This window comes from Salipiger mucosus DSM 16094 (genome assembly GCF_000442255.1).
Lineage (GTDB): Bacteria > Pseudomonadota > Alphaproteobacteria > Rhodobacterales > Rhodobacteraceae > Salipiger > Salipiger mucosus.
Map to the genome: position 1 here is coordinate 111,301 of NZ_KE557279.1, position 56,108 is coordinate 167,408.

53 protein-coding genes and 2 pseudogenes (1 of these 55 running past the window's edge) are annotated in these 56,108 nt (G+C 68.7%); 29 read left to right on the forward strand and 26 right to left on the reverse strand.

What is annotated here, in order from left to right:
* The first annotated feature begins 119 nt into the window (after positions 1–119).
* From SALMUC_RS17825 to SALMUC_RS17885, 12 genes are all read left to right on the forward strand, one after another.
* Positions 120–1,556, forward strand: a complete 1,437-nt coding sequence (locus tag SALMUC_RS17825; RefSeq protein WP_245584723.1) for a 6-hydroxynicotinate reductase — start codon at positions 120–122, stop codon at positions 1,554–1,556.
* A gap of 271 nt (positions 1,557–1,827) precedes the next feature.
* Positions 1,828–2,211 (forward strand): hypothetical protein, encoded by a 384-nt coding sequence (locus tag SALMUC_RS31215; RefSeq protein ID WP_245584721.1) that lies wholly within the window; start codon positions 1,828–1,830, stop codon positions 2,209–2,211.
* Positions 2,204–2,788, forward strand: a complete 585-nt coding sequence (locus SALMUC_RS17840; RefSeq protein ID WP_020039146.1) for an amino acid synthesis family protein — start codon at positions 2,204–2,206, stop codon at positions 2,786–2,788. Before SALMUC_RS31215 ends, SALMUC_RS17840 begins: the two co-directional genes overlap by 8 nt.
* On the forward strand, positions 2,785–3,363 hold the full coding sequence (locus SALMUC_RS17845; protein WP_020039145.1) for an amino acid synthesis family protein: 579 nt from the start codon (positions 2,785–2,787) through the stop codon (positions 3,361–3,363). Before SALMUC_RS17840 ends, SALMUC_RS17845 begins: the two co-directional genes overlap by 4 nt.
* An 18-nt stretch (positions 3,364–3,381) precedes the next feature.
* The gene (locus tag SALMUC_RS17850; RefSeq protein ID WP_020039144.1) at positions 3,382–4,452 is read left to right on the forward strand and encodes an aromatic ring-hydroxylating dioxygenase subunit alpha; all 1,071 of its coding nucleotides are present in this window, start codon (positions 3,382–3,384) and stop codon (positions 4,450–4,452) included.
* Between the two features lie 64 nt (positions 4,453–4,516).
* Complete coding sequence (locus SALMUC_RS17855; RefSeq protein WP_020039143.1) at positions 4,517–5,728, forward strand: ABC transporter substrate-binding protein; 1,212 nt, start codon at positions 4,517–4,519, stop codon at positions 5,726–5,728.
* A gap of 113 nt (positions 5,729–5,841) precedes the next feature.
* The gene (locus tag SALMUC_RS17860; RefSeq protein ID WP_020039142.1) at positions 5,842–7,695 is read left to right on the forward strand and encodes an ABC transporter permease; all 1,854 of its coding nucleotides are present in this window, start codon (positions 5,842–5,844) and stop codon (positions 7,693–7,695) included.
* Complete coding sequence (locus SALMUC_RS17865) at positions 7,692–8,462, forward strand: ABC transporter ATP-binding protein (RefSeq protein WP_020039141.1); 771 nt, start codon at positions 7,692–7,694, stop codon at positions 8,460–8,462. The genes SALMUC_RS17860 and SALMUC_RS17865 overlap by 4 nt, the downstream gene beginning before the upstream one ends.
* Positions 8,455–9,156 (forward strand): ABC transporter ATP-binding protein, encoded by a 702-nt coding sequence (locus SALMUC_RS17870; protein WP_020039140.1) that lies wholly within the window; start codon positions 8,455–8,457, stop codon positions 9,154–9,156. Before SALMUC_RS17865 ends, SALMUC_RS17870 begins: the two co-directional genes overlap by 8 nt.
* 22 nt (positions 9,157–9,178) lie before the next feature.
* The gene (locus tag SALMUC_RS17875) at positions 9,179–9,628 is read left to right on the forward strand and encodes a MarR family winged helix-turn-helix transcriptional regulator (RefSeq protein ID WP_020039139.1); all 450 of its coding nucleotides are present in this window, start codon (positions 9,179–9,181) and stop codon (positions 9,626–9,628) included.
* Positions 9,629–9,708: 80 nt separating this feature from the next.
* A complete protein-coding gene (locus SALMUC_RS17880) occupies positions 9,709–10,002 on the forward strand; it encodes a Dabb family protein (protein ID WP_020039138.1) in 294 nt (97 codons plus the stop codon).
* Between the two features lie 5 nt (positions 10,003–10,007).
* A complete protein-coding gene (locus tag SALMUC_RS17885; protein WP_020039137.1) occupies positions 10,008–11,129 on the forward strand; it encodes an aminodeoxychorismate synthase component I in 1,122 nt (373 codons plus the stop codon).
* Positions 11,130–11,179: 50 nt separating this feature from the next.
* Here the strand turns inward: SALMUC_RS17885 and SALMUC_RS17890 are convergent, their stop codons facing one another.
* The 5 genes and pseudogenes from SALMUC_RS17890 to SALMUC_RS17905 all read right to left on the reverse strand — a co-directional run bounded on the left by SALMUC_RS17890 (position 11,180) and on the right by SALMUC_RS17905 (position 16,935).
* Positions 11,180–12,091: a LysR family transcriptional regulator gene (locus SALMUC_RS17890; RefSeq protein WP_020039136.1), complete on the reverse strand. Its 912-nt coding sequence runs from the start codon at positions 12,089–12,091 to the stop codon at positions 11,180–11,182.
* A 74-nt stretch (positions 12,092–12,165) separates the two neighbouring features.
* Positions 12,166–13,400 (reverse strand): annotated as a pseudogene (locus SALMUC_RS31870) (OpgC family protein).
* On the reverse strand, positions 13,387–15,177 hold the full coding sequence (gene mdoH / locus SALMUC_RS17900; protein ID WP_020039134.1) for a glucans biosynthesis glucosyltransferase MdoH: 1,791 nt from the start codon (positions 15,175–15,177) through the stop codon (positions 13,387–13,389). The pseudogene SALMUC_RS31870 and the gene mdoH overlap by 14 nt, the downstream one beginning before the upstream one ends.
* A complete protein-coding gene (locus SALMUC_RS29980; RefSeq protein WP_020039133.1) occupies positions 15,170–15,343 on the reverse strand; it encodes a hypothetical protein in 174 nt (57 codons plus the stop codon). Before SALMUC_RS29980 ends, mdoH begins: the two co-directional genes overlap by 8 nt.
* Positions 15,340–16,935: an OpgD/OpgG family glucan biosynthesis protein gene (locus SALMUC_RS17905; RefSeq protein WP_020039132.1), complete on the reverse strand. Its 1,596-nt coding sequence runs from the start codon at positions 16,933–16,935 to the stop codon at positions 15,340–15,342. Before SALMUC_RS17905 ends, SALMUC_RS29980 begins: the two co-directional genes overlap by 4 nt.
* Positions 16,936–17,195: 260 nt before the next feature.
* Here SALMUC_RS17905 and SALMUC_RS17910 point away from each other — a divergent pair, with 260 nt between their 5' ends.
* The gene (locus SALMUC_RS17910) at positions 17,196–17,897 is read left to right on the forward strand and encodes an SDR family NAD(P)-dependent oxidoreductase (RefSeq protein WP_020039131.1); all 702 of its coding nucleotides are present in this window, start codon (positions 17,196–17,198) and stop codon (positions 17,895–17,897) included.
* A 22-nt stretch (positions 17,898–17,919) separates the two neighbouring features.
* Here the strand turns inward: SALMUC_RS17910 and SALMUC_RS17915 are convergent, their stop codons facing one another.
* From SALMUC_RS17915 to SALMUC_RS17950, 8 genes are all read right to left on the reverse strand, one after another.
* Positions 17,920–18,042 carry a hypothetical protein gene (locus SALMUC_RS17915; protein ID WP_020039130.1) on the reverse strand — a complete coding sequence of 41 codons (123 nt, stop codon included), beginning with the start codon at positions 18,040–18,042 and terminating at the stop codon, positions 17,920–17,922.
* 10 nt (positions 18,043–18,052) lie between these two features.
* Positions 18,053–20,128, reverse strand: a complete 2,076-nt coding sequence (locus tag SALMUC_RS17920; RefSeq protein ID WP_020039129.1) for a TRAP transporter large permease subunit — start codon at positions 20,126–20,128, stop codon at positions 18,053–18,055.
* A 160-nt stretch (positions 20,129–20,288) separates the two neighbouring features.
* Positions 20,289–21,329, reverse strand: a complete 1,041-nt coding sequence (locus SALMUC_RS17925; RefSeq protein ID WP_021120587.1) for a TRAP transporter substrate-binding protein — start codon at positions 21,327–21,329, stop codon at positions 20,289–20,291.
* Positions 21,330–21,437: 108 nt separating this feature from the next.
* Positions 21,438–22,850, reverse strand: coding sequence for a hypothetical protein (locus SALMUC_RS17930; RefSeq protein WP_020039127.1), 1,413 nt, complete (start codon positions 22,848–22,850; stop codon positions 21,438–21,440).
* 8 nt (positions 22,851–22,858) lie between these two features.
* The gene (locus tag SALMUC_RS17935; RefSeq protein WP_020039126.1) at positions 22,859–23,815 is read right to left on the reverse strand and encodes an NAD(P)-dependent oxidoreductase; all 957 of its coding nucleotides are present in this window, start codon (positions 23,813–23,815) and stop codon (positions 22,859–22,861) included.
* The gene (locus SALMUC_RS17940; RefSeq protein WP_198014621.1) at positions 23,812–24,714 is read right to left on the reverse strand and encodes a 5-dehydro-4-deoxyglucarate dehydratase; all 903 of its coding nucleotides are present in this window, start codon (positions 24,712–24,714) and stop codon (positions 23,812–23,814) included. The genes SALMUC_RS17935 and SALMUC_RS17940 overlap by 4 nt, the downstream gene beginning before the upstream one ends.
* A gap of 15 nt (positions 24,715–24,729) precedes the next feature.
* Positions 24,730–25,446, reverse strand: a complete 717-nt coding sequence (locus SALMUC_RS17945; RefSeq protein ID WP_020039124.1) for a ribonuclease activity regulator RraA — start codon at positions 25,444–25,446, stop codon at positions 24,730–24,732.
* Positions 25,446–26,585: an L-talarate/galactarate dehydratase gene (locus tag SALMUC_RS17950; RefSeq protein ID WP_020039123.1), complete on the reverse strand. Its 1,140-nt coding sequence runs from the start codon at positions 26,583–26,585 to the stop codon at positions 25,446–25,448. The genes SALMUC_RS17945 and SALMUC_RS17950 overlap by 1 nt, the downstream gene beginning before the upstream one ends.
* A gap of 123 nt (positions 26,586–26,708) precedes the next feature.
* Between SALMUC_RS17950 and SALMUC_RS17955 the strand changes: the two genes are divergently transcribed.
* Positions 26,709–27,485, forward strand: a complete 777-nt coding sequence (locus tag SALMUC_RS17955) for a GntR family transcriptional regulator (RefSeq protein WP_020039122.1) — start codon at positions 26,709–26,711, stop codon at positions 27,483–27,485.
* Here SALMUC_RS17955 and SALMUC_RS17960 read toward each other — a convergent pair.
* The 4 genes from SALMUC_RS17960 to SALMUC_RS17975 are packed head-to-tail and all read right to left on the reverse strand — an operon-like array spanning position 27,424 to position 31,899.
* The gene (locus SALMUC_RS17960; RefSeq protein ID WP_020039121.1) at positions 27,424–28,455 is read right to left on the reverse strand and encodes a DUF475 domain-containing protein; all 1,032 of its coding nucleotides are present in this window, start codon (positions 28,453–28,455) and stop codon (positions 27,424–27,426) included. The genes SALMUC_RS17955 and SALMUC_RS17960 overlap by 62 nt on opposite strands.
* A gap of 30 nt (positions 28,456–28,485) precedes the next feature.
* Positions 28,486–29,427: a 2-hydroxyacid dehydrogenase gene (locus tag SALMUC_RS17965; protein WP_020039120.1), complete on the reverse strand. Its 942-nt coding sequence runs from the start codon at positions 29,425–29,427 to the stop codon at positions 28,486–28,488.
* On the reverse strand, positions 29,424–31,043 hold the full coding sequence (locus SALMUC_RS17970) for an ABC transporter ATP-binding protein (protein WP_020039119.1): 1,620 nt from the start codon (positions 31,041–31,043) through the stop codon (positions 29,424–29,426). Before SALMUC_RS17970 ends, SALMUC_RS17965 begins: the two co-directional genes overlap by 4 nt.
* Positions 31,036–31,899 (reverse strand): ABC transporter permease, encoded by an 864-nt coding sequence (locus SALMUC_RS17975; RefSeq protein WP_425414317.1) that lies wholly within the window; start codon positions 31,897–31,899, stop codon positions 31,036–31,038. The genes SALMUC_RS17970 and SALMUC_RS17975 overlap by 8 nt, the downstream gene beginning before the upstream one ends.
* Here SALMUC_RS17975 and SALMUC_RS31875 point away from each other — a divergent pair.
* Positions 31,814–31,987: pseudogene (locus tag SALMUC_RS31875) on the forward strand (hypothetical protein); the annotation flags it as partial. The gene SALMUC_RS17975 and the pseudogene SALMUC_RS31875 sit on opposite strands and share 86 nt — an antisense overlap.
* On the opposite strand, the gene SALMUC_RS17980 reads toward SALMUC_RS31875, so the two are convergent.
* From SALMUC_RS17980 to SALMUC_RS30565, 4 genes are all read right to left on the reverse strand, one after another.
* A complete protein-coding gene (locus SALMUC_RS17980; RefSeq protein WP_020039117.1) occupies positions 31,976–32,890 on the reverse strand; it encodes an ABC transporter permease in 915 nt (304 codons plus the stop codon). The pseudogene SALMUC_RS31875 and the gene SALMUC_RS17980 sit on opposite strands and share 12 nt — an antisense overlap.
* Positions 32,891–32,988: 98 nt before the next feature.
* Positions 32,989–34,488, reverse strand: coding sequence for an ABC transporter substrate-binding protein (locus tag SALMUC_RS17985; protein ID WP_020039116.1), 1,500 nt, complete (start codon positions 34,486–34,488; stop codon positions 32,989–32,991).
* Positions 34,489–34,679: 191 nt separating this feature from the next.
* Positions 34,680–35,096 carry an EamA family transporter gene (locus tag SALMUC_RS30560; RefSeq protein WP_021120590.1) on the reverse strand — a complete coding sequence of 139 codons (417 nt, stop codon included), beginning with the start codon at positions 35,094–35,096 and terminating at the stop codon, positions 34,680–34,682.
* Between the two features lie 11 nt (positions 35,097–35,107).
* Complete coding sequence (locus SALMUC_RS30565; RefSeq protein ID WP_021120591.1) at positions 35,108–35,542, reverse strand: DMT family transporter; 435 nt, start codon at positions 35,540–35,542, stop codon at positions 35,108–35,110.
* A 237-nt stretch (positions 35,543–35,779) separates the two neighbouring features.
* Between SALMUC_RS30565 and SALMUC_RS17995 the strand changes: the two genes are divergently transcribed.
* Genes SALMUC_RS17995 through SALMUC_RS18010 form a run of 4 tightly spaced genes read left to right on the forward strand, consistent with a single transcriptional unit; the run spans position 35,780 to position 39,945 of the window.
* Positions 35,780–36,937, forward strand: coding sequence for a sialidase family protein (locus SALMUC_RS17995; RefSeq protein ID WP_020039114.1), 1,158 nt, complete (start codon positions 35,780–35,782; stop codon positions 36,935–36,937).
* Positions 36,934–37,893, forward strand: coding sequence for a 4-hydroxythreonine-4-phosphate dehydrogenase PdxA (gene pdxA, locus SALMUC_RS18000; protein WP_020039113.1), 960 nt, complete (start codon positions 36,934–36,936; stop codon positions 37,891–37,893). The genes SALMUC_RS17995 and pdxA overlap by 4 nt, the downstream gene beginning before the upstream one ends.
* Positions 37,890–38,795: a dihydrodipicolinate synthase family protein gene (locus SALMUC_RS18005; protein WP_020039112.1), complete on the forward strand. Its 906-nt coding sequence runs from the start codon at positions 37,890–37,892 to the stop codon at positions 38,793–38,795. The genes pdxA and SALMUC_RS18005 overlap by 4 nt, the downstream gene beginning before the upstream one ends.
* 28 nt (positions 38,796–38,823) lie before the next feature.
* Positions 38,824–39,945, forward strand: coding sequence for an iron-containing alcohol dehydrogenase (locus tag SALMUC_RS18010; RefSeq protein ID WP_020039111.1), 1,122 nt, complete (start codon positions 38,824–38,826; stop codon positions 39,943–39,945).
* A gap of 16 nt (positions 39,946–39,961) precedes the next feature.
* On the opposite strand, the gene SALMUC_RS18015 is transcribed toward SALMUC_RS18010, so the two are convergent.
* Positions 39,962–40,666: a FadR/GntR family transcriptional regulator gene (locus SALMUC_RS18015; protein WP_020039110.1), complete on the reverse strand. Its 705-nt coding sequence runs from the start codon at positions 40,664–40,666 to the stop codon at positions 39,962–39,964.
* Positions 40,663–41,700, reverse strand: a complete 1,038-nt coding sequence (locus tag SALMUC_RS18020; protein ID WP_020039109.1) for a four-carbon acid sugar kinase family protein — start codon at positions 41,698–41,700, stop codon at positions 40,663–40,665. The genes SALMUC_RS18015 and SALMUC_RS18020 overlap by 4 nt, the downstream gene beginning before the upstream one ends.
* A 99-nt stretch (positions 41,701–41,799) precedes the next feature.
* On the opposite strand from SALMUC_RS18020, the gene SALMUC_RS18025 reads away from it, so the two are divergent.
* The 7 genes from SALMUC_RS18025 to SALMUC_RS18055 all read left to right on the forward strand — a co-directional run bounded on the left by SALMUC_RS18025 (position 41,800) and on the right by SALMUC_RS18055 (position 48,848).
* Entirely contained in the window at positions 41,800–42,723 is a 924-nt protein-coding gene (locus SALMUC_RS18025; protein WP_020039108.1) for a LysR substrate-binding domain-containing protein, read from the forward strand.
* Between the two features lie 25 nt (positions 42,724–42,748).
* The gene (locus SALMUC_RS18030) at positions 42,749–43,657 is read left to right on the forward strand and encodes an NAD(P)-dependent oxidoreductase (RefSeq protein WP_021120593.1); all 909 of its coding nucleotides are present in this window, start codon (positions 42,749–42,751) and stop codon (positions 43,655–43,657) included.
* Between the two features lie 68 nt (positions 43,658–43,725).
* Positions 43,726–44,934, forward strand: a complete 1,209-nt coding sequence (locus SALMUC_RS18035; protein ID WP_020039106.1) for a mandelate racemase/muconate lactonizing enzyme family protein — start codon at positions 43,726–43,728, stop codon at positions 44,932–44,934.
* Positions 44,935–45,045: 111 nt separating this feature from the next.
* Positions 45,046–45,714, forward strand: a complete 669-nt coding sequence (locus SALMUC_RS18040) for a trypsin-like serine peptidase (protein WP_020039105.1) — start codon at positions 45,046–45,048, stop codon at positions 45,712–45,714.
* A 72-nt stretch (positions 45,715–45,786) separates the two neighbouring features.
* On the forward strand, positions 45,787–47,079 hold the full coding sequence (serS, locus tag SALMUC_RS18045; protein ID WP_020039104.1) for a serine--tRNA ligase: 1,293 nt from the start codon (positions 45,787–45,789) through the stop codon (positions 47,077–47,079).
* Position 47,080: 1 nt separating this feature from the next.
* Entirely contained in the window at positions 47,081–47,782 is a 702-nt protein-coding gene (locus SALMUC_RS18050) for a hypothetical protein (protein WP_020039103.1), read from the forward strand.
* Positions 47,783–47,882: 100 nt separating this feature from the next.
* Positions 47,883–48,848: a zinc-binding metallopeptidase family protein gene (locus SALMUC_RS18055; RefSeq protein ID WP_037372258.1), complete on the forward strand. Its 966-nt coding sequence runs from the start codon at positions 47,883–47,885 to the stop codon at positions 48,846–48,848.
* A gap of 192 nt (positions 48,849–49,040) precedes the next feature.
* Here SALMUC_RS18055 and der read toward each other — a convergent pair whose 3' ends face one another.
* Positions 49,041–50,513, reverse strand: a complete 1,473-nt coding sequence (der, locus tag SALMUC_RS18060; RefSeq protein ID WP_020039101.1) for a ribosome biogenesis GTPase Der — start codon at positions 50,511–50,513, stop codon at positions 49,041–49,043.
* A 220-nt stretch (positions 50,514–50,733) separates the two neighbouring features.
* Here der and SALMUC_RS18065 point away from each other — a divergent pair, with 220 nt between their 5' ends.
* On the forward strand, positions 50,734–51,972 hold the full coding sequence (locus SALMUC_RS18065) for an aspartate kinase (RefSeq protein ID WP_020039100.1): 1,239 nt from the start codon (positions 50,734–50,736) through the stop codon (positions 51,970–51,972).
* 49 nt (positions 51,973–52,021) lie between these two features.
* On the forward strand, positions 52,022–54,256 hold the full coding sequence (gene ptsP, locus SALMUC_RS18070) for a phosphoenolpyruvate--protein phosphotransferase (protein ID WP_020039099.1): 2,235 nt from the start codon (positions 52,022–52,024) through the stop codon (positions 54,254–54,256).
* 280 nt (positions 54,257–54,536) lie between these two features.
* On the opposite strand, the gene SALMUC_RS18075 is transcribed toward ptsP, so the two are convergent.
* Complete coding sequence (locus SALMUC_RS18075; protein WP_020039098.1) at positions 54,537–55,295, reverse strand: EcsC family protein; 759 nt, start codon at positions 55,293–55,295, stop codon at positions 54,537–54,539.
* Between the two features lie 51 nt (positions 55,296–55,346).
* The gene (locus SALMUC_RS18080) at positions 55,347–55,718 is read right to left on the reverse strand and encodes a GNAT family N-acetyltransferase (RefSeq protein WP_342663044.1); all 372 of its coding nucleotides are present in this window, start codon (positions 55,716–55,718) and stop codon (positions 55,347–55,349) included.
* Between the two features lie 193 nt (positions 55,719–55,911).
* Here SALMUC_RS18080 and SALMUC_RS18085 point away from each other — a divergent pair, with 193 nt between their 5' ends.
* Positions 55,912–56,108: the beginning of a flavin reductase family protein gene (locus SALMUC_RS18085; protein ID WP_020039096.1), read on the forward strand. It continues 406 nt past the right edge of the window; 197 of the gene's 603 nt are visible here — the first part of the coding sequence; it begins with the start codon at positions 55,912–55,914; its stop codon lies beyond the right edge, outside the window.

Here is a 56,108-nt window from a genome sequence, read left to right on the forward strand (position 1 = left end):
TATACAAACGAATTGCGACACCAGCACCGGAACCCAGCATCGTGACCGCCAGCGACCCGAGCCCCAAACGCAGCGCCGCGGAAAAGCCGGACAAGATCCGCTGCGACGCCTGCCCCGTGATGTGCTACATCGCCGAGGGCCGCGCCGGCGCCTGCGATCGCTACGCCAACGAGGACGGCGAACTGGTGCGCCTCGACCCGCTGACCATCTTGGAGAATCGCGAGGACGACGCGCCCGTCGTGCCGTTCCTCGACCGCGAATGGGACGGCGACCTGCTCTCGGGCGAAGAGACCTTCATCACCGCCGTGGGCTCGGGCACCACCTATCCCGACTACAAGCCCGCGCCCTTCATCGTCGCGTCGAAAGCGGCGGGCGCGGACATGATCACAGTCGTGACCGAGGGCATCTTCAGCTACTGCGGCGCCAAGGTGAAGATCGACACCGACCGGCACCTCGGCAGCGAATGCGCCTGGGTCCGCGCGGACGGAGAGATCGTGGGCCATGTCACCACCAGCGAATACGGCTCGCAGATGCTGTCGCTGGGCGGGGTGAATCACCTCACCGGCGGCGGCAAGAAGGAGGGGCGCGTCACCTGCTCGACGCTGCTCGCGCTCTGCAACGGCGAGGAGGTCGCGCTCGAGATCGAGGGCGGCGCCGAGCTCCAGATCGCCGCCGGCAAGGCGCCGGTGGTGAACGGCACGCGCGAGGAACGCATGCGCGTGGGCTGCGGCTCGGCCACGGTGGGCATGTTCGCCGCGCAGTGGAAGGGGCTCGTGGACGAGGTGGTGGTGGTGGACGATCACATCACCGGTGTCATGTCCGAGCACCAGGCCGGCAAGGTCATCGGCTGGCCGCCCACCGGCATCAAGATCAAGGGCCGCCGCTCGACCCCCGGGCGGTATTTCCAGGTGGCCGAGCCCGGCACCGGCTGGGGTGGCACCGACCTCAAGGACCCGCTCGACATCCTCGGGCCATGGAAGCCCCAGGTCGCCTGGCCCGGTCTCTCTCTGCTCATGGTCTCGACCACGGGCGAACACGCTGCCTACTACGAGCTGAACGAGGATCTGCAGCCGGTGCAGAAGGATCTGCCCGAGCGGCTGGTGCCCTCGACCCGGCGGATCGAGGAAAACTGCGAGCCCTCGCTGGCCTCGGTGCTCTTCATGGCGGGCGCCGGCGGCAGCCTGCGCTCGGGCGTGACCGAGAACCCGGTGAGCCTGACGCGCTCGGTGCAGTCGCGGCTGACCAGTGTCACCTGCGGCGGCGCGCCGGTGATGATCTGGCCCGGCGGCGGTATCACCTTCATGGCCGACGTGACGCAGATGCCCCGCGACGCCTTCGGCTACGTGCCGACCCCCGCGCTGGTGGCCCCCATCGAGTTCACCATGAGCGCCGCGGACTACGCCGCGCTTGGCGGTCACATGGACTATGTCATGACGCTCGAAGAGGCGCTGACCGGCGCCACCGGCCGCCAGAGCGACCACCGCCTCTCGGGCCGACGCAGCGAGCATCGCAAGACGGGCGCGCCCTGGCCAGTGCGCCACGGAGAGTCCTCGTGAGCGGCTGGGCCGAGCGCCCGCAGGCCCGGCTGTCACGCGACGGCCGGTTGCGGTTGACGCAGGGTCCCATCGACCTCGTGGTCACCGCCGAGGGCCCTGCCCCGGCCGCCCGCGCCGCGCTGCACCGCGCGCGCGCCGCCTTCGAGCCCGTGCTGGCCGACCTCTGCGCCNNNGCGTCCGAGATCGTCGGATCGGTGCCGCCCTTGCCGTAACAGATCGGCCCGGGCGTAGCGCCCGCGCGCGCATCGCGCCCGCGGATGGCGTGGGCGGCGTGGCGACCTCGGGGCGGCACGGACGCTCGCACTCGCTGGGCATCGCCGACGCGGTGACCGTGCTTGCCAGAGACGCCGCGCGCGCCGACGCCGCCGCCACGCTGATCGCCAATGCCGTGGACCTGCCCGGCCACCCGTCCGTCACGCGCGTCCCGGCCGAGGAGCTGTCGCCCGACAGCGACCTCGGGCCGCGCCTCGTGACGACCGACCTCGGCCCGCTGACCGCGTCCGAGATCGACCGCGCGCTTGCCGCGGGGCTGTCACTGGCCGAAGACTACCGCGCCCGCGGCCTGATCCATGCCGCCTGCCTTGCCCTGTCGGGCGAGAGACGCATGATCGGTCCGGCGCTGATGATACCCGAGGAGGAGCCCGCCCATGCCTGACGTCGTCATCCGCAAGACCCTGATGCAGGTCGAGACGATCCATCACGAGGGCGGCCCCCCGTCCGAGGTGCCCCAGCGCCGCGCCGCCGCCATGGCGGTGATCGAGAACCCCTATGCCGGCGGCTATCACGAGGACATCGCGCCCTTCATGAAGGACCTCGAGCCCCTGGGCGCGGAACTGGCGCAGGCGCTGATCGACGCGCTGGGGGGCGATCCCTCGGTCGTGGAGGGCTATGGCAAGGGCGCCATCGTGGGCGTGAACGGCGAGATCGAGCACGGCGCGCTCTGGCACGTGCCGGGCGGCTACGCGATGCGCGACGCCATTGCCGAGAGCAAGGCCATCGTGCCCTCGACCAAGAAGGTCGGCCCGGCGGGCACCCGGCTCGACGTGCCGGTCACGCATACCAACGCCTCCTACGTGCGCACGCATTACGACGCCATCGAGATCGGCGTGCCCGACGCCCCGCGCCCGAACGAGATCGTGCTGGCGCTGGTCATGACCACCGGCGGCCGCCCGCATGCCCGCATCGGCGGGCTGCAGAAAGAGGACGTCAAGGGCGAGGACGGGCTGCGGTGAAGCTGCGCAGGGTCATCACCCAGGTCGAGCAGACCCGCCGCGAGATGGGGCGCCCCGTCGCGCCGCCCGCGCGCCGGGCGCTGGCCGCGGCGGTGATCGCCAATCCCTTCGCCGGCCGCTACGCCGGGGACCTCGCGGAGCTGATCGAGACCGGCGCCGAGCTGGGCCACCTGCTGGGCGAGGAGGCGCTCGCCGCGCTCGACTGTCCGGCGGGGGCCGTCGAGGGCTACGGCAAGGCCGCACTGGTCGGCGAGGACGGCGAGCTGGAGCATGCCGCTGCGCTGCTGCACCCCAAGCTCGGCGCGCCGCTGCGCGCGGTGCTGGGTGGCGGCAAGGCGCTGGTGCCCTCGGCCAAGGCCGTGGGCGCCACGGGCGAGGTGATCGAGGTGCCGCTCGGCCACAAGGACGCGGCCTATGTCCGGTCGCATTTCGACGCGATGCGCCTGCGCATCGCGGACGCGCCGCGCCCCGGCGAGATCGTCGTCGCCGTGGCGCTGCAACAGACCGGTCGCCCCCTGCCCCGCGTGGGCGGCCTCACCCACGAGGAGATCACCGGCGCGGACGGATTGCGCTAGCCAAAAGGAGCCAAGACCATGACGACTTTCGTGAGAAACGCCTGGTATGTCGCTGCCTGGTCCACCGAGGTGGACGACGAGCTGCGCCGCTTCACGATCCTCGGAGATCATGTCGTGATGTTCCGAACGTCCGACGGCAAGGTCGCCGCGCTCGAGGATCGCTGCCCGCACCGGCTGCTGCCGCTTTCCAAGGGCAAGCGCATCGGTGACACGGTGCAGTGCGGCTACCACGGCCTGACATTCGACTGCACCGGCGCCTGCGTGCGCGTGCCGGGCCAGACCAACCTGCCGAAGTCCGCCTATGTCGAGGCCTTCCCCATCGAGGAGCGGCACGGCATCGTCTGGATCTGGATGGGCGACCCCGAGAAGGCCGACCGCGACAAGGTCTTCGACATGCCCGAGTTCTCGGACCCGAACTGGGCCCTGCACCACGGAGACGCGCTGCACCTGAAGTCGAACTACCTCAACGTGGCGGAAAACCTCGTGGACCCGGCGCATGTCAGCTTCGTGCACCCCACCACGCTGGGCAACGCGGCCTCGGAGAACGTGCCGGTCCACGTGCGCACCGACGGAGATGCCATCGTCGCCTGGCGCTGGATCCGCGACGCCGAGCCCATCGGCTTCTTCAAGAACTTCGGCGGCTTCGACGGCAACGTCGACCGCTGGCACTACTACTACCTCTACACGCCCTGCACGGCGGTGATCGATTTCGGCTCGGTCGAAACCGAGAAGAAATGCGCCGAGGAGGACCGCGACCAGGGCGTGCGCATCTTCGCGCTGCATTTCATGACGCCGGTGACCGAGACCTACACCATCGACCGCTGGATGCACCTGCGCAACACGGCGACCGACGACGCCGAGGCCCCCGCGCAGATGGATGCCATGTTCCGCAAGGCCTTCGACGAGGACAAGGAGATCCTCGAGGCCGTGCAGGAGGAAGAGAACCGCCCCCAGAAGCGCCGTCCGATCCGCATCGCCATCGACAAGGGACCGCTTGTCTATCGCAAGCGGATCAACGACCTTCTTGAACTGGAACGTACCGAAGACCTCGCGGCCGACCCCTCGCCCGCGTTCGTCTACCACGACTGACCGGCGCAAAGACCGGAAATCCGGCCGCCCGGGACGGGCGGTCATCCAACAGGAGAGTGAAGACATGACACTGACGAGACGTTTCGTCCTGGGCACCACCGCGGCCCTGGCACTCGCCCCGGCCGCCGCCCTGGCGCAGGATGGCCCCATCAAGATCGGCGAAATCAACCACTACAAGCGCATGGCCGCCTTCGCCGAGCCCTACAAGGCCGGCATCGAGCTGGCGCTGGGAGAGATCAACGGCGAGGGCGGCGTTCTGGGCCGCGAGCTGGAGTTCGTCTTCCGCGACGACCAGGGCGACCCGGCCGAGGCAGTGAAGATCGCCGAAGAGCTGATGACCCGCGAGGGCACGGTGATGCTCACCGGCACGATCCTCAGCCACGTGGGCCTGGCGCTCTCGTCCTTCGCCGCGGAAAAGGGCTATCTCTACCTCGCCGCCGAGCCGCTTGCCGACAGCCTGGTGTGGAAATCGGGCAATCCCAACACCTTCCGCCTGCGCGCCTCGACCTGGGTGCAGGCCGCGATGCTGGCCGAGAAGGCGGCCGAGACCGACGCGGTGAAATACGCCACCATCGCGCCGAACTACGCCTACGGGCAGGACGCGGTCGAGGCCTTCAAGGAGAACCTCAAGCGGCTGAAGCCCGAGGTCGAATTCGTGGCCGAGCAGTGGCCCGCGCTCTTCAACATCGACGCCGGCGCCGAGGTGCAGGCCATCGAGCGCGCCAAGCCCGACGCGATCTACAACGTGACCTTCGGCACCGACCTCGCCAAGTTCGTGCGCGACGGCGGCGACCGGGGCCTTTTCGACGGCCGCGACGTCTATGGCCTGCTGACCGGCGAGCCGGAATACCTTGACCCGCTCGGCGCCGACGCGCCCGAGGGCTGGTACGTGACCGGCTACCCCTGGTACGGCTTCGAGGAGGGCACCCCGGCGGCCGAGTTCGTCAACGCCTACATGGAGAGCACCGGCGAGTCGCCCAAGATCGGCTCGCTCGTGGGCTACCTGACCGCGCAGTCCATCGCCGCGGCCATCGAGGAGGCCGGCTCGACCGAGACCGAGGCGTTGATCGGGGCCTTCGAGGGCCTGACGATCGAGGACACCCCCATCGGCGAGCTTCACTACCGCGAGCTCGACAACCAGTCGAACATGGGCGCCTACGTGGGCACCATCGCGGTCGAGGACGGCCAGGGTGTCATGGTCGACTGGGAATACAAGGAACCCAGCCCCTACATGCCCTCGGACGAGGAAATCACCGAGATGCGTCCGGCCGAGTGAGCCCTGCCGGGTGTGCCCCGCCCCGGGGCGCACCCCTTCCCTTTCGCGCAGATCATCCCCGAACGACGTGACGAGCGGCCCCAGCGCCGCCCTGATGACGGAGTGCGCCTGACATGGCCTTCTTCTTCGCCCAGTTCCTGACCGGGCTCGCCAATGCCGCCGCCTTGTTTCTCGTGGCCTCCGGGCTGTCGCTGATCTTCGGCGTCACCCGGATCGTGAACTTCGCGCATGGATCCTTCTACATGCTCGGCGCCTTCATCGGCGTCACCCTGATGGAGATCCTGCCCGGACACGTCGGCTTCTGGGGATCGATCCTGCTGACCGGCCTTGCCGTGGGCCTCATCGGCGCGCTGGTCGAGATGGTCGTGCTGCGCCCCATCTACCGCGCGCCCGAACTCTTCCAGCTTGTCGCCACCTTCGGCGTGATCCTTGTAATACAGGACCTCGCCCTGATGGTCTGGGGCGCCGAGGACCGGCTGGGCCCGCGTGCGCCCGGCCTGCGCGGCATCTGGCGCATCTTCGGCGAGCCGGTACTGAAATACGATATCGTCCTGATCGCCATAACGCCGGTCATCCTCTTCGCGCTGTGGTATCTCATCTCCCGCACGCGCCTCGGCGTGCTGGTGCGCGCGGCCACGCAGGACCGCGAGATGGTCGGCGCGCTGGGGGTCAACCAGGCCTGGCTCTTCACCGGCGTCTTCGCGCTCGGCTCGGCGCTGGCGGGCCTCGGCGGCGCGCTGCAGCTGCCCAAGGGCGGCGCCGATCTGCTGATGGATTTCAACATCATCGGCGCGGTCTTCGTGGTGGTGGTGATCGGCGGCATGGGCTCGCTGCCCGGCGCCTTCATCGCTTCGGTCATCATCTCGGTTCTGAACGTCTTCGGCGTGACCTACCTTCCGCAGTCGACGCTGGTGCTGATGTTCGTGGTCATGGCGGTGGTGCTCATCATCCGCCCCTACGGCCTGCTCGGCCGCGAGGAGGTTGCAGGTGAGCACGGCCAGGTGGGTGCACCGGAAACGCCCATCCGCCCCTACCCGCCCGCCGGCCAGATCGCCGTGGCGGCCTTCCTCGGGCTGCTGGCGCTGCTGCCGCTCTTCGCCGACCAGTTCGTGCTGATCCTGATGATCGACATGGTGGTCTTCGCCCTCTTCGCCGCCTCGCTGCACTTCATCCTCGGCTCGGGCGGGATGGTCAGCTTCGGGCATGCCGCCTTCTTCGGCGGCGGCGCCTACGCGGCCGCGCTGCTGGTCTTCCACTTCGACACGCCGATGGAACTGGCCTTCCTCTTCGCACCGCTCGCGGCTGGCATCCTCGCGCTGGCCATCGGCTGGTTCTGCATCCGGCTCACCGGCGTCTACTTCGCCATGCTGACGCTCGCCTTCTCGCAGCTCGTCTGGTCGCTGGCCTACCAGTGGCGCGACGTGACGCGCGGCGACGACGGTCTGGTGAACATCTGGCCGGCCGAATGGCTCTCGGGCACGGTGCCCTACTACTACTTCACCCTGATCCTCGGCGTCGGCGGCATCATCTTCCTGCGCCACGTCATCCACGCGCCCTTCGGCTACGCCCTCCGCGCGGGCCGCGACAGCCCCCGGCAGGCCGAGGCCACCGGCATCGACGTCAAGCGCGTGCAGTTCGGCGCCTTCGCCCTGGCCGGCGCCATGGCAGGCCTCGCGGGCGGGATCTTCGTCTTCTCCAAGGGGTCGGTCTTTCCGACCGAGCTGGAGATCGCCGCAAGCTTCGACGCGCTGATCGTGGTCTTCCTCGGCGGGGTCAAAACGCTCGCCGGCGGGGTCGTCGGCGCAGGTTTCATGACCCTGGTCGAGGACTGGCTGACCCGGCTTGAATACTGGCGCCTGCTGCTGGGCCTCGTCATCATCGCGGTCGTCATCATCGCGCCCGAGGGCATCGTCGGCTCGTTCCGCACGCTCTGGGCCCGCATCCGGCACAAGGAGGACGCGGCATGACCGAGATCCTGCGCGTCGAACATCTCAAGAAGAGCTACGACGGCTTTCTCGCCGTGAACGGCGTCTCCTTTTCCGTCCAGCAGGGCGAGCTGAAGGCGCTGATCGGCCCCAACGGGGCGGGCAAGTCGACCTGCTTCAACATGCTCATGGGGCAGTTGAAGCCGACCGAGGGCGAGGTCTTCCTCGACGGCGAGAACGTCACCGGCAAGCGCCCGCGCGACATCTGGCGGCGCGGCGTGGGCCGCACCTTCCAGATCACCGGCACCTACCAGTCGATGACGGTGATCGAGAACGTCCAGATGGCGCTGATGAGCCACAACCACCGGCTCTTCTCGGTCTGGCCCCGGGCCTGGAAGCTCTACCGCGAGGAGGCCTTCGAGTTCCTCGAGACCGTCTCCATGGCCGACCAGGCCGACCGCCCCTGCTCGATCCTCGCATACGGCGATCTCAAGAGGCTGGAACTGGCCATCGCGCTCTGCCATCGGCCACGCCTGCTGCTCATGGACGAACCGACGGCCGGCATGGCCCCCAGTGCGCGGATCGAGCTGATGCAGCTCACCGCCGACATCGTGCGCGACCAGGGCGTCTCGGTCCTCTTCACCGAGCACGACATGGACGTGGTCTTCGCCCACGCGCATCACATCATGGTGCTGAACCGGGGGGAGCTGATCGCCGACGGCGACGCCGAGGCGGTGCGCAACAACCCGCAAGTCCAGGAGGTTTACCTGGGCGGCGGGACGCTCTTCAAGGAGGCGGCCGATGCTTGAGGTCGATGGCATCCATTCCTACTACGGCAAGGCGCACATCCTGAACGACCTGAGCTTCGAGGTCCGCCGGGGCGAGGTCGTGGCGCTGCTGGGCCGCAACGGCGCGGGCAAGTCCACGACGATGAAGTCGGTCATGCAGCTGGTGCGCCCGCGCACCGGCGCGATCCACTTCCAGGGCGAGAACCTCGTGGGCCAGCCCGCCTTCCGCGTCGCCAAGGCCGGCATCGGCTATGTCCCCGAGGACCGGCGCATCTTCACCGACCTCACGGTGATGGAGAACCTCGAGACCGGCCGACAGCCCTCCCGCCAGGACACGCCGACCTGGACCGAGGAGCAGCTCTTCGCGATCTTCCCCAACCTCGCCGAGCGCCGTACGAACCGTGGCAAGCACCTGTCGGGCGGCGAGCAGCAGATGCTGACCATCGCGCGCACGCTCATGGGCAACCCGTCACTGCTGCTGCTGGACGAACCCTCCGAGGGTATCGCGCCGGTCATCGTCGAGCAGATGGCCGAGACCATCATGAAGCTCAAGGCCGAGGGGCTGACGGTCATGATCTCGGAGCAGAACCTGCACTTTGCCCGGGCCGTGGCCGACCGGGCGATCATCATCGAGGGCGGCGAAAAGAAGTTCGACGGCAGCTTTTCCGAGCTTGAAGCCCACCCGGAAATCCGCGATGCCTACCTTTCCGTCTGACCGGCCGGAGAAGGAGCCGCCCGTGACCGAGACTGCCCCCCGTGCGCGCACCAGCGCCGAGCACGGCTACCTGCTCGACGAGCAGATCGGCTTCCTTCTGCGCAAGGCCTACCAGCGCAACTCGACCATCTTCTCCGAGCTCGTGCCGGGCAAGCTGACACCGACGCAGTTCTCGGTGATGCACCGGCTGGCCGAGGACGGGCCGATGTCGCAGAACCGGCTGGGCCGCACCGTGGCGATGGACGGCGCCACCACCAAAGGCGTGGTCGACCGCCTCATCGCGCGCGGCTTTCTCTCGACCGCCGCCGACCCCGACGACCGGCGCCGGCACCTGGTGTCGCTGACCGCCGCGGGCGTGGCGCTGATCGACGAGGCGACCGAGGCCGCGGCCCGCGTCAGCGCCGAAACGCTGGCCCCCTTGCGCGACCGCGAGAAGGACACGCTGCTGCGCCTGCTCACGAAGATCGCCTGAGGCCCCGAACCCCATTGCGCTGAGCCGGTCTTTGCGCGACACCGCGCTCCGAACAGGACCGCGAACCCCGGGGAATTGCCGTGACAGACCGAAGCTTCATCCGACACGTCGTCTTTTTCAGCGCCAAGGACCGCGCCGACATCGCGCGCATCCGTGAGGGCCTGGCGCAGCTGGCCGACATCCCGCATTCGCGGCATTTCGAGGTGGTCGAGAACAGCGGCGTCGACACGCTCTCGGGCGAGGTCGACGTGGTGGTCTACGCCGAGTTCGACGACGCCGAGGCGCTGGCCGCCTACAAGGCGCATCCGATCTACCAGAAGTCCATCGACGTGGTCCGTCCCCTGCGCGAGATGCGCATCGCGGCCGACTTCTGAGCGCCATGGCGGCCGAGGGCGTCTTCTTCGACACCGGCCCGCTGCGCGACGGCACGCATTTCGCCGACCCCGAAGAGGTGATCTCGGCCCACCGCCCCGAGGAGGTGCCGGGCGCCTTCGATGCGGTCGAGCGGGCCATGTCGCGCGGGCGCTGGCTGGCGGGCTACGCCAGCTACGAGCTGGGCTATGCCCTCGACCCCAAGCTCGCGCCGCTGATGCCGCCCGACCGCGCGCTGCCGCTGATGCAGTTCGGCGTCTTCGAAAGGCCGCAGCCCGGCCGCCCGGCCGCGCCCGAGGATGCGGCCAGCCTCTCGGCCCCGCAGCCGCTCTGGGATGCCGCGCGCTACGCGCGGGCCTTCGAGCGCGTGCACGACTTCATCGGCGCCGGTGACATCTACCAGGCGAACCTGACCTTCCCCATGTGCGCCCGCTACGAGGGCGACGTCACGGCGCTTTACGCCCGGCTCGCGCGGCGCCAGCCTGTGCCGCACGGCGCGCTGGTGCGACTGGGCGAGGTCGCGCTGCTGTCGCGCTCGCCCGAGCTGTTCTTCTCGCTCGACGCCGAGGGCCTGCTGACCACGAAACCGATGAAGGGCACCGCCCCGCGCGGCGCCACGCCCCAGGCGGACCGGGCCGAGGCGGATGGCCTGAAGCTCTCGGCCAAGAACCGGGCCGAGAACCTGATGATCGTCGACTTGCTGCGCAACGACATGAGCCGGGTGAGCGAGGTCGGCAGTGTCCGCGTGCCCGAGCTCTTCTCGGTCGAAAGCTACACCACGCTGCACCAGATGACCTCGCGCATCACCTCGCAGATCCGGGCGGGCACGACCTTTGGCGACCTCTTCAGGGCGCTCTTCCCCTGCGGCTCGATCACCGGCGCGCCCAAGATCCGCGCGATGGAGATCCTGCACGATCTCGAGTACGGGCCCCGCGGCGCCTATTGCGGCACGGTGGGATGGATCGCTCCCGACCGATCGATGAGCTTCAACGTGGCCATCCGCACCCTGACCTGCCATCCGGACGGCCGGGCCGAGCTGAGCGTCGGCGGCGGCATCGTTCACGACAGCCGGGCCGACGCGGAATACGCCGAGGCGCTGCTCAAGGCTCGCTACGCCGAGCTTGACTGACCCGCTTCGGTCGGCAGACAGACCTGCCGCAGGCGCGTCCTCTCGGCCGCCTAGGGCGCTTCGGCGGGCGCACCTGAGCCGGTCTCGGCGATTGCGCCGGCCTCCTTGATGAGCGCCTGCAAGACGGGCGTGAAGGGCTCCTGATGCAGCGTGATCAGGCCCACGGTGGGCACCGGACCGCCATCGCGGATCGGCACCACCGCCAGGTCCTGCCCGGTCGCAAGGAACCGGGCCAGGTCGTCTGGCAGGATCGTGACGTAGCCGCCGTGCACCACGTTCGAGACCAGCACGATGGTCGAGTTCGATTCCACCACCGGCTGCGGCTCGACCCCCGCGGCCATGAAGCCGCGGTTGATGATCCGCCGGTTCTGCATGTCCGGCGTCAGCAGGCACAGCCGCTGGCTGGCAAGGTCCGCCCAGCTCGCGGTCTTGCGCCCGGCGAGCGGATGGTCCGCCGGGCAGAGCGCGGAGTAGAGCTCGCGGTGCAACGGCGTGGCGGCCACCCGGCCAAGCGGCTCGTTGTCGAGGTAGGTGAGACCCGCGTCGACGTCGAGGTTCTCGAGCAGGTCGAGAATGTCGGCCGAGGAGCGCGAGAGCACGGTGAAATTCACGTTTGGATGCGCCTTGGTAAAGCGCGCCGTGAGACGCGCCGCCCAGGTCAGCGCCGTCGGGATCACCGCGAGGCGCAGGTGCCCCGAGAGCCCCGCATGAGAGGCCCGCATCTCGTCGCGCAGGCGCCGCGTGTCGCCGACGATCCGTCGTGCCCAGATCAGCGCCCGCTGCCCCTCGGGCGTCAGTCCACCAAAGCGCGATCCGCGCTGCACCAGCTTGACGCCGAGCTGTTCCTCGAGTTGCCGGATGCCGGTCGAGAGCGTCGGCTGCGCGATGTTCAGACGTTCGGCCGCGCGGCCGAAATGCTGCTCCTTGGCCAGCGCGAGGAACATCTCGAGCTTGCCGATCATTGCACCCAGCTTTCACCGCATCCATTCATGATAGGTATCTTGAATGAACGCCACGCCCCGCGCAACGCCGCCGGTCAGGCCTCGGCCGCGACTCCGCCCGGGCGCGGCGCGGCGGCCGCGGGCGCTGCCGTCTCGTGCGGCTCCTTGCGACGGCGCTTGCCGTCGAGCAGCGCCGCCAGCAGGAGCGACAGCGCGACCGCGATCGGCGGCAGCACCCAGCCGAGCCAGCGCGCATCGGGCTCCACGTCCATCAGGATCTGGCAGGCCAGCGCAAGGATCGTCCCCGTGGCGAAGACCGCGAGTCCCTGCCGGCCCAGCAGCCGGAAGGGCGCCGCGAACCGATGCGCGGAGGCGCGGCGCACCGCGGGCAGGCAGGACAGGACATAGGCCAGCGCCAGCGCGTGCAGCAGACGCGGCGCACCGAGGTAGGACTTGGTGTGCGTGATGAGGTTGTCCGGCACGCCCCAGCTGCCGAGCACCCACATCTTGTGGTTCATCCATGCGCCCATGCCCGGCACGTGGCGCCAGGCCAGCACGAGGATCAGGAACCCCGCCGCCAGCGCGAAGCCCGCCCGCGACACCGGCACCAACCGCTCGCCGCGCCTGTGGCTTACGCCCACCATGAGGCCCAACACGAAGATCATCTGCCAGGTGACCGGGCTGAAGAACCAGCCGCCTCCGCCGGGACTGTTGGGCACGTTCCAGCGCGCCCACCCCCGGCGAACCAGACCAGCGTGGCCGCCCCCAGCACGAACCAGGGCGCCCGAAGCCCCGCGCGGAGCACGAAGGGCGTCACCAGCAGCAGCACGATGTAGGTCGGCAGGATATTCACGTAGCCCACCTGGTAGGTCAGAGCCGCCAACCCGGGAAACGCCGCGAGGGGCGTCTCGAACATCCGCGAGATGTTGTGCTGTTCGATCAGGTCGGGCTGGACGAAGAGCTGGGCGGCACCCGCGAACATGGCCAGCGCCCAGAGCGTCATGAAGAGCTGCACCAGGTAGAGCGTCCAGGCCCGCCGCCAGATCGGCCCGCCGGCAGCGCCGATACTGCCGCGTCCGTCGCGCCAGCGCTCGATATTGCCGGAATAGGCGATGCCCGCGGCGATGCCCGACATCAGGAAAAAGCCCTCGGCCGCATCCGAGAAGCCGAAGTTGCGGATGGTCAGCGCCTCGTATGGATTGCCCGGGATGTGATCCACGAGGATCATCAGCAGGGCGATCCCGCGGAAGACATCGATCCGGGGGTCCCGCTCGCGCGCGGGCGGAGCGGCCCCCGGAAAGGCGACGAGCTTCTTGTCAGACGGCCGCATCGGCCGCCCCGTGATCAGGGGCCGGCACGTCGCTGTCAGTTGCGGGCCTCCACCGCGCAAGCTCGGTGCGATAGGCACGGATGACCGGACCCGGGGCCTGCTCCTGCGGCACGACGAAGAGCCCGGGGGCCAGCGGCTGCGAGGTCGCCGAGATCAGCAGCGGCGCCAGCATCATCGGCACTCCCACCGGCAACAGCCAGAGCGCCAGCACCGGCGCGAGCCAGGCGGTCAGCCCCAGCAGGACCGCACCCCAGAGCGCGATCCACCGGCCGGCCTGCCAGCCCTCGGCCAGGCTCAGACGACCTTCGCCGCGCTGGTTGGCGGGCCAGCCTCCGTCGCGGCCCGAGAAGACCTCGAGCACGGCGCGGGACTGGTACATCAGCATCAGCGGCGCGATGACCGAGGTCAGCAGGATCTCGGCGATCACCGAACCGGCCGCGCGAAGCGCGCCGCCGAAGCCCCGGACCCGGCCGCCGGCAATGGCGCCGGCCAGCACCGAGAGCTTGGGCAGAAGCAGCAGACCGCCAACGCCTGCCCCCAGTGCGATGATCTCGCGGGTGCGGTCGTCGGGAAAGACCGGGAAAAGCTGGGCGGGCTGCGGGAAGTAGTCGGGCGGCGTCGCGGTCACCGTCGCCACGACCGAGGCCAGCAGGAAAGCGCCCCAGAGCAGCGAGACCAGATAGGCGAGGATGCCCTGCACGAAGACCACGCGGCTCCAGCCATGCAGGCCGGGCGCGGTCAGCAGGCGCATGTGCTGCAGGTTGCCCTGGCACCAGCGCCGGTCGCGGCGCGCGAAGGCGGTGATGTTGTCGGGACCTTCCTCGTAGGAGCCGCCGATGGTCTCGTCGAGCGTCACGCGCCAGCCTCCGCGCGCCAGCAGCGCCGCCTCGACGTAGTCGTGGCTGAGGATCGTGCCGCCGAAGGGCGGGCGGCCGGCCAGTTCCGGCAGGCCGCAGCAGCGCGCCAGCGCCCGTGTGCGCACGATGGCGTTGTGGCCCCAGTATGGCCCGGTGCGGCCCTGCAGGCGGGCCAGTCCGCGTGCGAAGATGGGCGAATGGAAGGCCGCCGCGAATTGAAGGGCACGGCCGAAGAGCGAATGCGCCCCGGTGATCTGCGGCAGGGTCTGCAGCAGCCCTAGGTCGGGCTCGGCCTGCATCCGCGCGATCATCGTGCGGATGGTTTCGCCCTCCATGAGGCTGTCGGCGTCGAGCGTCACCGCGAACTCGTAGGCACCGCCCGAGTTGCGGATGAAATCCTCGATGTTGCCGGCCTTGCGGCCGCGACTGTCCTCGCGGTTGCGGTAGAAGATGCGCCCTGCCCCGCCGGTGCGTTCGAGCAGCACGGCGAAAGCCGCCTGCTCCCGCGCGATCGCGGATGCGTCCTTGGTGTCCGACAGGACGGCGATGTCGACATCGAGCCCTGCGGCCCGCAGCGAGCCGTCCATGGCGCTCACGCGGGCAAAGGCCGCGACCGGGTCCTCGTTGCAGATCGGCAGCAGGACAACGGTCGGCGGGTGCGGGTGGGCCAGCTCGGGACGCACCGGCGCCTCGCGCCTGGGCGGCAGCCCGAGAAAGGCCTGCACCGCGCCCCAGGCCAACCAGGCGGTCGTGATGAAGATCAGCGCGGTGCGCAGGGCATCCCAGGCAGCAAAGCCGTCCTCGGCCGACACCTGCGCGAGGATCACCGAGGCGCCGGCCGCGGCAAGTGCCGCGAAGGCCAGCGCGCCGACGCGGCGCAGCCGGGTCGGACCGTCGGCCATGAGCGGGGTGTCAGGCATGACCGGCCTTCTGCGTCATGCCGAGCAGGCGGCGCAGGCCGGTCGGTTCCAGCCGGCGTTCAAGCGTCTGGGGCGGCATTGCCAGCGGTGCCGTGGGCGGCGACCAGTCGTGATCGTCTTGCCGTACTGCCGCGTCTTCGCGGTTGATCGTGTCGAGGTCCTTCATTGCGCCATCCATTGATAGAGCCAGGTTTCCGACAGGCGGTGCGAACCGTCCATGAGCGTCGCCCGGAGTTCCACTGTGGCGCCCGGTTCGGCCGCCACTTCGATCACCAGCCGCCAGACGTCGGAACCGTCGATGCGCGAAAGCACCGCCTCGGCCAGTTCACCTCCATTGGCTGTCACGGTAGGTGCAACGTCGGACGGGGAGGCAAGTTCCGCCAGCGCGCCACCTTCGAAATCGACGACGAATTTTTGCCGACCGTTGTCGCCCTCGACCCCTGCGATGCCGCCTTTTCCGGCAAGCGTGCGCAGAACCCGGGCAGTTTTCGGACGGCCGCCCGGAGGCGCCATGCCCCAGTGCAGGCGGTAGTCGAATTCCAGGGCGTCACCGGCCTCGACGGCCTGCTCGGGCACCCAGAAGGCGACGATGTTGTCGTTCGTCTCGATGTCGGTCGGGATCTCGATGAGCCGGACGCTGCCGCGTCCCCAGTCGCCCACCGGCTCGACCACCAGCGAGGGTCGGCGTTCGTAATGCGCGCCCGCGTCGAGGTAGGCGTCGAACCCGCGCGAACGCTGCACGAGGCCGAAGGCCTCGGGCCCCCTGGCGGCGAGATAGGAATTGGAAAGGCGCGAGGGGTTGTTCAGCGGCCGCGCCGCCGCCTGCCCCTCGCTGCGCAGGATCAGGTGATCGCTGTCGTGCACCCGGGCGCGGTAGTCGTGGAACCTGTCCCCGTCCTTGGGGCTGAAGAGATACATCGAGGTCAGAGGCGCCACGCCGAGCTGCTGCACCGCCTCGCGGAAGAAGAGCCGCGCGGTGACATCGATCCGGGTCGTCTCGCCCGGGGTCACGACGAACCGGTAGGCCCCGGTGACGGAGGGGCTCTCGAGCGAGGCATAGAGCACGACGTGCTCGGCGTCCGGCGCCGGCCGCTCGACCCAGAAGGCACTGAAGCGGGGGAATTCCTCGTCGCCGCCGGTGGCGGTGTTGACCGCCAGCCCGCGCGCGCTGAGCCCGTAGACGTTGTCCTTGCCGAGGGCACGGAAATAGCTCGCGCCGAGGAACGAGACGACCTCGTCGAAGCGCTCGGGGGTGTTCAGAGGAGCATTCAGGCGAAAGCCGGCGATCCCCGGCAGGTCGGTGTCGGCGTCCACCTCGCCCTCGAGCGGGCCATCGTAACGGAAGTCCGAAGTCGTGAAGCTCACAGGGCGCGCCACGCCGTCGACGACCTCGTTCAGCGTCACGGGCTCGGGAAAGAGCCAGCCCAGGTGATAGGCATGCAGGCGGAACGGCGCATCGGGTCCGTTCCAGGGACCGTGGTCGTTGCGGAAGCGGATGTGCCGGTAGGCGTCGTAGTCCAGCTCGGGAAGCGGGAGTTCGGGCTGCTCGGGCGCGGCGTATGGCTCCTTGCTCAGCTCGCGCATCCGCTCGGTCAGCATGGCGAAGGAAAAGCGCGCACCCTCGTCGTCCGCCTGCGCGGCCGCCGGACGCACCCCGGCCACGAGGCATGCCGCCCCTGCCGCCGCGCCGAGTGCCTCCCGCCGGGTCAACCCGGCCGGTTGCACCGGGCCTGTATCCTCTGCGTCGCGTCGCGCCATGCGTGATCTCTCCTGCCTGTGTCTCGGGCGTGTGACCCAGATAATTGGTGATGCGCGGCCTTTGGCAATCATCCGGCCTCTTCGACAGGCGAGATTCCGCCCCGCGGCTATCGTTTTGCGCGAAACATTGCGGGTTGGCCGCCGGCCGGCCCGCACCGGGCAATTTTCCGCGGAACCTTTCGGCGGCACGCTGCGCGCTTGTGTCCCCGAGCTGTGCCGATAAGGTCGGATCGCCGCGCGATGGAGGAGGAGCAAGGCTCATGACCACGGACATGGGACGACAGGAGACGCCGCGGGCGCTGGTGACCGGCTGCAGCTCGGGAATCGGTCTGGAAATCACGCGGCGACTGCTGCGCGATGGCTGGCAGGTCACGGGGCTGAGCCGCCGCGCGCCCGACATCGAGGACCCGGGCCTCACTTTCGTTCCCGTGGACCTCTCCGACCCCGAGGCGACCGAAGCGGCGCTCGCCTCGGTCGGGCCAATGCGGGCCGTTGTGCATGCCGCGGGACTGCTGCGCGTGGGCGGGCACGAGAGCCTAGACCGCGACGAGGGCGCACGCATGTGGCGCCTGCACGTCGATGTGGCCGCGCAGCTGGTCTCGGCCCTGGCGCCCGGGATGGCCGATGGCGGCCGCTTCGTTCTGGTCGGCTCGCGTGTCGCTGCAGGTGCCGCCGGCCGGTCGCTCTATGCCGCGTCGAAATCGGCGCTGGTCGGCTTTGCCCGCTCGGTGGCCGCCGAACTGGCGCCGCGCGGGATCACCGTCAACATCGTCGCCCCCGGCGCCACCGACACGCCGATGCTGCACGATCCGGCGCGTGCGGGCTCGGCCCCGCGCAAGCCCCCGATGGGCCGCCTCGTCAAACCCGCAGAGGTTGCCGGCACGGCCGTCTTCCTGCTGAGTGATGACGCCGCCAGCATCACCGGGCAGCAGATCGTGCTTTGCGGGGGCGGCTCGCTCTGAGCCGCCGCCCACTGGTCTCCGGTCAGGAGATGGGGTTCGCGAGGCCGAACATCAGTCCGACGATCACCGCCACGATGACCAGCCCCAGGACCCAGGGCCAGGCGCCGTAGCCGTCGATATCCTCGCGCGTGTCGCGTCCGATCATGATCTCGCTCCTAGTTCAGCAGTTCGGGCAGGAACAGCGCCAGCTGCGGGAAGAAGATCACCAGCATCAGCCCGATCACCTGCAGCGCGATGAAGGGCAGCACGGCCAGGAAGATCTCCTGCAGTGTCACGTCCTTGGGCGCCACGGACTTCAGCCAGAAGCAGGCCGGGCCGAAGGGCGGCGACAGGAAGTAGATCTGGATATTCATCACGAAGAGGATGCCGAACCAGATCTTGGCCTGATCCTCGGTCAGGCCGAGGTCCGGTGCCAGCGTCATCACCACCGGCGCGAAGACCGGCACTGTGATGAGGACGATGGCGATCCACTCCATGAAGGTGCCCAGCACCATCAGGATCAGCATCATCACGATGATCGTGCCCATCGCGCTCAGCCCGAGGTCGAGGAAGAGCGAGCGCATGAACTCGCCCCCGCCGACGAGGTTGAAGATCCCCACGAAGCTGACCGCGCCCAGCACCAGCCAGATGATCGTGCCCACGGTGGTCATGGTGCCCAGCATCGCCGCCGAGAGCACGTTCCACTTGAACTGGTGGCGCACGGCGGCGACGAACATCGCGCCGATACAGCCCACGGCCGCGGCCTCGGTCACGCTGGCAATCCCGGCGTAGATCGAGCCCATGACCGAGGCGATGAGCAGGATGCAGAGGATCACGGCGGTGACCCGGTCCTTCGAGAGCTTCTGGTCGCGGCCCGTCATCTCGGCGACTTCGGCCGCCGTCGGCGCCAGCGAGTGGTTCAGGTTCACCCGGATCAGCACGTAGCCCGCGTAGAAGATCGCCAGCATGATGCCGGGAATGGCGCCGGCCATGAACAGATCGCCGATGCCGACCTCGGCCGAAAGACCGTAGACGATCATGATGATGGACGGGGGGATCAGCGTGGCCAGCGCGCCCGAGGCGCAGATCAGTCCGATGGTGATCTTGCGGTCATAGCCCAGCCGGAACATCTGCGGCAGCGCCACGAGGCCCAGCATCACGATCTCGCCGCCCATCACGCCCGACATGGCCGCGAGCACGACGGCCACCACGGTGGTCTGCACCGCGACGCCGCCGCGCAGGTTGCCGGCAAAGATCGACATGGCGTCGAAGAGGTCCTCGGCGATACCTGCCCGCTCGAGGATCGAGGCCATGAGCACGAAGAAGGGCACCGCCACGAGGCTGTAGTGCTCGAGCAGGCCGGTGGCGTTGGACGAGACCAGGAACAGCCCGCGCGGCCCGAAGAAGGCCACCGCCATGAGCACCGAGACGATCAGCGTCACGATGCCCAGCGGCATGCCGGTCATCATCAGCGCAACCAGCAGCAGCACCATGATGAGCGAGACCGTTCCCAGGTCCATCGAGCGCATGTCGAGCGCCGCCGAGGGGTCGAGGGCCCTGCCGATGCCACTGATCGCGTCCGAGAGGATCTCGGCCGGCGCGAAGCCCAGCGCGTGGCTCAGGAAGGCCGAGACGAAGTAGACGACGAAATAGACCGCCGCGATCTTGACCGCTGTCTTCGCCCAGCGCGAGGCGACGTGGCGGTGCAGGTTCACCACGAGCTGCGCCAGGTACATGAACCCGCCGATCACGATCAGCGATTTCATCATCATGGGCAGAGGCGAGTTGAAGGCCGAGCCCGACTTCTCGAGCCGCGCCACGCTGTCATAGGCGCGGATCGGGGCATCGGTCAGCAGCATGTAGAGCGCGGCGATCCCGACGATCGTGGCAAAGAGGTCGAGCCACCAGCGCTGCCGCGCGGTGGCCATGACGTGAAAGACGGTGATCGCGATGTGCCGCTGTTTCAGCGTCACGTAACCGGCCGAGAGCATCCAGGCCGCGGCACAGAGCACCATGACCGTCTCGAAGGCCCAGAAGGTCGGCGCATTCAGAAGGTAGCGCGAAAAGACCTCGTAGAGCGTCGCCAGCGAGGCGATCACGTAGAAGGTCGAGATCGCGATGCCCGTCACGTGGCTGGCGTGATCGACCGGCGTGTAGTCCTTCCACGCGAGGTCCGCCTCTTCGTGCAGCGGGTCCTGCGCACCGACCTCGATATCCGAGGCCGCGACCCCCTCGTCGTATGTTCGCGTCATGTCCGTGTTCCTCCCCCGTCGTGCCGCTCTGCGGCCGCGGTCCGCGTGGTCCGCCCCATGCTCGGCGGTCGTGCGCGGCGCGACCCATCCGGACCGCGCCGCGCCGGATCACGTCCACGCGCTCCCCCACGCCGGACGTGACCTGTCTGCGAGGCCCGCGTTAGAGCAGGCCTGCCTCTTTCATGAACGAGATGTGCGTGTCGTAGACCTCCTGTGCGAGATCCGAGCCGGACGCGAAGTCTTCCCAGGCTTCCTGGGCGATCTCGCGCAGCTTGTCGCGCTCTTCCTGCGGCCAGTCGATGATGGTCAGCTCGCCCGCCGCCTTGTCACGCGCCACGAGCTGACGGTCGAGACGGTCGAAGTACTGGCGCAGACCGTTGTAGGCCGCCAGATACCAGGTCTCGAGCGCGACCTGCTCGGCCTCGCTCAGCTCGTCCCAGACCATGTCGCTCACGGTGAACTGCAGGATCGGGGTCGAGTGGATGCCCGGGAAGATCGGGTACTTGGCGATCTTGTGCATGCCGTTGGCGTCGTTGTTGGCATAGGCCGAGTTGTCGGCCGCGTCGATCACGCCCTTCTCCAGCGCGCCGTAGGTCTCGGAGCCCGACATCGACACGGGCGCCGCGCCGGCGCGCTTGAAGACGTCCGCGGCAAGGCCCTCGGGCGAGCGGATCTTGAGGCCCTCGAGGTCGGCCACGCCCTCGACCGGCACCTTCGACACGAAGGCTTCGCGCGCGTAGGCGCCGCAGCCCACGACATGCACGCCGTCGAAGTGCGCGTCGAAGAGCTTCTGCAGCATTTCCTTGCCGCCGCCCTGGGCGCAGAAGGCCTGGATCTGGTCGGCGGAATCGTAACCCGCGATCAGGTCGCCCATGAGCGCGAAGGCCGGATCGACCCCGGCGAAGTAGTTGATCGAGGTGAGATCGCCGTCGAGGATGCCCACCGAGATCGCCTCGGCAGTCTCGCGGCGCGGAACCACCGCGTCCACCGGCAGCAGCTCGACCGTCAGCGCGCCGCCGGTCATGGTTTCCAGCTTCGGCACCCATTCCTCGTTGAGATAGGCCAGCGATGCGTGGCTCGCGTTCGACGAGGTCTGGATCTTGAGCGTGCGGTCGGCGGCATCCGCGGCACCGGCCGCGACTCCCAGCCCGGCGGCCAGCGCCAGCGCGCTCACGGCACGCGTCATTGCAGTGACTTTCATGGTGTCCTCCCTGACTTCCGTAACGTCGCGGCGTGTCTCCTCAGCACGCCGTGTCCCGACACCTCTTCTAATATATTAGTCAAATAATCGTGGCAACGATTTGATTCGTCAGGCGGTCAGGATCGCGAAAAAAGCAACCAGGAGCGCTGCCGCCAAAGCGGTGAAGGCGCCGTTCCAGCCCAGCGACAGGCGGCGCGCGGGAATGCCGCTGATGCGCTGGATCAGCAGCACGACGGTCGCGAAGGGCGAAAAGGTCATCGACAGGGCCCAGCCGCAGGAGATCGCGAGCGCGATGAGCGTGGCATCCGCAGGCAATGTCTCGAGACTGCCGAAGAGGCTGCCGAAGAAGATCGCCATCATGATGGGTGAAAAGGCCAGAAGGCTGAACAGCGTCAGCACCACCGGGATCGCCCCCAGCAGCACCCAGTCGGGCATCGTATAGAGGCCCAGCGACTGCGCCAGCGCGTCGCCCGGCACAACGCCGGCCCCGGCCCGGCCGAGGAAGCCGGAACTCGCGAGCGTCACGGCAAGCGCCCCGCTCTGCGGCAGGTTGCCCGCCAGCAGGCCCGTCAGCCGCCGTCGCACCTTTGCGCGTCCCGCGCGGTCTAGGCCCGATTGGGCCGCGAGCCAGCCGGGGATCATCAGCGGGCAGGCCAGCATGAGGCCGAAGACCAAGGTTTCCCCCCGCAACGTCGCAAGGATCTCGGACAGCCCCAGGAGCCAGGCGCAGGCGGCAACGAAATAGGCCGCCGCACGCCACGGGAAGGCCTTCGGAACGACCTTGCCCGCGGGCGTGTAGCGGCGGAATCGCCAGCGGTCCTCGGCCCAGCCCAGGGCGATGACGCAGAGGAAGGCGGTGAAGCCCAGCCCGATCCAGAGCAGCCGGTCGATCCCGGGAATGAGCTCCATCAGCGCCAGCGGCGCGAGCGCCGTGGGCGACCAGACGACCGACCAGGCGAAACCGCGCAGCATGGCACTGAGCTGGCGCTGCTCGCGCAGATGGTCGCGCCCGTCGTCCGATTGCGCGCGGGCGATGCCACGCTGGATCAGCGGCACGAGAAAGGAGACCACGCCGATGTTGAAGATCACCGCCATGAAGGCCGTCCCCAGGTTGAGCGCGGCGTAGCGCCGCCCAGGCGGCTGGCGTGTGAGAAACCCGCCGAGGTCCGAGACCGAGGGCGAGGTCATGGCCGCCTCGCGCAGCAGCGTCAGCAGCAGGATGAAGGCCATGAGGAAACCGGCCTGGTCCATCGCGCCCGCAAGGATTTCCGCCCGGTCCGGCCGGGTGAACCAGACGTAGGCGCCAACCGCGAGCGACAGCGCCAACAGGTAGCTTTCCCGCAACCCGAACCGCGGCAGCGCCACCACCACGGTCAGGCCGATGGTGATCCAGGCGACATGCGCCACGGCCTCGGAGGCGGTCAGACGGGCCAGAAGCACGAAGACGATCATCACCAGAAGCGCCGTGGAAATGGCCTTGTCGGTCAGGCTCAGGGTCGGAGGCGCTTCGGCGTGATGCATGCCTCCGCTCAGCCGGTGACGAGATCGCGCGGGTCGAGTTCCCGGCCCGCCGCGTGCGCCGTCACGTTACCGGACCAGTGGCCGACGATCCGAGCAAGGTTGTCGCGCGTGCCACCGCCCATGTGCGGCGTCAGAACCGTGTTGGGCGCGCGCCGCAGGGGATGCTCCGCCGGCAGCGGCTCGGGGTCGAAAACGTCGAGCCCCGCCCCGCCAATCTGCCCGCTTTCCAGCGCCGCGAGCAGCGCCTCCTGGTCCACCAGCCCGCCGCGCGCGGTATTGATGAGCACCGCGCCGGGGCGCATCCGTGCGAAGGTCTGGGCATTCATGAGGTGGCGCGTCTCCGGGGTGAGCGGCAGGTGCAAGCTGACGACATCCGCGCCGGAGATCAAGTCATCGAGGGACAGAAACCCCGGAACGCCCTCGATAGGCCCGGAAGCGCGGGTGTAGGTGACCTCGCAGCTGAAGCCGGCAAGGCGCTTGGCGACCTCCTTGGCGATGGCGCCGTAGCCCACCAGCCCGACCCGCGCGCCGGTCAGGTCGCGGCCCTTGTCGTAGATGCCGGGCTCGAGCCACTCGCCGGCGCGGACGCGCGCGTCGCCGACGCAGAGGCGCTTCAGCACGGCGATCATCAGCCCGAGGGTGTGATCGGCCAACGACGGTGCGTTGCGCCCGGGGCTGCGCGCCACCGTGATGCCGCGCGCGAGCGCCTCGGCCACCGGCAACCCGTCGGTGCCGGTGCCCCACTGGTGCAGCAGCTTGAGGTTCGGCGCGGCGTCGAGCAGCACGGGCGGCATCTTCACCGCCCGCACCACGGCATAGTCGACGTCGTGCAGGATCGCCGCGCGATCCGCCTCGTCGTTGGAAGCCGGGTAGCGGATGTCCAGCACGCCGCCTGTCAGGCGTTCGACCGTCTGCTGCATCTCCGGCCCGAAGGCCTCGAGCAGCGCGACGCGGGGCCGGCTCACGACCGGCCCCGGATCAGGTCCTGCATCAGCCCCATTTCCTCTTCGGTCAGGTCGGTGAGCGGCGCGCGCACCGGCCCGGCCTCGAAGCCGCGCAGGCGCACGCCCGCCTTGATCGCCGAGACGGCATAGCCGGTCTTGCGGTCGCGGATCGCGGCGAAGGGATAATAGAACTCTTCCAGCAGCCGCTCGCAGGTGGCGTCGTCGCCCGCGGTGAAAGCGCGGTGGAAGGCCACCGCAGTCTCGGGAACGAAGTTGAACACGGCCGAGGAGTAGGTCGCCATGCCCGCGCCCCGGTAGGCCTGCGCGAAAAGCTCGTGCGTGGGCATGCCGCCGATATAGCTCAGCCGGTCGCCCAGCTTCAGCGTCACCCGCCGCACCGTGTCGATGTCGCCGGTGCCGTCCTTGAACCCGATGAGGTTCGGGCATTCGTCGGCCAGCTGCTCGAGCGTTTCAGCCGTGACCCGCGCCTGCCCGCGGTTGTAGACGATCACGCCCATCTTCGTGGACTTGCAGACGGCGCGGATGCGCTCGGCGATGCCGTCCTGCGGCGCGCCGATCAGGTAATGCGGCAGCAGCAGGATGCCGTCGCCGCCCGCTTCCTCGATGCCCTGCGCCAATTCGCAGGCCATGCGCGTGCCATAGCCGCAGCCGACCATGATGGGCGCCTCCGGCTGCGCCTGCTTGGCCGTGCGGGTGATCTCGACGATCTCCGAGGGCGTGAGCGAGAACATCTCGCCGGTGCCTCCGGCTACGAAGAGACCGGACACCGGGTAGTCCGACAGCCATTCGAGATGCGCGCGGAAGGGCTCCGGGGCGAAGTCGCCGTCGGCGCCGAATGGCGTCACCGGAAAGGACAGCAGCCCGCCGTCGATGCGGGACTTCAGCGTTTCGTTGTCGATCATCCCTGCCCCCCCTCAGCGGTCGTTCTTCTTGCGCCAGGCCTCGAACGTGGCGAGGTGTTCGTCCTTGGTGCGGGGATAGAGCCCGATGATCGTCTCGCCCGCCTTGACCTGCTCGACCACGAAATCCTCGTAGGCGGTCATCTCGACGGCCTCGGCCGAGACCTCGTCGGCGATGTCGGCCGGAATCACGATCACGCAATCGGCGTCGCCCACGATGATGTCGCCCGGGAAGACCGGGGCATCGCCGCAGCCGATGGGCTCGTTGATGGCGATGGCTTCGTTGTTGGTCAGGTTCGTCGGGCTCGACGGCCGGGTGTGATAGGCCGGGATCGCCAGTTCGCCGATGGTCTGCGCGTCGCGGAAGCCGCCGTCGGTGACGATGCCCGCCCCGCCCCGCACCATGAGCCGGGTCACGAGGATGTCGCCGGCCGAAGCCGCCTGCGCCTGCTTGCGGCTGTCCATGACCAGCACATGCCCCTCGGGGCAGGTCTCGATGGCGACACGCTGCGGATGCTCGGGATTGCGGAACTCGGCCAGCGTGTTGCGGTCCTCGCGCGCGGGGATGTAGCGCAGGGTGAAGGCCGGCCCGACCATGTTCTCGCCCTTCCAGCCCACCGGGTGCACGCCCTGGATCACCTGGTTGCGCAACCCGCGCTTGAACAGGGCCGTGGCGAGCGTCGCCACCGACACCCCCTTGAGCCGTGTGCGGATCTCTTCATTGAACGCCATCAATCTCCTCCTTCGGGGCTGTCCCTCAGCGTTACGCTGCGTTTGGTATGTTCCCTCGCGGTGTCCGACATGGTCAGGCCGAAGCCCGGGCGATCAGGCACCCACATCCGGCCATCGCGGATCTCGAGCCGTTCGTTGAAGAGCGGCTCCAGCCAGTCGAAGTGTTCGACCCAGCCCTCGGTCGGGAAAGCCGCGACGAGCGGCAGATGCTGCTCCATGACAAAATGCGGCGCCAGCGCCACACGCTGGCTGCGGGCCAGTTCCATCACGCGCAGCATCGGGGTCACGCCGCCGATGCGCGGGCAGTCGGCCTGCAACACGCGCGCCCCGCCTGCCGCGATGAGTGCCGCATGCTCGTCGTAGGAGGCCAGCATCTCGCCTGTCGCCACCGGCGTGACCAGTTGCGCTGCAAGCGCGCCGTGGCCGGCATGGTCGCGGGCGTCGAGCGGCTCTTCGATGAACTCGAGGCCCATGCCATCGACCCGCCTGCAGAAGGCCAGCGCCTCCGCTCGGCTCCACTGCTGGTTGGCATCGATCATCAGCGCCACGTCCGGGCCGATTGCATCGCGCACCGCTTCGATCCGTCGGATGTCCTCGCGCCAGTCCGGCTGACCGACCTTCATCTTGATGCCGCCGATCCCCCGGGCGACCGAATCGCGCGCTGCCTGAGACATCTCGTCGATCGAAGCTTGCAAGTACTGGCCGCCGGAGTTGTAGACCCGCACCCCGTCACGGAAGCTGCCCAGCAGCTGCGCCAGAGGCAACTTGGCGCGCCGCGCCTTGAGATCCCACAGCGCCGTGTCGAAGGCCGCGAGGACATGAAACGCCGCCCCGCAGGCCCCGAGCGAGTTGGTGCGCCAGCCCAGCATTTCCCAGATGCGCTGGACGTCAGCCCCACGCGCCCCGATGACCATCGGCGCGATCTCCTCGGCAAGGGCCTGAAGCGCCGTGCCTCCCGCGCGCAGGGTGTAGGTGAACCCCGTGCCGGTCGTGCCGTCCTCGTCGGTGATCTCGGCAAAGACCATGTCGACCGCCGCCAGCGGCACCTGCCGGCCGGTGGCAACCTTGGCGTCCGAGACCGGCCGCGCGATCGGTTGGACCACGTGCGAAATCCTGAGCCCCGCGATGTGGTCTGTCATCTCGATCCCCCCTGAATGCCGCACGCCCGCGCCTTCTCCCTACATCTGATATATTAGCATTTCTATTGTTGCAACTTGTCAAATTCACTGCCACGATTATGAACGCGGGATGTGGATGTCGGCATGAAGAACGAGGACCTCTTTTCCGGTCTGATGCAGCGCCTGGGCGGCGACCCCGCCGCGGGGACGGTGCCCTCTGCCGCCGGGCGGACGCTGGATTCCCTGCGCCGGCGCATCATCGCGCTCGACCTGCCGCCCGATACCGTGCTCAGCCGCGCGGCGCTGGCGCAGGAATACGACGTCAGCCAGACGCCGCTGCGCGACGCGCTCCAGAAGCTGGAAAGCGAGGGGCTGGTCGAGATCTTTCCCCAGTCCAAGACTGTCGTGACCCGCATCGATGCGGACAAGATCCACGAGGCCCTGTTCCTGCGCCGGGCCATCGAGCTCGAGGTGGTGCACGTCCTGGCCCCCGTCATCGACAAGGCCACGATCACGCGGCTGCGCACCATCATCGGCATGCAGGACGCCCTGGCCGAGCAGCGCGACGAGATCGGGACCTTCCAGGAGCTCGACGAATCCTTTCACCAGGTGATGCTCGCCGCCGTGGGGTTTCCCGAGCTGCACCAGCTCATCCGCGCGCGTTCGGGTCACCTGAACCGGGTGCGGCGCCTCGATCTCTGGGACGCGCCAAAGATCCGGCGCATCCTGTCCGATCACCGCGAGATCCTCGCGGCGCTCGAGGCTCATGACCCGCAGGCGGCCGCCGATGCGATCCGGCGCCACCTCGGCCAGACCGTGGCGCGGCTGCCGGCCCTGCGCGCCGAGCATCCCGACTATTTCAGGGCCGAGACCCCTCGTTCCGGCGATGGCGCACCGAGGACAGCAGCGCCAGGCCGATGAACGCGGCGCCGACGAGGCCGGTGATGACCTCGTGGACGTGGAACATGGTCTGCGAGAACATGATGATCGAGAGCACCAGGATCGAGTAGAAGGCGCCGTGCTCGAGGTAGCGGAACTCGTTCAGCGTGCCCTTCTCGACCAACATGATCGTCATCGAGCGGACGTAGAAGGCTCCGATCCCGAGACCGATGGCGATGAGAAAGAGGTTCTGCGTCAGCGCGAAGGCCCCGATCACGCCGTCGAAGCTGAAGGAGGCGTCCAGCACCTCGAGGTACATGAAAGCGCCCAGACCGCCCTTGGCAACCGCCTTGCTGGCGTCGGCGCGGTCCAGAACGTGACCCAGCGCGTCGACCGCGACGAAGGTGACGAGCCCTCCCACCGCGGCGAAGAAGAAGTCGCCCATCTGCCCGGCAGGCAGAGCCGCGCCGAAGACCAGCATGACAACCAGCACGAAGCCCAACTCGATCCCGCGGACCGACCCGCAGCGCCGCAGCCGCTTTTCCAGCGTGGCGATCCAGTCGACCTCCTTGCCCTCGTCGATGAAGTAGCTCAGCGCGACCATCATCAGGAAGGCCCCGCCGAAGGCCGCGATCGACAGGTGCGCATCGCCGATGATCTCGGCGTAGCGCCTCGGATCGGTCGCGGCGAGCTTGAGCGCCTCCCAGGGGCCGATCCCGGCAGCGACCACGACGATCAGCAGCGGAAAGACGATCCGCATGCCGAAGACCGCGATCAGGATGCCCCAGGTCAGGAAGCGGCGCTGCCACTCGGGGGTCATCTGCTCCAGCTTGTTGGCGTTGACGATCGCGTTGTCGAAGGACAGCGAGATCTCGAGCACCGACAGCACCACCCCGATCAGGAAGAAGCTGACGGCGCCGCCGAGGGTTCCCGAGTAGCTCCAGCCAAGCACCAGCGAGAGGGCAAGGCCGATCCCGGTAAACAGGAAGGGCCAGCGGAAATAATGCAGCATGATGGGTCCTGCCAGGTTCGTGTGATCCGCCTACCAGGCCGGCGTGAGCAGAGGCTTGCCCGCGAAATGGGCGGCGAGATTGTCCACGACAAGCTGCGCCATGGCATCGCGGGTTTCGACCGTGCCCGAGGCATGGTGCGGGTAGAGCGTGACATTGGCCAACCCGGTCAGGGCCGGATCGGGGTCGGGTTCGTTCAGATAGACGTCGAGCCCGGCCGAGCCGAGGCGCCCGTCGCGAAGCGCGGCGATCATCGCCGCCTCGTCGACCACCGTCCCCCGCGCGACGTTGACCAGCGTGCCCTGCGGCCCCAGCGCCTCGATCACCTCGGCCGAGACGAGCTTCTCGGTGGCAGGCCCGCCGGCGACGGCCACGGTCATGACGTCGGCCCAGCGCGCCAGTTCGACGATGTCGGGCTGGAAGTCATGGGGCACCGCCGGTTTCGCGGAACGCCCGAAATAGGCAACCTCCATGCCCAGCGGCACGCAGCGCGCGGCAATGGCCTGCCCGATGCGGCCCATGCCGACCATGCCCAGCCGCTTGCCCTTCATGGTGGAAAGCAGCGGGAACATGCCCTTGCGCCCCCAGTCGCCGCTTTCGACGTAGCGATGCGCGCGCACCAGGTCGCGCCGGGCCGCGAGGATCAGCATCAGCGCCACGTCCGCCACCTCGTCGCAAAGCGCGTCCGACGTGTTGGTGAGCGGGATGCCCCGCTCCTTCAGCGCGGCGGTGTCCACCGTCTCGAACCCGGCCGAGGAACAGGCGACGATCTCGAGGTTCGGCAGATGCGCCAGCATCTCGCGCGTGAGGCTCGCGTGTCCGTTGGTGACGATGCCGCGGCACTTGGAGCCGTGCTCGGCCAGGAAGGCCTCCTTGTCCGCCGCCTCGTCGTAGCGGTGCAGCCGGTAGGTCGCCTCGAGCTGCTCCATCGCCTTGGGCCGCGCGGGATAGAGAACGAGGATGTCCTCGCTCATTGCGCTGCCTCGAGCCGCGCGGCGCGGCGCTCGGCCTGCACGTCGGGATCGGGGTCGAGGCTCGCCGCCAGCAGGTTGCGCGTGTAGTCTTCGCGCGGGCTCTCGAATATCTGTCTGACAGGTCCGACTTCCACGACCTTCCCTTTTTGCATGACAAGCACACGATCAGCGAAATCCCGTACAACGGGAAGGTCGTGCGCGATAAAGATGTATGACAGGTTTAGTTCATCCTTCAGGCGATGCAACAGGTCGATCACCTGCGCCTGGATGGACACGTCAAGCGCCGAGACCGCCTCGTCGCAGACGATGATCCGCGGCTCCAGCGCGAGTGCGCGCGCGATCGCGATGCGCTGGCGCTGGCCGCCCGAGAACTGGTGCGGGTGCCGGTACATGTGCTCGGCCTCGAGACCCACCTGCTCGAGCAACTCGGCCACGCGCTCGCGCCAGCGCGGCTTCGGCAGGATCTCGGGATGGATGACCCAGGCCTCGGAAATGATCTTGTAGACCGACATCCGCGGGTTAAGGCTCTGCGTCGGGTCCTGGAACACCATCTGGATGTCGCGCCGCATCTCGTAGAGCTCTTTCGGCGAGAGCTTGAAGATGTCGCGCCCCTCGTAATGGGCCTCGCCCGCGTCGGCCTCTTCCAGCCGCAGCAGCAGCTTGGCGGTGGTCGACTTGCCCGAGCCGGACTCGCCGACGATGGCCAGCGTCTCGTTCGGGTAGAGATCGAGGTCGAGATCGTCGATGGCGTGGAAGGCGCCGTAGGTCTTGGTGACGCCCCGCATCGAGAGCATCGGCTCGGGTCCCTGCCCGCCTTCGGACATGGCGCCCTGGCCCGGCGCCGCCGAGATCAGCTTCTTCGTGTAGGCGTGCTGCGGGTTGTGATATACTTCGCGGGCGCTGCCGCGCTCGACGATCTCGCCCTCGTTCATCACCACGACGCGGTGCGCGATCTCGGCCACGACGCCGAGGTCGTGGGTGATGATCAGCAGCCCCATCCCGGTTTCCTTCTGGAGCGACTGAAGCAGCGCGAGGATCTGCGCCTGCACCGTCACATCCAGCGCCGTCGTCGGCTCGTCCGCGATCAAGACATCGGGCTTCAGCGCCAGCGCCATGGCGATCATGAGGCGCTGCCGCTGGCCGCCCGAGAACTGGTGCGGATACTTCTCGACCGCGCCCTCCGGGTCCGGCAGGCCGACCTTGCGCAGCAGCTCCACGGTTTCCCTGCGCGCGGCATCGCGTGCCGTGCCGTGCACGACCATGGTCTCCTCGATCTGCCAGCCCACGGTGTAGACAGGGTTCAGATGGCTCAGCGGGTCCTGGAAGATCATGGCGATGCGCTTGCCGTTGATCTGGCGACGCGCATCCGCGCTCATGGTGAGCAGGTTTCGGCCGTCGAACAGGATCTCACCACTGGTGATCTCGCCGGGCGGGCAGTCGATCAGGTCCAGCACCGCCGAGGCCGAGACCGACTTGCCCGAACCGCTCTCGCCCAGGATGGCCAGGACCTCGCCCCGGTCGAGGTGCCAGCTCACGTCGCGGACGGCGTGCACCGTGCCCCGCGCGGTATGGAAATCGACCGAGAGGTTACGAACGTCGAGCAGGTGATCAGGCATTCTTCTTGCCTCCCATTTCCAGGCGCCACCGCTGTTGCGGATCGAGAACCACGCGCAGCCAGTTCGACAGCAGGTTGAGGCTGAGCGTCGTCAGGATGATCGCGAGACCGGGCCAGAAGCACAGCCACCAGGCCGATGTCAGGTAGGGCCGGCCCTGGCTGACCATGAGGCCCCAGGTGATCTCGGGCGGCTGGATGCCGATGCCGAGGAACGACAGCGAGGATTCGGCCAGCATCACGAAGGCAAAGTCCAGCGTCGCGATGGTGGTGAGCGTCGGCAGCACCACGGGCAGGATGTGGCGGAAGACGATCCGCTTTGTCGAGGCGCCCATGACGCGGGCGGCCTGCACGAACATGCGCTCGCGGATTTCCAGCACCTCGGCGCGGGTGGTCCGCAGGTAGATCGGGATTCGGGTGATCGCCAGCACGATGACCAGGTTCCCGACCGCCGGCTCGAGCATGTAGAGCACGATGACGGCCAGCAGGAGCGAGGGGAAGGACATGATGACATCCGCCAGCCGCGGGATGATCTGCCCCGCCCGGCCGCGCGAGTAGCCCGCGATCAGGCCCAACGCCGAGCCGATGATCATGGAAGCGACGACGGCCCCGGCCGCGACGACCATGGTGTTCTGCGCCGCGACGATGATGCGCGCCAGCAGCGGCCGGCCCAGCTGGTCGCCGCCAAGGATGAACATCCATCCCTTCGACAGGTCGAAGGGCGGAGCGTTGCGGCCGCGCAGGTTGGGCTTCGAGGTGATCTCCTCGAGGAACATCGGCCCGAAGATCGCGCAGAGCGTGACGATCACCAGGAAGATGACGGCGGCGCAGGCCAGCTTGTCGGCCCAGAGCAGCGACAGCGCGGTGCGCAGGGCGCCGGGTCCTTCCTTGGTGCGTGTCGCGGCGGGTGCGGGGGAGCGTTCGACCATTGTCATCTCAATACCGGATGCGCGGATCGAGGATCGCGTAGGCGATGTCGATCAGGATGTTCATGAGGAAGATGGCGAAGGCGGTCACCATGATCGCGGCGAGGATCACCGTGAAGTCGCGCTGCAGGATCGAGTCGATCATCAGCTTGCCGACTCCCGGGAACCCGAAGATGGTCTCGACCACCACGGCGCCGTTCAGCAGCGCGGCCGCCTGGTCGCCGATCACCGTGATGACCGGCAGCATGGCGTTGCGCAGCGCGTGCACGAAGATGATCGGCCGGTTGCCCACGCCCTTGGCCCGCGCGGTCTTGACGTAGGCCGACTGCAGCGCCGAGATCATCGAGCCGCGCACCACCTGCAGGATCAGCCCGAAAGGCCGGATGAAGAGCACGGCGACCGGCAGGACCCAGTGCCAGACCGTTCCGGTGCCCGAGGTCGGGAGCCACCCGAGGTTCACCGAGAAGAGCACGATGGCCACGATGGCGATCCAGAAGTCTGGCGCCGAGGCTCCGATCAACGAGACGAAGGTCGCGAAGCGGTCGAAACGGCCGCCGACGTTGAACGCCGCGAGCGCGCCGAAGGTGATGGCGCAGACGGTCACGAGGCCCATGGTGATGACGGCAAGCGTGAGCGTCCAGGAAAAGCCACGCAGCACGGCGTCGATGGCCGGCTCGTTGCGCCGGATCGACTCGCCGAAGTCGAAGCGGACGAGATCGCCCAGGTAGTTGACGAACTGCATCACGAGCGGATCGTTCAGCCCGTGAAGCTCGCGGAACTGCTCGCGGCTTTCGACCGAGGCGTCCACCGGCAGGTAGAGGTCGGTCGGATCGCCGGTCAGGCGGCTGAGGAAGAAGACGAGCACCACGAGGCCGAGCAGAGAGACTGCGCTGGCCACGGCCCGCTTTCCGAGAAACTGTTTCATGGCGGGTCCCGTAGGGTTCCGGGACGGCGCGGCGCGCCGTCGGTCGGGGTGATCCGGACGGCGGGAGCGCACCGCCGCCGTCCGGTTTGCAAAGGGGATCAGTTGAAGCTGATCTGCTCCAGTTGCAGTTCGCTGTTGGTCTTGATCGACGGCGTGAAGTCGAGCCGCTCGTTCACGCGGCTGAAGCCCACCATGTGGAAGAGCATCACGTCGAAGGCCTGTTCGTGGATGTAGGAGAAGACCTCGCTCCAGTCCTCGGCCCGCTCATCGCCGGTGGCGGCGGTCGCCTCGGCGATCATGTCGTCGAGCTTGGGATCCTGGACACCCGACTGCAGGCCCTCCGAGGCGTACTTGAAGTACATCGAGAACACCGGGTCGCCGTTGGCGTTGTCATGCATCGCCTGCACCATCTCGGGGCCGCGATCCTCGGGGAAGGGCTTGGAGTAGTGCTCGAGCCACTCGGCCACCTCCACCATCTGCAGGTCGACGTTGAAGCCAACCTCGCGCCACATCGAGGTCAGCGCCTCCATGGTTTCCAGCACGTTGGCGAAGTTGTTGATCCGCCCGACGACCGTGATCTCGGTGTCGACCGGCACGCCGTCGGCCTTGGCTTCCTCGATCAGCGCCTTGGCCTTGTCGGGATCGTAGGCGTAGGGCTGCAGGTCCTTGTTGTAACCGATGGTCGAGGGCGGCGTCATGCCGGTCGCCAGTTCGGTGCCGTCGGCGAGGATCGTGCCGATGAAGGCCTCGCGGTCGACCGCGTGGTTCAGAGCCTGCCGCACCCGGACGTCGTCAAGCGGCGCCATGGTGGTGTCGAGACGGGTGTAGACGGTCTCGGAGTTCGAGTAGGAGAAATCCGTGTCGGGGTTTGTCGCGTCCTGCAGCGCGATGTTGGGCGCGATGTCCGCCTCGCCGGTCTGCACCATGGCGGCGCGCACGGCGCTGTCGGTGCGGAACACGTAGGTGGCGCCGGTCACTTCCGGTGTCTCGCCCCAGTAGTCGGGGTTCGAGGACAGCGTGATGTCCTGGCCGCGGCGGTATTCGTCGAAGACGTAGGGCCCGGTGCCCATGGGCTCTTCCATGTGGCCATCCAGCGGCGCCTCGGCTGGCGTGATCGTCACGGTGGACATGAGCAGCGGCAGGATCGGCTGCGCCGGGTCGGCGGTGATGTCGATGGTGGTGTCGTCGACCACCTCGGTCGTCAGGTCGATGCCGCCGAAGAACTTGGCGCCGATCTCGCAGACGATGTCCTCGGACTTGATGCGCACCAGCGTGTGCGCGACGTCCTCGGCGTCCAGCGCCGAGCCGTCATGAAACTTGACCCCCTCGCGCAGGTGGAAGCGCCAGGTGCCGTCGCCCATGTCCTCCCACTCGGTGGCGAGGCGCGGCATCAGACCCTCGTCGGGGTCGAGCTCGGTCATGGTCTCGGTGATGTTCTGCAGCACCACGCGGCCCACGTTCGACCGCGACGACTCGCAAGGGTCGAGAATGTCCAGCTCCTCCGACAGGACGACCGTAACAGTGCTATCCTGCGCGTATGCGGGCAGCGCGGCAACAAGTGCCAGCGCGGTTCCCTGAAGATAGGTTCTCAGTTTCACGGGTTCTCCTCCTCCGTTTTTGTGCAGCCTGGCCCTCTGTGCCCCGGTCGCTGCGGACCGGGAGGCCCCTCCCCTGATCAGCGCTCTCCCGTGCGCTGATAGGCTAATATTTTAATTTACTTTCGCATTTTTGCTACTTGTATTTGTCTCACAGTGATGCGTTCTCGGTATCACTCGGCAGCCCTGACGTATCATGTCGTTGGCGCCCTCTGACGTGAACTCAGGGCCATAAGCCCGATCGACACGATGATGACGCCCGCGCCGATCCAGGTCGTGTTCTCGACCACTTCGCCGAAAATCGCGTAGCCCGCGAAGGCGACGAAGGGCAGCCGCAGGAAGTCGATCGGCGCGATGAGCGAGGCGTCGCCCAGCCGGAAGGCCTGCGTCGCCATGATCTGGTTCAGTGCGCCGATGGCCCCCTGCGCGGCCAGCAGCAGCCACTGGGTCGGGGTGGGCGTGGACCAGAACAGGATCGCCGGAACCAGCGCGATGGGCACGGTGGCGATCAGGTTCCAGGCGACCAGCGTGTCGCTCGTCTCGGTGGCGCCCATGTATTTCAGCATCAGCTGGATCGTCGCCATGAGAACGGCCGAAAGCAGCGCGAGCATCAGCGCGACGTTCAGGTCCCCCCGCCCGGCTTCAGCAGCACGACCACGCCGATGAACCCCAACACCACGGCAGCGATGCGGATGGCCTGCGGTGCCTCGCGCAGCACAAACCAGGCGCCCACCGTGACGAAGAGCGGCGAGGCAAAGCCGATCGCCGTGACCGTCGCGAGCGGCGCACCAGCCAGCGCCGCGAAAAGCGCCACCAGCGAGCCGAGCTTCAGCGCCGCGCGCAGCCCGTGCAACCAGTGCCGCCGCGTCATGAGCATGCCGGGCCGATGCAGGATCCAGGGCAGCATGGCCAGCAGACCGAAGGCCGCGCGGGTGAACCCCATGAAGAACGGATGGATGTCGTCCGCGAGAAAGCGCACGAGCACCGCGTCCACGGCATTCATGCCCGCGACAAGGACCATCAGCCCGACACCGAGAAGCGCGCGCGCTTCCATCATGCAAAGTCTCCAGAGCTTGGCCGCGCGAGACCCGCGGCACCTTCCAGACGACATGAACAGGTCATCGTATATTTGTAAATCCCCTTCTTGATGCCAACTCCAAAAGCGGCGCGATCAGAAATAAATCCATTTATAGAAGCATACTTATGGATCATCCGTCAGGGTGTGAGACCAACCTCAACTTGACAACCTATGCGTCCGAGAGCGACACAGGATGCACCAAGGGAGAGGGGAAACATGATTCTCGAGACCGCGACAGACACCCCGGAGGGCATCGCCGCACGGATGGATGGCCGGCTTGCGGACGCGGGCGACGGGTGGCAAACGGCCGTCCTGCCCTCGCCGCGCGTGCAGAACCACGCGGCGTTCCTGCTGCGCGGCCCGGACGGCACGCTGACCTGCGCCTGGTTCGGCGGCGGGCTCGAGGGCAAGGCAGACATCTGCATCCACACGAGCACGCTCGCCCCCGGCGCAGCGCAATGGGGCCCGGCCGAGCGGATCACCGACGACCCGGAACGCTCTGAACAGAACCCGGTGCTCTTCGACGCGCCGGACGGACGACGCCTGCTGTTCCACACCGCCCAGCCCGGCGGCGACCAGGACCGCTGCGTCGTGCGCATGCGCGAGATCGGCCAGCCGCCGCGCGACCTGCCGCTGCCCAAGGGCTCCTTCGTGCGCGCCGCGCCCTTGGTGCGCCCCGACGGCGCCTGGCTGCTGCCGCTCTTTCACTGCACCCATGCGCCCGGCGCGCGCTGGACGGGGCGGCACGACACCGCCTCGGTCGCGATCACCGAGGACGCGGGCGAAACCTGGCGCATCGTGCCGGTGCCCGAGTCGACCGGCTGCGTGCACATGACGCCACTGGCGCTCTCGGACACGCATCTCGTCGCCTTCTTCCGGCGGCGTCAGGCCGATGCGGTCTACCGCTGCGAGAGCAACGACGGCGGCGAAAGCTGGACCGTGCCCGAGGCCACGGACCTGCCCAACAACAACTCCTCGATCACGGCCATCCGGCTGGCGGACGGCCGCATCGCGCTCTGCTGCAACCCGGTCAATGCCGAGATGGACCCGGCGCGCCGCGCCTCGCTCTACGACGAGCTGGGCGAGGACGACCGCCCCGAGGCCGAGGGCGGCTGCACCCCGATCTGGGGCGTGCGCCGTGCGCCGCTGATCCTGGCGCTGTCCAGGGACGAGGGGCGCAGCTTCCCGCGCCGGATCACGCTGGCCGACGGCCCCGGAACATGCCTGAGCAACGACAGCGAGGACGGCAAGAACAAGGAACTCTCCTATCCCGCGCTCTCCGAGACGCCAGAGGGCGACATCGACGTCGCCTTCACCTATCACCGCCGGGCCATCGCGCATCTGCGCGTCCCCGCGAAAGAGGTGAAAGCATGATCGGAATTACCATGGGCGATCCGGCCGGCGTCGGCCCGGAGATCACCCTCAAGGCCATCGCTGCCATGGACCCCGAAGGACGCGCACAGACCCGCGTCTTCGGCAACGGGCCGACGCTCGAAGCCGCCGAGGCGGTGGTGAAGACCGGCCTCGTGCCCGGCCAGGATTTCCAGCTTACGGACCTCCCCATCGAAGGTGCCCCCCTGCCCTTTGGACAGACCGACCCGCGCTGCGGCGACGCCGCCTTCCGCTTCATCGAGGCCGCCGTGCGGGCCGCCGAGGCGCGTGAGATCGGCTGCATCGTCACGGCACCGATCAACAAGGCCTCGCTGAACGCCGCAGGGCATCACTACGACGGCCACACCGGCATGCTGGCGGCGCTGACCGGGCAGAAGGGCGCCTTCATGCTGCTGGCCTCGGATAAGCTCAAGGTCATCCACGCCTCGACCCATGTCTCGCTGAAGACCGCGATCGAGCGCACCTCGCCGGAGCGCATCCTCGAAACCGTCCGCGCCGGCGACGGCCACCTGAAGCGCATCGGCATCGCGCATCCCCGCATCGCCGTGGCCGGCCTCAACCCGCACTGCGGCGAGGGCGGGCTTTTCGGCGACGAGGACGACCGCCTCATCGCGCCAGGCGTGAAGATGGCGCAGGACGAGGGCATCGACGTGGTCGGCCCGATCTCGGCCGACACGCTGTTTCACCGTGCCTACCAGGGCGCCTTCGACCTCGTCGTCGCGAACTACCACGACCAGGGGCACATCCCGATCAAGCTGGTGGCCTTCGACACCGCCGTGAACGTCTCGGTCGGATTGCCCATCGACCGGGTGTCGGTCGACCACGGCACCGCCTTCGACATCGCGGGCAAGGGCATCGCCAACCACGAGAACATGCTGGAAGCCATCGCCTATGCGCGGCGGCTTGTGGCCGGACGCGCCAAGGGAGAGAGCGCATGACCCAACCGATCAGGGGCGTCTTCTGCGCCGCAGCTACCCCGGTGGATGCCGACAACAAGGTGCGGCTCGACCTCTTCGCCGAGCACTGCCGCGCGCTCATCGACGAGGGCTGCCACGGCATCGCCCTGCTGGGCACGACCGGCGAGGCCAACAGCTATTCGGTGGCCGAGCGCAAGGCGCTGCTCGAGGCGGCGCTCGATTTCGGCGTCGCGGGCGACCAGCTTCTGCCCGGCACCTCGAGCTGCAACGTCCCCGAGACCGTCGAGCTCACGAAGCATGCGGTCGAGCGCGGCGTGCGGGGCTGCGTGCTGCTTCCGCCCTTCTACTACAAGGGTGTGAGCGACGAGGGCCTCTTCCGTTTCTACGCGCAGGTGATCGAGGGCGTGGCCGTCGACCGCCTGAAGGTGGTGCTCTACCACATCCCGCAGGTGACGCAGGTTCCGATCTCGCACGAGCTGATCGCACGCCTGCGCGAGGCCTTCCCCGGCACGGTCGTGGGCATCAAGGACAGCGCCGGCGACGTCGAGAACATGAAGGCGATGGTGGCGAAGTTTCCGGACTTCTCGGTGCTCTCGGGGGCCGATCCGCTCATGCTGCCGCTGCTGCAGGCGGGCGGCCATGGCTGCATCACCTCGACCTCGAACCTGCGCGCCGACGCGCTGCGCGAGATCTGGGAGAACTGGCAGGACGCGGGAGCCGCCGACCGGGTGCAGGCCGCGCAGGACCGCATCAACGACTGGCGCGGACTGACCAATGCCTACATCCAGCTGCCGACGGTCAAGACCATGGTCGCCCGCGCCCGTGGCAACGACGACTGGCTCAATGTGCGCCCGCCGCTGGTGCCGCTGAGCGCCGAGGAACGCGCCCACGTCTGGGGCCAGATGGAACAGCTGGGCCAATGAGGTCCGCGCGCGACGGGGAGGAGATCGCATGAGCATGGACCGGCAGATCGTCATTCATCAGCCCGCGCGGCTGGAAATCGGCGCGGGCGCCGCGGCAAAGGTCGGCGAATGGGCCGAGGGGGCACAGCGCGTGCTGGTGCTGACGGTGCCCGTGCTGGCCGACAAGGTCGAGATGCTCGGCCTGCCCGGCCGGGTCGAGGTCTTCACCGAGGTGCCGCCCGAACCCGACGACCGCGCGCTCGCCGCCGCGCTTGCCGTGGCGGCCGAGCTGAAGCCCGACGTGGTGGTTGGCCTCGGCGGCGGTTCGGTCATGGACGTGGCCAAGCTCGTCTCGGTGCTCTGGGACGGGGCGCAGCAACTGCCCGACGTCATCGGTCCCGACAAGGTCGCGCAGCGGCTGTCGCGCCTGGCCCTCGTACCCACGACCGCCGGCACCGGCTCCGAGGCCGGCATCCGCGCGCTGGTCACCAACGCCGAGACGCAGGCCAAGATGGCAGTCGAGAGCGGCCACATGCGCGCCGACCTCGCGGTGCTGGACCCGGTGCTTACCTACTCGGTTCCACCAGAGGTCACGGCCGCAACAGGCGTCGATGCCATGGCGCACTGCGTCGAGGCCTTCACAAACATCCGCACCCACGACATGATCGACGGCTATGCCCGCATGGGCATCGGGCTGGTGGGCCGCTACCTCGCCCGCGCGGTGGCCGACGGCACCGACACCGAGGCGCGCGCCGGCATGATGCTGGCCAGCTACTACGGCGGCATCTGCCTCGGTCCGGTGAACACCGCCGCGGGCCACGCGCTGGCCTATCCGCTGGGCACGCGGCTGCACCTGCCCCACGGGCTGGCCAACGCGATCATCTTCCCGCACGTACTGGCCTTCAACCAGCCCGAACGGCCGGGCAAGACCGCCGAGGTGCTCGACGCGCTCGGCCTGCCCGAGGGCGCCGGCTCGCAGCACGTGGCGGCGGTCGCGCGCGACTACTGCGAGCGGCTGGGCGTCGAGATGCGGCTCTCGGCCCACGGCGCCGGCGAGTCGGACCTGCGCGGCTGGGCCGAGGAGGCGCACGGCATCCGCCGCCTCATGGACAACAACCCGCGCGAGATGTCGGTGGACGACGTCGAGGCGATCTACCGCGCGGCCCTCTAGGCCGCGCGGACACGCCCTAGCCCTCGAAAAGGCGTGCGCGCGACCCAAGGAGGTGCGCGCGCATCAACAGCCGGGCCTGATCGGCCTCGCCATCGCGGATCGCCTCGAAAATCGCAAGGTGTTCGCCGTAGACATGGTCGAGGCCCCCGGCGGTCTGCTTCAGCGACAATCCGTGGAACTGCATGCCGACGGCGATATGCTCCTTGAGCGCATCCATCGCCGTCGAGAAGTAGTCGTTGCCCGAGGCAACCGAGATCGCGTGGTGGAACTCGAAATCCGCGTCCTCGCGGTGACGGCTTCGCGCGGTGGCATCCTGCATCACGCGAAGCGCCGCCTCGATCCCGGCCAGGTCCTCGGAGCTCCGGCGTTCCGCGGCCATCTCGGCCGCGGCGGGTTCAAGCACCAGACGGAACTCGTAGCAGCGCTTGAGATCGGCCAGGTTCTGCAACTGACCGAAGCCCAGCGGCTCGCGCGTGCCGAGCTGGCGGACGAAACTCCCCGCGCCCTGCCGCGAATAGATCAGCCGCTGGTCGCGCAGCTTGCGCAGCGCGTCGCGGATCACCGGGCGCGAGACCTCGAACTCGGCGGCCAGGTCGTGCTCGGTCGGCAGTTTCTCGTCCGGGGCATAGGCGCCCGACTTGATGGCGCGATGCAGCTTGTCGAAGACGACATCCGACAGGCTCTTGCGCTGCGCGGCGCCAGCTTCACGGCGCCCGGTCATCGTGCCGCCTCCCGGTCAAGGTGAGTGAGCCGCACCAGCGTGTCGGGCAAGCCGAAGCCGCCGGATTTCGTCACGACCCGCAGCGTGCCCGCCCGCGAGAGCGGCAGACCCGGAAGCGCCTCGCCCAGCACCTCGAGCCGGGTGATGCCGGCCGCGTCCAGCACCGCCTCGGCCGTGGCGCCGCCGGTCAGCACCCAGCCGTTCCGGCCCTGCGCGATGGCAGGGAAGGCCGCGCCCAGCGCGGCGGCGACCTCGGGGCCCGACAAATTGCCGCCAACCTCCTCCGTGGCCTGCAAAACCGCCACGTCCCCGTCCGGCGGCGCGCCGTCAAATCGCCCGCCCGGCGCCTCCAGAACCGTCGCGCCCGCCGCGCGCAGCGCGTCCAGCTGCGCCAGGGTGATGGGGTCGGTCGACCCGACGGCCACGGCGATCGGCCCGGACAGCTCGGGCGCCGGGTTCGTCGCGCCTCCCATCGACTCGGCCAGTGTCTCCGCCACGCCACGGGCGCCGACGAGGACGGCCCCCTCGGGCGCCTCGGCCAGCGCGCGGCGCATGCCATAGGCGCTGGTGACATCGGGGATCACGGCCCGCTCCGCTGCCGCGCCCAGTCGCGCGCGGATGTCGATGGGGTCCTCCACGCCAAAGCCCGAGACCGCCCCGTCGCGCACCACGCGACCGAAATCGGGGATTGCCGGAACCACAAGAAGCGGAAGCGCCGGCAACGCCGAGAGCTCGGCCTCGAGCGGTCCCTTGAGACGGCTGTCCACCTTCTTGAAAAGCAGTGCATCGGCCGGCACTTCGGCAATCGCGCGAGCGACCCGGTCACGCGCCGCATCCGGCGCGATCTCGCGCGAACGGGTCGAGACCGCCGTTACCGCCGCGTCCTCGGCCAGCGCCGCCATCAGCCCGTCCGGCCGGGTCGCGACACAGGCCGAAAGCCCGCGCGCCGCGAAAGGGGCGGTCGCGTCCAGCGCGCCGGTCAGGTCGTCGGCCACGATCACCACGCGGCGGGCCCCGAAGATTTGTTCAGTCATTCCCACAATTTCCTAGCTTCAAAAGGAAATCTCCAAGGACATATTTACATCCAAGCCCGGCTTTCACAAGATGTCTCGGCGGCGACGGGAGGGCGCGGCATGTTCGAACTCAACCACCTGCGATCGTTCCTGGCCGTCGCCGAAGAGCTCAACTTCCGGCGCGCGGCGCAGCGGCTGAACATCTCGCAGCCGCCGCTGTCACGCCACATCGCGCAGCTCGAGCACGAAATCGGCGCCCGGCTCTTCGACCGCACGAACCGTTCGGTCCGGCTGACCGCGGCGGGCAAGCGGCTGCTGGTGGATGCCACCGACATCCTGTCGCGCGCCGAAAGCGCGGCGCTGCACGCACGGCAGGCGGAACGCGGCGAGGTCGGCTCGGTCGTGCTGGGATTCGTTCCCTCGGCGGCGATCCACCTGGTGCCGCAGATCGCGGCGCATGTCCGCGACCACCATCCCGGGATCAAGCTCTCGCTGCGCGAGATGATGACCTATGAACAGATCGAGGCGCTGCTGGCGGGCACGCTCGAGATCGGTCTTTTCCGGATGCCGAACCGCATCCCGAGCCTGCCGCTGACCAAGGTCTGGAGCGAGACCTTCGTGCTTGCCGTGCCCCGCGATCATCCGCTCGCCACGGCCGAGCATGTCACCGTAGAGGACCTGCACGATCAGCCCTTCATCGGCTTTTCCTCCGAGCGCGGGGGCTTTCTGACGGGTGTCACCAGCGGCTTTCTCAGCGCGCGCGGAATCGTGCCACGGATCAACTACGCGGTCTCGCAGAGCCACACGATCATGCCGCTCGTCGACGCGGGCTTCGGCCTTGCGCTGGTCCCCGCGAGCACGCGGCGCATCTGCCTGCCCGGCACCGTGATCCGTGACATCGACCTGCCGCCGGACGTGCAGTCGGCGGTCTATATGGGCCTCGGCCCCCGGGACCCCGACCCGATCGTCGCCGAGGTGGCCGCCGCCGTCGAGGCCGCCTGCGCGGCCATGCCGCCGGATGCCGACCCCACCGTCGCGACCTGATGTCCATGACCGAACGAGACACCCGATGCCGACAGATTTCACCGTCCTGACCACCTCGCCCGGGTTCGCCACCCGGGGCGATCACGCCGAGCAACTCGCTCGCGCGGGCGCGCACCTGCTGCGCCACGCGCAGGACGACGCGGAGCTGCCGGAACTCGTCGCCGGGGCCCGCTACCTCGTGGCGGGCCTCGTGCCTGTGGACGCGCGGCTGCTCGACGCGGCGCCGGGGCTGCGGGGCGTGCTCAAGCACGGCGTCGGGCTCGATTCCATCGACATCAGGGCCTGTTCCCAGCGGGGCCTGCCGGTGCTGAACACGCCCGGCGCGAATGCCAGCGCGGTGGCAGAGCTGGCCCTTGGCGCGATCTTCGCACTCTGGCGCAACACCGTGCCGGGACACCTCTCGGTGACCTCCGGCGGATGGGACCGCCGCGTCGGCCGCGAACTGGGCGGCGCGACGCTCGGCATCCTGGGCTTCGGCCAGATCGGCCGGGCGCTGGCCGGGCTGGCGCGCGGCATCGGGATGGCGGTGATCGCCCACGACCCCTGGGCCGACCTCGAGACGGCCCGCGCCATGGGCGTGACCCTGGCAGAGCGCGAGGCAGTGCTGCGCGGGTGCGACGTGCTTTCGGTCCATGTCGCGGGCGGCCCGGACACGCGCGGCCTGATCGGCGTGCCGGAGATCGCCATGATGCGCCCTGGCACCACCATCCTGAACTTCGCCCGCGGCGGCATCGTCGATCTCGACGCGCTGCACGCGGCGCTGGAGACCGGGCAAATCGGCAGGGGCCGCGCTCGACGCCTTCGAGACCGAACCCCCCAAACATCACGCATCCGCTCTTTTCCGATCCGCGCGTGCTCTTCTCGCCGCATTCCGGGGCCGACACGCACGAGTCGCTGCTGCGCATGGGCCAGATGGTCATCGACGACATCTTGACGCTGGAGGCCGGCGCGCTGCCTTCCCGCACCGTCAACCGCAGCGCCCTGGCGCGCTGAGGAGGCCCCATGTCGAAGATCACGGAAATCCGCACCATCCGCATCGCGGAGCGCGCCAACCTCTGCTGGGTCGAGATCGTCACCGACGAGAAGCTGACCGGCCTTGGCGAGGCCTTTCGCGGCGCCGAGGCGGTCGAGCGCGTCGTGCACGAACAGATCGCGCCCTGGCTGCTGGGCCGCGACAGCCGGCGCATCGCCGAGGTCTCGCGCCACCTGCTGATGCCCTACATCGGCTTCCACTCCGCCAGCGCCGAAGTGCGCGGCGCAAGCGCCGTGGACATGGCGCTCTGGGATCTCGTGGGCCAGCGCCACGGCATCCCGGTGCACGAAGCGCTCGGCGGCGCCTGCCGCCCGGACATCGCGGTCTACAACACCTGCGCGGGCTATGCCTACAACAGCTCGAGCAAGCGCGGCCACCGCCGCGAGATCGGCGCTACCGACGAAATGCAGGGCCCCTACGACGACCAGGTGGCCTTCCACCGCGACGCGGGCGCGCTGGCGGAGAGCCTGCTCTCCGAGGGCTATGCCGCGATGAAGATCTGGCCCTTCGACAAGTACGCTGAAAGCTTCGGCGGCCAGACCATCACCCTGCCCGACCTCAAGGCCGGACTGGAGCCTTTCGCCAAGATCCGCGCCGCGGTCGGCGACCGGATCGAGATCATGGCCGAGCTTCACAGCCTCTGGAGCAGCCACGCCGCCGAGCGGATCTGCCGCGCGCTCGAGGACTACGGCGTCTTCTGGGTCGAAGACCCGATCGGCAAGATGGACGACGCCCGGGCGCTGGCCGACCTGCGGCGGCGCACCTCGGTGCCGATCTGCGGCAGCGAGACGCTGGGCGGCGCGGTGCCCTTCCGCGACCTGCTGGCCGCCGACGCGCTGGACGTGGTGATGGTCGACCTCGCCTGGTGCGGCGGGCTGACCGAGGGGCGCAAGATCGCGGCGCTGGCCGAGGCCTACGCCAAACCCTTTGCCCCGCACGACTGCACCGGCCCGGTGGCCCTGATGGCCGGGCTGCACCTCGCGATCCACGCGCCCACGGCGATCTACCAGGAGGTGGTGCGCGCGACGCTCTCGACCTGGTATCCCGAACTGGTGACCGGGCTGCCGGTGATCCGCGACGGGCGCGCCCAGGCACCGGCTGCGCCAGGGCTGGGTACCGCGCTGCGCCCCGAGGTCGCGCACCGCGAGGACGCCACCCTGCGTGTCGCGACCGGCTGACCGCCGCACTGCGCGCTTTCGCCGGTTTCCCCGCGCCCCCCCGGCAGGCTATGTCCGTGACGGTCGGCGCGCGGATCGCGCCGGCGATCAGGCAAACATAGGAACGGCGGCATGATGCGCACCTTCGGCCATCTTGGACTTGTTGCAGCGCTCACGGCCCCGGCGGGCGCGCAGGAGCTTCCGGCCCTGCCCCGCGCCGATCACGCGGACTGGACCGCCGTCGGCCGCGTCAATACGCGAGGCTACAACCGCCGCGGCATGTGCTCGGGCGCGCTGGTCGCGCCGGATCTCGTGCTGACCGCCGCGCATTGCATCGCGGGGCCCGACGGCAACCCGGCACGCACCGAAGACCTGCACTTCGTCGCGGGGTGGCTGGGCGGCGACTATGCCGCCGAAAGCGCCGTTACCGCCTACCGGGTCCACCCGGAGGCCTATGCGCGCGTCCATCTCGACATCGAGCACGACCTCGCGCTGCTGACCCTGGCCGACCCGATGGAGATCGCGCCGCTGCCTCTGGTCGCACGTGCCGCGCCGCCCTATGCCGTCGTTGGCTACCACGATCACCGCCCTCACATGCTGAGCGCCCGCTTCGACTGCGCGGGCCTTCAGGACCACGCCATGCTGCGCCTCGATTGCCCCGTGCGCCCTGGAAACTCGGGCGGGCCGGTGCTGTCGCGCGACGGTGATGCCTGGAGCATCACGGCAGTGATCTCGGCCGCGGCGCGGGGCGGCGCGCTGGCAGTGCCGGTTGACGACTGGGTGCGGCAATGGCTGGATTAGTCCAACCCCTACACTCCCAACTCGAAAACGGGCATAACCGCGTCGAATCGCACGACGAGAAGGACCACAGCGATGCATGACATCCGCGCCATACGCGACAATCCCGCCGCCTTCGACGCGGCGCTGTCTCGCCGCGGGATGGAGCCGCAGTCGCCCGAGGTCCTGAAGCTCGACGAGGCGCGCCGCGCCGCCATCCACGCTGCCGAGACCGCGCAGGCCGACCAGAAGGCCGCCGCCAAGGAGGTGGGCAAGGCCAAGGCCAGCGGCGACGAGGCCGAGTTCGAGCGCCTGCGCAAGCTGGTCGGCGACAAGAAGACCGAGGTCGCCGAGATGCAGGCGCGGGCCAAGGAGCTCGACGCCCAGCTGACCGAGTTCCTGATGGGCCTTCCGAACCTGCCCTACGACGACACCCCCGAGGGCGCCGACGAGGGCGACAACGTCGAGATCAAGCGCTGGGGCGAGCCCCGCGCCTTCGATTTCGCACCGAAGGAACATTACGACCTGCCGGGCGTGCAGGACGGCATGGATTTCGAGACGGCCGCCAAGCTGTCGGGATCGCGCTTCGTCGTGCTCTCGGGCGCGATTGCACGGCTGCACCGGGCGCTTGCACAGTTCATGCTCGACACCCACACCACCGAGAACGGCCTCACCGAGACCTGGACCCCGGTGCTGGTGCGCGAAGAGATGATGTACGGCACCGGCCAGCTGCCCAAGTTCGGCGAGGACAGCTACCAGACCCGCGAGGGGTGGTGGCTGGTCCCCACCGCCGAGGTGACGCTGACCAACATCGTCAACGGCCTCACGGTCGACGAGAGCTACCTGCCCCGCCGCTACGTCGCGCACACCCAGTGCTTCCGCTCGGAGGCGGGCAGCGCCGGGCGCGATACCTCGGGGATGCTGCGGCAGCACCAGTTCGAGAAGGTCGAGATGGTCTCGGTCACCCACCCCGACCGCTCCCGCGACGAGCTCGACCGCATGACCGGCTGTGCGGAGGGCATCCTCGAGCGGCTCGGCCTGCCCTACCGGACGGTGGTGCTCTGCACCGGCGACATGGGCTTCGGCGCGCGGCGCACCCACGACATCGAGGTCTGGCTGCCCGGGCAGGACACCTATCGCGAGATCAGCTCGGTCTCGGTCTGCGGCGACTTCCAGGCGCGGCGCATGAACGCCCGCTTCAAGCCGGAGAGCGGCGGCAAGCCGGAGTTCCTGCACACCCTCAACGGTTCCGGCCTCGCGGTGGGACGCTGCCTGATCGCGGTGCTCGAGAACGGGCAGCAGGCCGACGGCTCGGTCGACCTGCCCGAGGCGCTGCACCCCTGGCTCGGCGGCAAGACAAGGCTCACGGCGGACGGGGTACTGGTCTGACATGCAGCGGCTCGTGGCGATCCTGACCTTCCTGGCGGCGCTCGCCTTCGCCGCTGCCCCCTTCCTCACGCAGGGCTTCAACGGCTTCGACCCGCAGGCCTTCCCGGTGCCGCAGGAGGACCCGCCGGTGCAGCCGGCGGGCTACGCCTTCGCCATCTGGGGGCTGATCTACGCCTGGCTGGTGGCGGCAACCGGCTTTGGCGTCTTTGCGCGGCTCGACGAGCCGGACTGGCAGCCGCAGCGTCCCTGGCTCCTGCTGGCGCTGGCCGTGGGCGCGGCCTGGCTGCCGGTCGCCAACCTATCGCCCATCGCGGCGACGGTGATGATCTGGGTGATGCTGGGCGCCACGCTCAAGGCGATGTTCCTCGCGGGCGACATGGACCGCTGGTGGCAGCTCTCGCCCGTGGCGATCTTCGCGGGCTGGCTGACCGCGGCGGCCAACGTCTCGGTCGGGCTGCTGCTGGGCGGCTACGGGCTGCTGCCCGAGACCCCCGCCGCGCTGGTCGCCCTGGCCCTCGCACTGATCATCGCGCTGGTCGTGCAATACCGGCTGCACCGCGCCCCGCTTTACGGAATCACCGTGATCTGGGCGCTCGTCGGTATCATCGTGGCCAATTCGCAGCCGCTCAACATCGCCGTCGCCGGCCTTGCCCTGATCGGGATCTTCGCCATCCTCGCCCTGCGCGGCACCGACACCGAGTGACCCGACGGCGCCTGCCTCGCGGCGGGAAAAACGCGGAACCCCGGACGGCCCGCGCGTGTTACAGGCCGTCACCCGCAAGGGCTTCTGGAGTGCCGACGACATGCAGATCTTTTCCTGCCCCAATTGCGGGGCGCCACTATACTTCCACAACACCGGCTGCACCTGCGGCCAGCAGGTGAGCTTCGACCCCGACGCCCAGTCGATGCAGCTCGCCGGCGCGCTCTGCGCCAACCGCGGCGACATCGGCTGCAACTGGGTCGCCGAAACAGACGGGCTCTGCCGCGCCTGCGCGATGACCGAGACGCTGCCCGACCTGCGCGAGCCGGACAACCTTCCACTCTGGGAAACCTCGGAACGCGCCAAGCGCTGGATGCTCGCAAACCTCGCCCGCTGGGGCTGGTTCACCCCCGCCGACACCGGCGCGCGGCCGGTCTTCCGCATGCTGTCGGAAAACACCGCCGTCGGGCAGGACGAGGTCATCATGGGCCACGCCAACGGGCTCATCACCATCAACGTCACCGAGGCGAGCGACGCCGTCCTCGCCGAGCGGCAGGAACAGTTCGGCGAGCTCTACCGCACCATGCTGGGTCACATGCGCCACGAGGTCGCGCACTTCCTCCAGCTGCGCCTGCTCGAACAGCACGGCTTCGCCGAGGCCTTCCGCGCCCTCTTCGGCGATGAACGCGAGGACTATGGCGCGGCCCTGCAGGCCCACTACGCGAACCCGAAACCCGCGGACGACTGGCACATCACCAGCTACGCCACGGCGCATCCGCACGAGGACTGGGCCGAGACCATCGCCCACCTGCTGCACCTGGTCGACCTGCTCGACAGCGCCGCGGCGGCCGATCTGGCGCTGCCCGACGGCCCCCCGCACGGCTACGATGCCTACGCCGAGCAGGACACCGAGCGGCAGATCGCGCTCGCCATCGACCTCTCGATCGCCATGAACCACGTGAACCGCGCGATGGACCTGCCCGATCTCTACCCATTCGTCCTGACGCAGGGCGTCCGCAAAAAGCTCGCCTTCGCGCACGAATGGCTCAGGCGCGACGGACGCTCCTGAGTCTCACGGCGCCCGCACCTTCTTCTTGTTCCAAATACGCAGGGCGAGGCTGAGCCCACGCCAACTAGATTCCGCGCGACAGGATTTTTCGCCGAGAAGCCTTCCCGGCACCACTCTCGGAGCATGGCCACCTGAGCGCCCGGGCCCAAGGATCTTTTGACGGAAGATCCTGCACGCCCGGACCGCAGGCGGTCAGCCGCCCTTTTTCTTGAGGTGTTTCTTCAGTGCGCCCGCGTTCTTTTCGCGCCGACCCTTGTAGGGATTCCGCTCGCCCTGCCCGCGCATCCACAGCCGGATCGGCGTGCCGGGCATGTCGAAGGCCTCGCGCAGACCGTTCACCAGATAGCGCGTGTAGCTGTCGGGCATCTTGTCGGGGTGCGAGCACATCACAACGAAGCCCGGCGGCCGCGTCTTGGCCTGCGTCATGTAGCGCAGCTTGATCCGGCGTCCCTGCGGCGCGGGCGGCGGGTGGCTCGCCACCATGCCCTCGAGCCAGCGATTGAGCTGACCGGTGGAGACGCGCCGGTTCCAGACGTCCCAGGCCTTCATCACGGCGTCCTGCAGCCGGTCGAGCCCGCGTCCGGTGCGTGCCGAGATGGTCACCAGCGGTGCCCCGCGCAGCTGCGGCAGCAGGCGGTCGAAGGCCTCCTTCAGATCGCGCAGCTTTTCCTGCTTGCTGTCCTCGATGTCCCACTTGTTCACCGCCACGACCACCGCGCGCCCCTCGCGCTCGGCCAGGTCGGCAATGCGCAGATCCTGCTGCTCGAAGGGGATCGCCGCATCCAGCAGGACCACGACCACCTCGGCGAACTTCACCGCGCGCAACCCGTCCGAGACCGAAAGCTTCTCGACCTTGTCCTGCACCTTGGCCTTCTTGCGCATGCCGGCGGTGTCGAAGATCCGCATCGGCACCCCGCCCCACTCGGCGCGCACCGAGATCGCATCGCGGGTGATGCCGGCCTCGGGGCCGGTCAGCAGCCGGTCGTGGCCCAGGATCTTGTTGACCAGCGTCGACTTGCCCGCGTTGGGCCGGCCCACCACGGCGATCTGCAGCGGCCGCTCCTCCGTGGGCTGCGGCGGGCCGTCGGGCACGGTCTCGCCGTCGACGTCCTCATCGTCGGGCAGCGTCACGTCGGTCTCGGGCGCCTCCTGTGCGGCGCGCTCGGCGTAGCTGTCGGCGAGCGGCTGAAGCGTGCCGTAGAGATCCGGAATGCCCTCGCCGTGCTCGGCGGAAAACCGAAGCGGCTCGCCCAGGCCCAGCGCATAGGCCTCGAGCACGCCGGCGTCGGCGGCCGAGCCCTCGGCCTTGTTCGCCACCAGGATCACGTGATCGGCCCGCTTGCGCAGGATGTCGGCAAAGAGCTCGTCGGTCGGTGTCACGCCGGTGCGCGCGTCGATCATGAAGAGACAGACGTCCGCCATGTCCACCGCGCGCTCGGTCAGGCGGCGCATCCGGCCCTGCAGGCTGTCGTCGTTGGCGTCCTCGAGCCCCGCCGTGTCGATCACGGTGAAGCGCAGGTCGCCCAGCTTCGCCTCGCCCTCGCGCAGGTCGCGGGTCACACCGGGCTGGTCGTCGACCAGCGCCAGGCGCTTGCCGACAAGTCGGTTGAACAGCGTGGACTTGCCCACGTTCGGGCGGCCCACAATGGCAAGGGAAAAGGTCATTGTCTGCGCTCCGGCGTCACGATGTGCCGCGATACAGCATTTCGGCAGGCCGCGAAAGGGGCCGCGGCGGGCGCAATACGGCGTGGCCAGCCCAGGGCGGAGTGCCGCGCGCATGGGCAGCCGGCGCGGTCCGGCCGGTCGAGCGGCCCCTGCCCTCTTGCACGCGTCACAACCGCCGCGTAAACCGCAGCCGATTGAACTATTCCTCCGGGGGCCCCGAATGCCCGTTCTCGTCATGAAATTCGGCGGCACCTCCGTCGCCACGCTCGACCGCATCCGCCGTGCTGCCAAGCGCGTCGGCGTCGAGGTCGCCAAGGGCTACGACGTCATCGTCATCGTCAGCGCGATGGCCGGCGAGACCAACAAGCTGGTGGGCCACGTCGAGGAAACCTCGCCGCTCTTCGACGCGCGCGAATACGACGCCGTCGTGAGCTCGGGCGAGAACGTGACCGCGGGCCTCATGGCGCTCACCCTGCAGGAAATGGACGTGCCGGCGCGCAGCTGGCAGGGCTGGCAGGTGCCGGTCCAGACCACCAGCGCCCACAGCGCCGCGCGCATCGTCGACATCCCCAGCGAGAACATCACCCGCAAGTTCGGCGAGGGCATGAAGGTGGCCGTCGTGGCGGGCTTCCAGGGCGTCAGCCTCGAAGGCCGGATCACCACGCTGGGCCGAGGCGGCAGCGACACCACGGCTGTCGCCTTCGCGGCCGCCTTCGACGCCGAACGCTGCGACATCTACACCGACGTCGACGGCGTCTACACCACCGATCCGCGCATCTGCGAGAAGGCCCGCAAACTCGACCGCATCGCCTTCGAGGAGATGCTGGAGCTCGCGAGCCTCGGCGCCAAGGTGCTTCAGACCCGGTCGGTGGAACTGGCCATGCGCTACAACGTGAAGCTGCGGGTGCTCTCGAGCTTCGGGGAACAGTCGGACGAGGCCGGAACGCTGGTCTGCGACGAGGAGGACATCATGGAACTGAACGTGGTCTCGGGCGTCGCCCATTCCCGCGACGAGGCGAAGATGACGCTGGTCTCGGTCGCCGACCGCCCCGGCATCGCCGCGGCGATCTTCACCCCGCTCAGCGAGGCGGGCGTCAACGTCGACATGATCGTGCAGAACGTCTCGGACGAGGGCCGCACGGACATGACCTTCTCCTGCCCCACCAACCAGGTGAAGCGCGCCGAGGAGGCCCTGACCAAGGCCAAGGACAGCGGCTCGATCAACTACCACGACCTGATCGCCGACACCGACGTGGCCAAGGTCTCGGTGGTGGGGATCGGCATGCGCTCGCACACCGGGGTCGCCGCGAAGATGTTCAAGGTGCTCTCGGACGAGGGGATCAACATCAAGGTCATTACAACTTCCGAGATCAAGATTTCGGTTCTGATCGACCGGAAATACATGGAACTCGCGGTTCAGGCACTGCATGATGCCTTCGAACTGGAGAAGGCGGCCTGACCCACCACCGGGCCGGCCCAATTCACGGGCAGGGAACGGGAATTTCTCAATGCCAGACGGCACCGAGAGCGAAAGCCGCAAGCTGCTGGGCCGGCTGCGCGACCTCATGGCCGAGGACGCGGCAGGCCAGGCGCGGCTGGACAAGATCACCCATCTGACCGCGGATTCCATGGGCAGCGAGGTCTGCTCCATCTACCTTTTCCGCGACGAGGACACGCTCGAGCTCTGCGCCACCTTCGGCCTCAAGCAGGAGGCCGTGCACGAGACCCGCATGCGCCTGGGCGAAGGCCTCGTGGGCCGCGTCGCGCGCACCGGCAAGATGGTCAACGCCGCCGACGCCCCCTCCGAGCGCGGCTTCCGCTACATGCCCGAGACCGGCGAGGAACTGTTCTCCAGCTTCCTCGGCGTGCCGATCCAGCGGCTGGGCGAAAAGCTGGGCGTTCTGGTCGTGCAGACCCGCGACAAACGTGAGTTCACCGCCGACGAGATCTACGCGCTCGAAGTGGTGGCGATGGTGCTGGCCGAGATGACCGAGCTTGGCGCCTTCGTCGGCGAGGGCGCGGCGCTTTCGGCGCGCCACACCGCACCGGCAATGATTCGCGGCGGCATCGGGCAGGAAGGCAGCGCCGAGGGGCGCGTCTGGCTCCACGAACCGCGCGTGGTCGTCACGAACTTCGTCGCCGACGATCCCGCCACCGAGCGTCAGCGCCTGAAGAAGGCGGTCGAACGGTTGCGCGTCAGCGTCGACGAGATGCTCGCCGGCGCCAGCGGCGAACAGCTCGAGGTGCTCGAGGCCTACCGGATGTTCGCCAACTCCAAGGGTTGGCGCAAGCGCATGGAGGAGGACATCGACCGGGGCCTCTCGGCCGAGGCGGCCGTCGAGAAGGAGCAGAGCCAGGCCCGCGCGCGCATGGGACAGGTCACCGACTCCTACCTGCGCGAACGCCTGCACGACCTCGACGACCTGTCGAACCGCCTGCTGCGCATCCTGACCGGCCAGGGCCGCGAGACCGGCGCCGAAATGCCCGAGGACCCGATCCTCGTGGCGCGCAACATCGGCCCCGGGGAATTGCTCGACTACAACCGCCGCCTCAAGGGCATCGTGCTCGAGGAAGGCTCCGTCGGCAGCCACGCCGCCATAGTGGCCCGCGCCCTCGCGATTCCGCTGATCGTCAACGCGGGACGTATCACCACCGAGGCGCTCAACGGCGATCACATCATGGTCGACGGCGACCAGGGCCTCGTGCACCTGCGCCCGGACGACACCGTGGTCAGCGCGTTCCGCGACAAGATGGCCATGCAGGCCCACGCGCAGGAACGCTACGCCTCGATCCGCAAGACGCCGGCGGTCTCGCTCTGTGGCAAGCGCATCGGGCTCTACATGAACGCGGGTCTCCTGGCGGACCTGCCCTCGCTGCCCTCCTCGGGCGCCGAGGGCGTGGGCCTCTTCCGCACCGAGCTGCAGTTCCTGATCCGCAACAAGATGCCCCGCCGGACCGAGCTGGTGCAGGTCTACGAGCGGGTGATGGAGGCCGCTGGCGGCAAGCCGGTGGTCTTCCGGACGCTCGACATCGGCTCGGACAAGGTGCTGCCCTACATGAAGCCCACCGACGAGCCCAACCCGGCGCTCGGCTGGCGGGCGATCCGCGTGGGCCTCGACAAGCCGGGCATCATGCGGATGCAGCTTCAGGCCTTGCTGCGGGCCTCCGCCGGCCGGCCGCTCAGCATCATGTTCCCCTTCGTGGCGCAGTTCGAAGAGTTCCGCGCCGCGCGTGCCGAGGTCGACAAGACCGTCGCGGTCGAGCGCAAGCTGGGTCACGCGGTCCCGGATTCCATCACCGTGGGCACCATGCTGGAGACACCCAGCCTCGCCTATGCGCCGCGCAAGTTCTTCGAAACCGTGGATTTCGTCTCGATCGGGGGCAACGACCTCAAGCAGTTCTTCTTCGCCGCCGACCGCGAGAACGAACTGGTGCGCCGCCGCTACGATACGCTGAACGTCAGCTTCCTGACCTTCCTCGAGCAGATCGTCGAGCGCTGCACCGACACCGAAACGCCGCTCAGCTTCTGCGGCGAGGACGCGGGCCGACCCGTCGAGGCGGTCTGCCTTGCCGCGATCGGGCTGAAGAGCCTGTCGATGCGCCCGGCTTCCATCGGGCCGGTCAAGAGCCTGATCATGCGAACCGACCTCGCGGCCCTGCGCGAGGTCATCCACGACGCCCGCGAACGCGGCGAGCAGTCGGTGCGCCCCGCCGTCATGGCGTTCCTCCGGGACCAGGGCTGACCTCGATCGCCCGAGGCCTGCAAGGCAAGACCGGCTGACTTGTGCAGCAAATCGCCCGGCCGGGACGAATCCCCTCCGCGACCGGGCGCAGTTGTCTGTTCTCGCGCCGCCGTCCCTTCTGGATCGTGGCACTACCCGGACCTTCTGTCCGGGCTGTTGTCCGATGTCCCCGGTGACCGGTGAGGCACGAGGCCCCCGTGCATGGCCGGGACGGACCGATGTGGCCCGGCTTTTTTGCCAGGACACGAACCCCTCTTAGGCCAGAACTCTTGATGCGAGGTTAACCAAGGCGCCGGATTTCATGGCGCAGCGCCTCGACCAGCTCTTCGCGCGGTCGCCCGCTGTCGATCTCGAGCCGGCGCAGCCCGAAGTGCACATGCGCCATCTGCTGGTAGTAACTGGTATAGGCATAGTTCGTCGCCGCGCCGGCCGCCGCCCCGATCACCGGCACGGTCTGCGCCGCCAGCTTCTGCCCCAGCACGGTCGCCAGCCGCGGCGCCACGCGGGAGATCAGCCCGTGCACCGTCGCCCCTGTCAGCGTCAGCCGTGCCGAGAAAAAGGCCATGTCGGCACCATCGTCCGCCTCGAGCGGACCCGCCGCGCCGAAGACCAGGAGGCATTCCTTGCGCACCTCGGGGTCGTTCGGATCAAAGCCGTGTTCCGCCGCGATGCCCTGGATCGCGCGCAGCAGCCATGTCGTCGTCAGCGGCAGCTCGGCCAGTGCCGTCGGCAATCCGCCGGCCCCACCCGCGGCCCCCATCGCCGTGGTCAGAGTCGTGTTGAACCAGCCCTTCTGGTCGGGCACCACCCCGCGCGAGCCGGCGGCCGCCTGCATCGCGAGCCGCAGCGCGCGCTCGGTCGCCTGCTCGAGCTGGTCCTTCACCCGGTCCGGCAGTCGTTCAAGCAGGTTCTCCGCCTGCCCCCCCACGATGTTGAGCACCTGCAGACCCACGCCGCCCGCCGCGCGGTGCTGCCGCGCCAACGCGGTGATATGCTCGTCGAAAGGCTTGGTCACGGCGACGGACTGGGATCCGGTCATGCGGGGCGCTCCTTGGCTCATGCTCAAAAGATCGTCACCCGCGACGGGAATTCAAGCGCCCCGTGTCACCGGACCGGTCACGCCACTCCATGCGCCCGGCACCAGCTCGAGCCCCAGCACGCGCTCGGGGTTGGTGGGCGGCGGCATCTCGACCCCTTCGAGCCGGGCGAAACCGAAGCGACGGTAATAGGGCTCGTCCCCCACCAGCAGGATGCGCGACCACTCCAGCGCCCGTGCGCGTTCGACGGTGTCGCGGATGAGCGCGGCACCCAGTCCCTCGCCCTGCGCCGTCGGGTGGACCGCCACCGGCCCCAGCAAGAGCGCTTGCGCGCGCCCGATGCGCACCGGCCAGTAGCGGATCGCACCGCCCAGGATGCCCTGCTCGTCGCGCGCGACGCGGCAGAGCTCGGCCACGGGCGGCACCTCCTCGCGCAGGCGGTAGGACGACAGTGCCGTGCGCCCCGGCGCGAAGCTCAGGTCGAAAAGCGCCTCGATCTCCCACCAGTCGCCCGGCCTTTCCTGAGACAGCGTGAACAGCGCACCGACCCCCCGTGCATTCCGGTCCGAACCCGCCTATCACTTCGGTATAGACCGCGCAAACAGCCCAAGGACGGACATGTTCTACCGCCCCGAAGACGGCCACGGCCTGCCGCACAACCCTTTCAACGCCATCGTTACGCCCCGGCCCATCGGCTGGATCTCGACCCGGGGAACGCTGGGCGACAACCTCGCGCCCTACTCCTTCTTCAATGCGGTGGCCTACGTGCCGCCGCAGGTGATGTTCGCCTCGACCTCGGCCAAGGAGGATCGCGG

Bases quoted from the DNA above. Each gene is read 5' to 3' on its own strand.
- SALMUC_RS17825 (WP_245584723.1), top strand. From the start codon at position 120: ATGTGCTACATCGCCGAGGGCCGCGCCGGCGCCTGCGATCGCTACGCC.
- SALMUC_RS17840 (WP_020039146.1), top strand. From the start codon at position 2,204: ATGCCTGACGTCGTCATCCGCAAGACCCTGATGCAGGTCGAGACGATC.
- SALMUC_RS17850 (WP_020039144.1), top strand. From the start codon at position 3,382: ATGACGACTTTCGTGAGAAACGCCTGGTATGTCGCTGCCTGGTCCACC.
- SALMUC_RS17855 (WP_020039143.1), top strand. From the start codon at position 4,517: ATGACACTGACGAGACGTTTCGTCCTGGGCACCACCGCGGCCCTGGCA.
- SALMUC_RS17860 (WP_020039142.1), top strand. From the start codon at position 5,842: ATGGCCTTCTTCTTCGCCCAGTTCCTGACCGGGCTCGCCAATGCCGCC.
- SALMUC_RS17865 (WP_020039141.1), top strand. From the start codon at position 7,692: ATGACCGAGATCCTGCGCGTCGAACATCTCAAGAAGAGCTACGACGGC.
- SALMUC_RS17870 (WP_020039140.1), top strand. From the start codon at position 8,455: ATGCTTGAGGTCGATGGCATCCATTCCTACTACGGCAAGGCGCACATC.
- SALMUC_RS17885 (WP_020039137.1), top strand. From the start codon at position 10,008: ATGGCGGCCGAGGGCGTCTTCTTCGACACCGGCCCGCTGCGCGACGGC.
- SALMUC_RS17890 (WP_020039136.1), bottom strand. From the start codon at position 12,091: ATGATCGGCAAGCTCGAGATGTTCCTCGCGCTGGCCAAGGAGCAGCAT.
- mdoH (WP_020039134.1), bottom strand. From the start codon at position 15,177: ATGCCTGACACCCCGCTCATGGCCGACGGTCCGACCCGGCTGCGCCGC.
- SALMUC_RS29980 (WP_020039133.1), bottom strand. From the start codon at position 15,343: ATGAAGGACCTCGACACGATCAACCGCGAAGACGCGGCAGTACGGCAA.
- SALMUC_RS17905 (WP_020039132.1), bottom strand. From the start codon at position 16,935: ATGGCGCGACGCGACGCAGAGGATACAGGCCCGGTGCAACCGGCCGGG.
- SALMUC_RS17910 (WP_020039131.1), top strand. From the start codon at position 17,196: ATGACCACGGACATGGGACGACAGGAGACGCCGCGGGCGCTGGTGACC.
- SALMUC_RS17915 (WP_020039130.1), bottom strand. From the start codon at position 18,042: ATGATCGGACGCGACACGCGCGAGGATATCGACGGCTACGGCGCCTGG.
- SALMUC_RS17920 (WP_020039129.1), bottom strand. From the start codon at position 20,128: ATGACGCGAACATACGACGAGGGGGTCGCGGCCTCGGATATCGAGGTC.
- SALMUC_RS17925 (WP_021120587.1), bottom strand. From the start codon at position 21,329: ATGAAAGTCACTGCAATGACGCGTGCCGTGAGCGCGCTGGCGCTGGCC.
- SALMUC_RS17930 (WP_020039127.1), bottom strand. From the start codon at position 22,850: ATGCATCACGCCGAAGCGCCTCCGACCCTGAGCCTGACCGACAAGGCC.
- SALMUC_RS17945 (WP_020039124.1), bottom strand. From the start codon at position 25,446: ATGGCGTTCAATGAAGAGATCCGCACACGGCTCAAGGGGGTGTCGGTG.
- SALMUC_RS17950 (WP_020039123.1), bottom strand. From the start codon at position 26,585: ATGACAGACCACATCGCGGGGCTCAGGATTTCGCACGTGGTCCAACCG.
- SALMUC_RS17955 (WP_020039122.1), top strand. From the start codon at position 26,709: ATGAAGAACGAGGACCTCTTTTCCGGTCTGATGCAGCGCCTGGGCGGC.
- SALMUC_RS17960 (WP_020039121.1), bottom strand. From the start codon at position 28,455: ATGCTGCATTATTTCCGCTGGCCCTTCCTGTTTACCGGGATCGGCCTT.
- SALMUC_RS17965 (WP_020039120.1), bottom strand. From the start codon at position 29,427: ATGAGCGAGGACATCCTCGTTCTCTATCCCGCGCGGCCCAAGGCGATG.
- SALMUC_RS17970 (WP_020039119.1), bottom strand. From the start codon at position 31,043: ATGCCTGATCACCTGCTCGACGTTCGTAACCTCTCGGTCGATTTCCAT.
- SALMUC_RS17980 (WP_020039117.1), bottom strand. From the start codon at position 32,890: ATGAAACAGTTTCTCGGAAAGCGGGCCGTGGCCAGCGCAGTCTCTCTG.
- SALMUC_RS30560 (WP_021120590.1), bottom strand. From the start codon at position 35,096: ATGCTCGCGCTGCTTTCGGCCGTTCTCATGGCGACGATCCAGCTGATG.
- SALMUC_RS30565 (WP_021120591.1), bottom strand. From the start codon at position 35,542: ATGATGGAAGCGCGCGCGCTTCTCGGTGTCGGGCTGATGGTCCTTGTC.
- SALMUC_RS17995 (WP_020039114.1), top strand. From the start codon at position 35,780: ATGATTCTCGAGACCGCGACAGACACCCCGGAGGGCATCGCCGCACGG.
- pdxA (WP_020039113.1), top strand. From the start codon at position 36,934: ATGATCGGAATTACCATGGGCGATCCGGCCGGCGTCGGCCCGGAGATC.
- SALMUC_RS18005 (WP_020039112.1), top strand. From the start codon at position 37,890: ATGACCCAACCGATCAGGGGCGTCTTCTGCGCCGCAGCTACCCCGGTG.
- SALMUC_RS18010 (WP_020039111.1), top strand. From the start codon at position 38,824: ATGAGCATGGACCGGCAGATCGTCATTCATCAGCCCGCGCGGCTGGAA.
- SALMUC_RS18015 (WP_020039110.1), bottom strand. From the start codon at position 40,666: ATGACCGGGCGCCGTGAAGCTGGCGCCGCGCAGCGCAAGAGCCTGTCG.
- SALMUC_RS18020 (WP_020039109.1), bottom strand. From the start codon at position 41,700: ATGACTGAACAAATCTTCGGGGCCCGCCGCGTGGTGATCGTGGCCGAC.
- SALMUC_RS18025 (WP_020039108.1), top strand. From the start codon at position 41,800: ATGTTCGAACTCAACCACCTGCGATCGTTCCTGGCCGTCGCCGAAGAG.
- SALMUC_RS18030 (WP_021120593.1), top strand. From the start codon at position 42,749: ATGCCGACAGATTTCACCGTCCTGACCACCTCGCCCGGGTTCGCCACC.
- SALMUC_RS18035 (WP_020039106.1), top strand. From the start codon at position 43,726: ATGTCGAAGATCACGGAAATCCGCACCATCCGCATCGCGGAGCGCGCC.
- SALMUC_RS18040 (WP_020039105.1), top strand. From the start codon at position 45,046: ATGATGCGCACCTTCGGCCATCTTGGACTTGTTGCAGCGCTCACGGCC.
- serS (WP_020039104.1), top strand. From the start codon at position 45,787: ATGCATGACATCCGCGCCATACGCGACAATCCCGCCGCCTTCGACGCG.
- SALMUC_RS18050 (WP_020039103.1), top strand. From the start codon at position 47,081: ATGCAGCGGCTCGTGGCGATCCTGACCTTCCTGGCGGCGCTCGCCTTC.
- SALMUC_RS18055 (WP_037372258.1), top strand. From the start codon at position 47,883: ATGCAGATCTTTTCCTGCCCCAATTGCGGGGCGCCACTATACTTCCAC.
- der (WP_020039101.1), bottom strand. From the start codon at position 50,513: ATGACCTTTTCCCTTGCCATTGTGGGCCGCCCGAACGTGGGCAAGTCC.
- SALMUC_RS18065 (WP_020039100.1), top strand. From the start codon at position 50,734: ATGCCCGTTCTCGTCATGAAATTCGGCGGCACCTCCGTCGCCACGCTC.
- ptsP (WP_020039099.1), top strand. From the start codon at position 52,022: ATGCCAGACGGCACCGAGAGCGAAAGCCGCAAGCTGCTGGGCCGGCTG.
- SALMUC_RS18075 (WP_020039098.1), bottom strand. From the start codon at position 55,295: ATGACCGGATCCCAGTCCGTCGCCGTGACCAAGCCTTTCGACGAGCAT.